Origin of the sequence: Microcoleus sp. T3_B1 (assembly GCF_036700445.1) — a bacterium.
Lineage (GTDB): Bacteria > Cyanobacteriota > Cyanobacteriia > Cyanobacteriales > Microcoleaceae > Microcoleus.
Genome location: NZ_JAUBOX010000062.1, coordinates 1 through 48,820, shown reverse-complemented (window position 1 = coordinate 48,820; position 48,820 = coordinate 1). Strand labels below are relative to the sequence as shown.

Sequence of the window (48,820 nt, the reverse complement as noted above, 5' to 3'; positions counted from 1 at the left end):
AATACTTGGGCTGATGTGATCAACCGCGCTAACTTGGGTATGGAAGTAATGCACGAGCGCAATGCTCACAACTTCCCGCTTGATTTGGCTGCTAGTGAAGTCACTCCAGTAGCTTTGGTTGCTCCTTCTATCAATGGCTAAGTTTTAGCTTTTGATTGACAAAAAGCGCTCCTAGAAATAGGGGCGCTTTTTGTTTGGGGAAAATCTAATTTAACACTACTAATGCTTTGCAAAAGTTGGCTTACAGTTTACCTAAATAAATTTTTATCTGACCCTTTATGGACAACGACAAAAATTATTGAGATAGTTATAGAGTTCGCGAAATAAGGGACATTTTTTCTGGACTTCATTTGGATCGATTTCCCTCAATAGCAAAGGAGTATGATCTCCTTTAGAAAAGCGTGCTTTATCGCGATCGAGTTCATCTTGAACACTTGACTCAATTAAATATTCTGATAGTTTTTCTCGACAGCAATCTTTTTCAGCATCGTATTCACTAAATGCTTCTGGATTCTCAAAAGAAACTTTTCTTTGTGTACTTAGCCACCAACGCATCCGTTCATGTCTTTTGCCTCGAAAATCTGAATGTTTAGCTATTGAATTATTCCAATCAGCAATAATCCAAGCTTCGATTTCCGGCGCGGCAAACCCAACAAATTTTTCGATGTCAGCACATTCGGGTATTTTTGATAACTCTGCCAATATTTTTGATTTTTGTGTCTGAGAATCGCGGCAATCCAAATCGTCAAAAACTAAAATCAAGTCGCATTTATTTGCTTCCGCTTTTAAGGCGATAGGCAATTCTTGCTTGATTTGCTCGATTAAGCTTTGACCTGTTCTTCCATAACTACCTGCTTTATTAGCTTTAGGGCCGGGTTTTTGACGAACTGGTGTTTTTCGTTCAAATCTACAGCCCGGAAAAGTTTTTTCTAAAAAAGGAAAGAATCCTCTAACCTCAGCCTCACCGCCACCAGAGAAAACCCACACTACCACGGCCATCCTCCAATAGTTGGATCGCCAACACGGTATAAGTCGCCCAATTGCCATCCCTCTTCAAGTTTTGGCTTCAGCAGTTCTTTTGAAAGAGATTTGACTGAGAAATACGTTCTGTTTTCGGGATAAAAACAAAGAACATTCTCTAAACGATCGGTAAAGTGATCTAAAAGGTCGGGACTATGCGTGGTAATAATTATCTGAGTTCTGGTGGCAGCTTTTTTAATCCACTCAGCTAAAATTGGCATCCACGAGACGTGCAATCCTAATTCAGGTTCATCAATGACTATCAAAGAAGGAAGGAGTGGAGAATGTAATATAGTTGCCCAACAAAGCATCCTGACAGTTCCATCCGACATTTCATTTAGGTAAAATGCTTCATCATCAATACCTTCAAAATACCATTCTACAGTGAGAGATAGGCGACCCGAAGGTAAAGCTCTAAGGCGACGAGTTTTTGGCAGGATGGACTTCATTGCCTCGTTAATGCTATCTTCAAAATTGATAGATTTTTGGTTTAAATTGTACAAGACTAAAGGCAGATTATCTCCCGAAGCAGATAGGTAAATATCACTTCCACCTATTTTAGGTTCTGCGGTTCTAATTAAACTCAAATTCATGTTATTGGCATTATAAAATTGCCATTTTGAAATAAATTCAATTAATTCTCTTCTAATTTTGTAAACAGGTATAATTTCTGGTGGTAAGAAAGTATATTCAAGCAGTGTCGGAATTGTCAACAAACCAAAAGAATTTGTAGGAATGTTATCTAAAGGTTCAAACTGAGCTGACTCTTGACCGGGAGACTTGTAAACAGATAAAACTCCTTGCCCTAATTCTCTGTTATGCAATTTATAGTAATAGAAAGGTGGCTGGCGGGAAGTTTCCTGCAAATCTTCTCCGCCATATAGATATTCTTCAGAGATGCTCGCCCTTACTTTTTGTCGATCGGTATAAAGTTTGAAATCAAGAATTGCGCTGTCTTTTTGAAGATTACCAGTTTGGTTAATTTGCGAAAAACAGCAAGCTATACTGACCTTCGCTGGACTTTCAACATTGACATCTAAAATTCTACCACCACCAATTTTAGAAACAGCATCCTCAAAACTACTCACGTCCCGATTTGCGTCAGGAATAGCTATTAGGCAATCTTTTAAAAATTTTAAACAACTGATGAAATTGCTTTTGCCTGAACCGTTTGAGCCTATAAATATATTAAGGTTGTTTAAATTTACAGATGGATCTAAGTGTAGATTTTTATAATTCTTGGTTGTCAAAAATCGAAGAATTGGTTGATTCATACGATCGCTCCGGTTATACTTCAGAAAGGTTAGGGCAGGCAAGATGCCTACCCTACAATAATTTAAAATTTGCACCTACAGCTAATAGCCGATCGCCAAATCTAAAATTTATCTAAAGATTAAAAGGTGAAAAATTAATTTTTCACCTTTTAACTCTCGACTTTCAAATTACCCGTTACTGAACAAACTTCTTGAATGCCAGAGTCACGTTGTGGCCGCCAAATCCAAAAGAATTCGACAGCGCCACATCAACTTTTAGATCGCGGCTTGTATGAGGAACATAGTCCAAATCGCACTCAGGATCGGGATTTTCCAGATTAATTGTCGGCGCGATTTTGTCATTGGCGATCGACATTACCGTCGCCACCGCCTCAATTCCCCCAGAACCGCCCAAAAGATGACCGGTCATTGACTTGGTAGAACTAATTGCTACTTTGTAAGCGTGGTCTCCCAAAGTCTGCTTAATCGCTTTTGTTTCAGTAGAATCGTTGGGAAGCGTGCTCGTGCCGTGAGCGTTGATATAGCTCACTTGATCCGGCGTCAAACCCCCATCCTTGAGCGCTAAAGCCATCGCGCGCGACGCACCGTTCCCCCCCGGTACCGGAGAAGTCATGTGATACGCATCGCAAGTTAAACCGTAGCCGACGATTTCTGCGTAAATCTTCGCGCCACGCGCCAGAGCGTGTTCCATTTCTTCTAGAATCAGAATGCCAGCACCTTCGCCGACGACAAAACCATCCCGATCGCGATCGAACGGACGAGAAGCATGAGTCGGGTCATCGTTGCGAGTCGAAAGCGCCCTCGCCGCAGCAAAACCTGCCACGCACAAAGGTGTCACCGCAGCTTCTGTACCGCCGCAAATCATGGCTTGGGCGTAACCCGCCTGAACTAAGCGAAACGCATCGCCCACGGCATTTGACCCGGCAGCGCAAGCCGTCACCGTGCAAGAGTTTGGCCCTTTAGCGCCCGTGTGAATCGCCGTCAGGCCCGCGGCCATATTCGCAATCATCATGGGAATCATAAACGGGCTGCATCGATCGGGGCCGCGATTCAGATAAATCTCTTGCTGGTCTTCTAAAACCTTCAGGCCGCCAATGCCAGTGCCAAGAATGACACCCACCTGTTCTGCGTTCAGGTCGTTAATCTCAAACTTCGCATCAGCAAGAGCTTGCTTGCTCGCTGACACCCCAAATTGAGCAAAGCGATCCATCCGCTTTGCTTCCTTGCGCTCTAAATAGTCGTGTGGGTCGTAACCCTTCACCTCTGCGGCAAAGCGGCAGTCGTGCCGCGACGGGTCGAATAAGGTGATCGGGCCTATACCATTCTTCCCGGCAAGCAACCCGTCCCAATATTCAGACAAGGTATTGCCGATCGGTGTAATCGCGCCGAGACCCGTGATAACAACGCGCTTACGCTCTAAATTTGTCATGATTTCTGTTTCAAAAAATTAAACACCCAGAACGCAGAACAAAAGAGGAGTTTCCAGTTTTCTAACTTCTCTCCTCTTAGGGGAAAAGACAGGTATTTTATGCTTTTGGAGCTGCAAGTTGGCTGCTGATGTAATCTACACAAGCTTGAACCGTAGTAATTCCTTCGGCTGCTTCGTCGGGAATTTCAATATCAAACTCTTCTTCCAAGGCCATTACCAGCTCTACTGTATCTAAGGAATCTGCTCCTAAATCGTTAGCAAAGTTGGCTTCGGGCTTGACTTCGCTCAGCTCGACTTCCAGTTGCTCTTTCACAATTTTCTGGACTCTAGTCAAAATATCGTCTTGGCTCATAACATCGTGTCCTCATTGGTTGCTGCGTATCTAATCTTATCCGAAAGGGGGATCGGCAGGACAAAGGCTGGCCGCTTTTCTAAGTGACACGGGCCAGGGACAATTGGGACACGGACGATCGCAGCAACCCTACGACTAAGGAAAAAACCCATAGCCCACAATCAATCATCTCGTTTAGCAACCTGATAACGTTGAGGAACCGGAATTTTGGGTCGATGGTGCGTCAATCGATTTTAGATTTTAGATTTTAGATTTTAGATTGAAGCATTGACTCCACGGATAAATTCGGAGGGCAAGTTTCTCGGATACAGGTTTTTTATTTCACCGGTCCTGAGTCTGCTTTCGGAATGAACCCGGGGGCTTGTATCCTGGATGCTTGATTGTCAGTCATCAACTCAAAATGCTTGAGAAAAGCTGACAATTGGCTCCTAGCTAGGCGGTGATACGTTAATTATAAAGAGGGAAAACTAAGCAGGAAGCCTCCAGACTTCGATCGCTCAAGTTTCTTGTCCCGAACCTTGTGTCCCCTGCAGAAACAATTATGCCATCCCCAAATCTCAAATATGCTTACTTTCCTGGTTGCGTTCCCCAAGGGGCGGCCCGTGAACTTTACCTGTCTACCCAAGCGCTGACTCAAGCCTTGGGGATTGAACTGGTGGAACTCAAAAAAGCTTCCTGCTGCGGTTCTGGCACTTTCAAGGAAGATTCGCAGTTACTCGAAGATACTGTCAACGCTCGCAATATTGCTTTGGCTGAGGAACTGAATCTGCCTTTGCTGACACATTGCAGCACTTGTCAAGGGGTAATCGGTCATGTGGACGATCGCCTCAAGGAATCTCAGAAAACCGATCCCAACTACATAGAAAAAGTCAACGGTTTACTGGAAAAACAAGGCTGTTCGCCTTACAAAGGCAGTACCGAGGTGAAACATCTGTTGTGGGCGATCGTTGCAGATTACGGGCTCGACGAGGTGCAGAAGCGAGTCACCCGCAAGCTTTCAGGTTTGAAGTGCGCGTCTTTTTACGGGTGCTATCTGCTGCGAGCTCAGGATAAGCTGCTTTACGATGACCCGCACCAACCGGAATCGATGGAAAATGTGTTTCGAGCGATCGGGGCCACTCCGGTTTACTATCGAGGCCGGACGCAGTGCTGTGGCTGGCCGTTGGCGAGTTATGCCACTAACCAATCTTTTCAGATGGCAGGCAAACATATTCAAGATGCTCTTGACAATGGCGCTGATTGTATGGTTACTCCTTGTCCGCTTTGTCATTTAAATTTGGATGCGCGGCAGCCGGAGGTGGAAAAAGTAATCGGGCGCAAGTTGGGTTTGCCCGTGTTGCATTTGTCGCAATTGGTGGCTTTGGCTTTGGGTGTGGAGCCAAAAAAACTAGGGATCGATCGACATATTGTGTCAACTAAGCCCGTGTTAGAAAAATTAGGCTTTTAGTCGATCGATTTGCGCGGGTTTGGAGTAAGAGCTTTAGTCCTTTCTCATCTTAAATCCAGGTTGGTAGTAAAGACTTTAGTCTTTTCTCAAATCAAATCCGGTTAGAGCGGAATTATAGGCGAGTGCTAGCGGGACGATAGATCGCGCTTATACACTCTTGAGTTGATAGAAGATACCGTCCACAATTTCAGTCCTGGACGCACACATACCAAAGAAACCGGGTTTTTTACCGAATCTGCGGGTCACAACCTTTGTTTTTTCGTAAAAAAACCCGGTTTCTGAGCCCCGGTGGGTAAGTCCTAAATTTGTCCTTTTGTCCCCAGAGGTGGTCTAGTCTTCTTCTTGTGGGGCAGCAATGGCGTTGCGGAGTTATCACTCGTTGTCGGTGAAGTTGCTCGACAATGCCATTTATTTCTGATCTTAGCTCGTCATCAGAGAGCCCAAATGGGTTCTTTAAGCTATTGACACCACCAAAATATGAAGCGGTCTAACGACGGGGGCTTCAGCGAACGGCGTTGCACGGTGGCTACACCACTGATAACCGATGCCTCAGTTCCGTTGCCAGCCCTTGTTAGACTGCGATTGCTAGACCGCATACCGTAGCCCGGATCTAGACTCAAAAGCAAGTGTGGGGCTGGTAGGTTAATATGCAAATCACAGAAATTGTATACAATTACACAAAATAGTTTTTTAAGACTTCCTAACTGCCTAGCTATTGACAAGGAGTAATCTCCAGGACGAGTTTTTCTTAGACATTTCCTGCCATAAGGCAGACAATTGATGTAGACTGAGATAATTCACTCAAAAAACCCAATATGTCCACATATGTACCACCAAGAATCGCTATTCAACGACTTGGAGTATGTTCAAAAACCCTTGAAAGGTGGGAAAAAGAAGGGAAAATCAAAGCATACCGAACGCCGTCAGGACAGCGACGATACGACTGCGACTCAGTTGTCAATATTCCATCTACTAAACCAACCATCCTCTACGCCAGAGTTAGCAGTCGAAGTCAAAAAGCCGACCTTATTCGACAGGCTGACTTTCTTCTGTCTCGCTACCCCGGATGTGAAATCATCCAAGACATCGGGAGTGGCCTCAACTTCAAAAGAAAAGGTCTTATCGCCCTATTGGAACACATTTACACGGGCGACATCGGAATGGTTGTCGTTGCCTCAAAAGATAGATTATGCCGGTTCGGATTCGATCTTATCTCATGGTTCGCGGAGCGGGGCGGGTGTAAGATTCTGGTTCTCAACAATAGTTCACTTAGTCCCGAAAGAGAAATGGTTGAAGATATACTCGCCATCATCCACGTCTTCAGTTGCCGATTGTACGGACTCAGAAAGTATAAAAAGCAAATCATTGAAGACTATGACGTACCGAGTTTACCCAAAGGGGGAGACGAAGAAAGTCTGGATGTTGAGAATTCACGCCAATCGCAAAGTGTATAACAATGCAATCGCTTACCTGAATCAGCATCAAGGAAAGTTCACCTACTACACTGTAGACAAAAAGACTAATCAGCCAGTCTCAAAAACTTCCGGTAAGCAAGCTTTTCGGAGTTACTGTAAAACTCGCTTGTTGCGAGATAATCCCGGAATGGTGCAAAGAATTGGGAATAGCACATAGTTTGGACAACGCCCTTTTCGAGGCTTATACAGCTTGGAAGAAAACCGACAAACAGCCAGCTCAGTTAGGTAAAGGAAAAAAGGCAAAACCCAATCCTTTAGTCGGATTGAAATTAGCTCGATTCAGGTCAATTCGAGCCCAAAAACAGACTATTCAGTTCGCTCCGGGTGACTATAAGAACGGTCATCTAATGCTCAATGCTAGCAAAGGTCTAGAAAAACCTCTCTGGACGGGGCAGGATTCCTGCTTAATCAACTATGACAAGGCAGTAGAAGTCACCTACAATAAGGGACGCTGGTTCGTAAATATGCCTATAGAGATGGACGTTCCAGAACCCAAAAATGGCGGCAATACCATCGCAGTCGACCCCGGACTGCGCTGTTTCCTGACTGGATTTGATGGCAATTCTTTTACTGAATTTGGAAAGCATGACTTTGGGAAGATTGCGCGATTGTGCCAGCATTTGGATAAGATGCAGTCAAAATTTGGATGCTCAAAGGGCGGTCAGTTTTCTCGATTGCGCTATCGGCTGAAACAAGCAATGGAGAAAGTTAGAACTAAAATCAAAAACCTGCGGTCGGAAATTCACAAGCAGGTAGCGAGCTATTTAGCACGGAATTACGATGTTATTTACCTACCTACTTTTGAAACTTCTCAAATGGTGGCAAGAGGTAGTCGCAAACTTAATTCCAAGTCGGCGAGGGCGATGATGACTTGGGCATTTTATCAGTTCTCGCAAACCTTAGAACATCTCTGTAATCGTTACGGTTCGAGATTGGTTAGAGTGACTGAGGAATATACTTCCAAAACTTGTACAAAATGCGGTCATATTCAGAGAAAGTTAGGTGGCTCTAAAACTTTTAGATGTCCCAACTGCGGTTATGAAATACCTCGCGATTTCAATGGCGCTTTAGGAATTTTTCTTAAAGCTTTGTGGGATACCACCATACTCTCAGACGTATCTGATGAGTGTGCTATATTCAGATTTTCGCCGATAGTCGGGATTGTCTGAATTAAAAGTATCAGTAAACAATGAAACGAAACCCAGTAAATCTCACACGTTCGGTATTCCTATGGGCAATGCTAGGAATCATTTGTGGTTTGTTTGGTGCAAGTTATTGGATATTTTTGTCTTACATGATGGTGGGATTTGAATATTTTAGTGGACATTCTCTACTAATCATCATGCCGCTTGCGGGTTTACTCATCGGTTTGCTCATTCATTGGCTGGGAAATCCTGGCGAAATAGGGTTGATTATTGACAATATTCATCTCAATGGTGGGCGGTTACCAATGAACGAGAATCCTTCGATGATTCTGTCGTCGCTAATCAGTATTGCAAGTGGAGGCAGTGCGGGTCCAGAAGCACCAATGGTGCAAGTCACAGGTTCAATTGGTACGTGGTTAGCCGATCGCTTTCAATTGCGCGGAGAGGCACTACGAACTTTGAGTATTGCTGGCATGGCATCTGGTTTTACAGTTTTGTTCGGTGCTCCTTTGGGTGGTACTTTTTTTGCTTTAGAAATCCTGCATCATCAGAATGTTGTGGAGTATTTTGAAGCAATCTTGCCTGCGGTAGTGGCAAGTTGTGCAAGTTACACCATTTTTGTAGCAATTACCCAGCTTGGAATAGGCCCTACCTGGCATTTTCCTCAATACAATGTGGACAGCCTTTATGACTTTGGCGCAGCGATTGCTTATGGAATCGTAGGTGCGCTCATGGGGTGGCTTTTTATCGCTATATTTCGCGGTGTAGGTCGCTTGTTTGATGCCATACCCAGTCCAATCTATGTGCGGACTACTTTAGCTGGGCTAGGACTTGGTGTTTTATCAGCTTTATTTCCGCTCACTCGTTTCTTTGGTGAACATCAAATTGAAAAAATTGTTGAGGGAAACTTTCCTGTGGAATTTCTCTTGATTTTAGTTATTGCTAAAGTGTTTGCCATTAGTACGACCGTAAATGGAGGCTGGCGGGGAGGGATTATCATCCCACTGTTTTTTATAGGAGCCTGTTTAGGAAAGGCAATCGCTATCATTAATCCCGCATCCAACGAGACTTTGGCAATGATTTGTGTAATGGCTGCTCTGAATTCAACAGTTACTCGAACTCCAATTAGTACAACTCTGCTACTGGCAAAATTGACAGGATTTAGCACTTTTACACCGATTCTCTTCGCTAGTCTCGTGGGCTTCTTCTTGGCTCCCCGATCTCCCTTCATTAGCTCACAGCGTAAAGTGGATTAACCAAACGGCTAGAATTCCTCTAATAGCTCGGTGTAGCGGTGAAAAATACGTGCAATTTGCGAGTGTCGAGTCTAAAGGCTTCTGCCATTACAAATGCACCAATGGCATCAAACAACATCTAGCCGTTGATACCAGTCAGCTTGCCGTTTTTGAGCCATTGCACAACAGCCAGTGTGTCCGATGAATGTGGCTTGATTGAAATGTTGAGTCACAACCTCGATTATTTTCACACTCTGACCCGTCAATATTCCGAAGATTACCATTCTGCAAGGGCAAGGGGTATCACCCGGATAAGATCATCAGAAAAATGGGTGAGAAACCCCGTCCTTCTAGGACGGCTTTACTTGAATTTTGCTAAGACCTTCTACTATTTCAGATGGGAGGTGCTAGACTGTGAAAGTAACGCCAAAGGTGAGCATGACACTAAAAGCCTTCAGTTACCGATTCTACCCCACGCCGGAACAAGAAAGTTTGTTGCGACGCACACTGGGTTGTACTCGTTTGGTTTACAACCGTGCATTAGCTGCAAGAACTGAAGCCTGGTACAAAGACCAGAAACGGGTAGGGTACGCTGAAACCTCTTCAATGCTAACCGAATGGAAGAAAACGGAAGAACTTGATTTTCTTAATGAAGTTAGCTGTGTACCATTGCAGCAATGCTTGCGCCACCTGCAAACTGCCCTGAGCAACTTCTTTGACGGGCGGGCAAAATACCCCAACTTCAAAAAGAAACGCAATGGTGGCAGTGCTGAGTTCACCAAATCTGCTTTTAAGTTAAAAAACGGACAGGTCTACCTAGCAAAATGCACTCAAGCGTTGCCTATTCGCTGGAGTCGGATGCTGCCTGTCGGTGCGACACCATCAACGATTACGGTGAAGCTTTCACCATCTGGTAGATGGTCAGTCTCTCTGTTGGTAGATGTTGAAATTGAAGCACTACCTGTGTCAGACAGTCAAGTCGGCATCGACTTGGGAATTGCGAGTTTACTCACTCTGGACACTGGTGAAAAGATTGCTAATCCCAAAGGATTTAAGGCAAAGTATCGAAAGCTCAGGAGAGCGCAGAAATCTTTAAGTCGAAAGCAGAAAGGGTCTAACAACCGTCACAAAGCACGGCTTAAAGTAGCGAGAGTGCATCAAGAAATTACTGATGCCAGAAAAGATAACCTTCACAAGTTAACGACTCGATTGGTGCGCGAAAACCAAAGGATTGCCATTGAGGATTTAGCTGTGAAGAACATGGTTAAAAATCGGAAACTAGCTGTTGCCATAAGTGACGCAAGTTGGGGTGAATTGGTCAGGCAACTTGAATACAAGTGCAACTGATACGGTCGCACTTTAATCAAAATTGACCGATGGTTTCCGAGTTCAAAACGGTGTGGCAATTGCGGTCACATCGTTGAAAAGATGGCGTTAAATATCCGGGAATGGGATTGTCCTAAGTGCCGGACTCACCATGACCGAGACATCAATGCGGCAAGGAATATTTTGGCGGCAGGGCTTGCCGTGTCAGTCTGTGGAGCGACCGTAAGACCCGAACAGAGTAAATCTGTTAAGGCTGGTGCGAAACCCCGTCAGGGACAGAAGCAGAAACCCAAGCAGTGATGTTTGGGAATCCCCGCCCTAAAAGTGCGGGGAGGATGTCAACAGGCTGATGCTCAAACGGTTGGCGAATGATATAGAGCCCAAATGGGTTCTATCAGAGTCCCACCGTGAATAACTGTGAAGTTTTGTCGCTTTTTCGCGAAGTGCTTCCAGGCACTGCGGTAGACTAACCTTTAATTCTCTGTGCAGGCTATAGCGGTGGCACCTCGCCGTCAAATCTGTTCACTCGCAGAGGCAGCAAATTTTTAGTGACTCGTTGGGAGCCTTTATTCAATGTCTCATTCAGTCAAAATTTACGATACTTGCATCGGCTGCACTCAATGCGTCCGCGCTTGTCCGACTGACGTTTTGGAGATGGTGCCCTGGGATGGCTGCAAAGCAGCTCAGATTGCCTCATCTCCCCGCACCGAAGACTGTGTAGGCTGCAAGCGGTGCGAAACTGCTTGTCCCACCGATTTTCTGAGCATCCGGGTTTACCTGGGAGCAGAAACCACTCGCAGTATGGGTCTAGCTTACTAAAAATCGATCGACACGCCGATCGAATTACGGGCACAAAAGAGGGGGCAATTTAATCGCCCCCTCTTTTTTTGTCGCGGAATCTGCATTCTGGGGCCGGAAGAAGGTAAAAATGATAAAACTTAAGTTTTATTGCGATCGCTAAGCAGGAGTAGTACGTTAAATGTGCGGAATCGTTGGCTATATCGGCACGCAAGCAGCAAGCGAGATTTTGCTAGCAGGATTGGAGAAACTAGAATACCGGGGCTACGATTCAGCGGGCCTCGCTACCATCTCCGAAGGAGAAATTACCTGCATCCGAGCAAAGGGCAAATTGCACAGCCTCCGGGAAAAGCTAGCAGAGATAGACTCTCTGGCTCCCATCGGCATCGGACACACCCGCTGGGCCACTCACGGCAAGCCTGAAGAATATAACGCTCACCCTCACCTAGATAATAGCGGGCGAATTGCGGTAGTTCAAAATGGAATTGTCGAAAATTATCGCGAGTTGCGGAAAGAATTGAAAGCGAAGGGACATAAATTTGTTTCGGATACCGATACAGAAGTTATCCCTCATTTAATAGCTGAATTTTTGAAAGAAGCAAGAAGGGAGAAGGAAGAAGAAAAAGATAAAAAAACAGAAAAAATTGCTGATTTATCGTTTTTGGAAACCGTTTTAAAGGCGGTAAACAAATTAGAAGGAGCTTTTGCGATCGCCGTTATCTGTGCAGATTTTCCAGAGGAAATAATTGTCGCCAGACAGCAAGCTCCTTTGGTGATTGGGTTTGGTGCTGGTGAATTTTTCTGCGCTTCCGATACGCCGGCCTTAGTATCTCACACCCGCACTGTTTTGTCCTTAGAAAATGGCGAATTGGCAAGACTGACTTCGATGGGAGTGGAAGTTTACAGCTTTGCAGGGGAAAGGCTGAAAAAAAGCCCGCGCATCCTTGGTTGGAGTCCGGTTTTAGTCGAAAAACAAGGCTTCAAACACTTCATGCACAAGGAGATTTACGAACAGCCAGCCGTAGTCCGAGCTTGTTTGGAGGCTTATTTAGACAGCGATTGGCAGCCAGGAAATCCGCGCTCTCCCATCAATCTCAATTTGCCCAAGGAACTTTGCGCTGATGTCGAACAAGTTTCCATTCTCGCCTGCGGAACGAGCTGGCACGCCTCGCTAATCGGCAAATATTTGTTGGAACAATTAGCTAATATTCCGACTGCGGTGCAGTACGCTTCTGAGTACCGCTACGCACCGGCACCGCTGACAGCAAATACTTTAACTATTGGGGTAACTCAGTCGGGAGAAACGGCGGACACGCTGGCTGCTTTGGGGATGGAACAGCAGCGCCGCGCGGGTTTTACTGATAAATTCCGGGCGAGAATGTTAGGCATTACTAACAGAACCGAAAGTTCGATCGCCCACATGATGCCGCAGGTAATCAACACCCACGCTGGTATAGAAATCGGCGTTGCTGCGACTAAAACTTTTGTCACTCAGTTGATGGCATTCTATTTCTTAGCTTTGGATTTGGCGCACCAGCGGCAAACAATCAGCACTGAGAGATTGGCAGAAATTATTACTGGTTTGCGCCAGTTGCCAGCGGAAATTGAGAAGTTTTTGGAGATTCAAGAACAGTATGTGGAGGAATTGTCTCACCAGTTTACAGACACCCAAGATTTTATCTTTTTGGGGCGGGGAATTAATTTTCCGATTGCTTTGGAAGGGGCGCTGAAACTGAAGGAAATTAGCTACATTCACGCCGAAGGATATCCGGCGGGAGAGATGAAACACGGCCCGATCGCCCTTTTGGATGCGAAAGTGCCTGTAGTGGCGATCGCCATGCCAGGAAGCGTCTACGAAAAAGTGCTTTCCAACGCTCAAGAAGCCAAGGCCCGCGACGCCCGTTTAATTGGCGTTACGCCGAAGCAAGGTGTGGCGGAAGCCGAGATTTTTGACCACGTTTTGCCCGTGCCTTTGGTGGATGAATTGTTGTCACCGATTGTGACAGTGATTCCGCTGCAATTGTTGGCTTATCACATTGCGGCGCGTCGGGGTTTGGATGTGGATCAGCCGCGCAATTTGGCGAAGTCGGTGACGGTAGAATAAAGGAAGTCATTAGTCAGTAGTCATTAGTCAGTAGTTGGTTGTTGGTTGTTGGTTGTTGGTTGTTCGTTCTAATAACCAATAACCTATGCCCGATGCGCGATACCCGATGCCCGATGCCCGATGCCCGATGCCCGATGCCCGATGCCCGATACCCGATGCCCGATGCCCGATGCCCGATGCCCGATGCCCGATGCCCGATGCCCGATGCCCGATGCCCTATTCCCTCTGGCTGACTCCGCAAATTGCGGCTAACAGCAACCAGCTTGTAGTATTGAGTCGAAAATCAAACAGCGTCACATCTACAGTGTTAAAAAGCGTACAGGCGACGAAGGCTAATAAATAACTGAAAAAAATTAGGCGATCGGCCGCTCTTACATCTTGACAAACAACCTGATTTTTGCTATTAATTATAGATTTTGGATTGAACAATAAAGCATTTTCCGCTACTTCCTGTGTTGCTATTTGCTCGTGTTTGATATCTGCAGAAAAAAGCGGCCAATTCGCCAGCAGCAAAACACCCCTAGCCAAAACCCAACCAACTAAACCCAACAACAAAAGCGTTGCGGGTATCCCCGTTTCCGCAGTCAACATCAGTATCAAACTGTGAGGATGACCAAGCCATTCTTGCATCTGAGCTTGATAGAGAGGCGTAAAATTTCGCAATCCCCAACCAGTCCAAGGACGCTGCTGAGTCATCGACCAAGCAAATTCCCACTGAGTAGTTCTCAAAGTAGCTGTCGGCCGATTTGGGAACATTTCGTCGGTGAGTCTAGCCCAGAAAAAAGCCGGAACAATTCTTCGTAAAGATTGCCGCAGTGGTTCCGGGCCAAAGGCAGACAAAAAAACTGTGCTAGCTACACTAAAAACCGCAGCTAATAATTTTTTATAACCCGCATAAAATGCAAAAGCCAAAACTGCCAAAACTGCCAGACCCCAAGCATTGCGAGAATTAGTAAAAATCAAAGCAACAGCATTTCCGATCACTGCCAAACTTAAAAATAGGAATTGGGAATTGGGAATTGGGAATTGGGAATTGGTAAGTGGTGACGACTGACAACTGCCAACTGACAACTGACAACTGCCTTCTTCCATCCACAGTCCCAGTGCTAAAGTAAAAGCAATTGTCAGATAGCAAGCTAAAATATTAGCGTACATAAATACAGAAGCCATGCGGCCGGGGGGATTGCCTTTGGGTTCGAGTACCCAGCCAAAAACAGGCTGCAATTGATCGATGCCACTCCAACCTAAAAATTGCTGTCCCAGGCCTAAAATTATCACTGGGATTGAACTAATTACAATCACCCAAGACAATTGCCGCAATTGAGGCAGAGTTTGAATTAAACTGCTAAAAGCGGCAAACAATATAAAGAACGGCAAGAAATTGTACAACCCTATAAAAGCCTCGATGCGGTTGTGGGCAAAAACCGCTGTGATGACTAGCAGCGCGCTTAGAATTGCGAATCCTCGATTCAACGGGCGGCGACTAATTTGACGGAACTTTTGCTTCCAAGTGCCGGCCAATCCCAGGAATAAACCTAAAGCTCCCAAAATGGGAATTAAGGGAAAAATTAGCATCCCCACTTGGGCGAAATTCCAAGGAATTTGCAGGCGGGGATCGGGATGTTTTTGGAGGCGAGACTTGAGATTTTCGGCTGTCTGTTTGGCAGCTAATTTCAACCGATTTTTGATATTCACCCACACTCCCAATCTCAAATCTAAAATCTACAATTTACCATCGTTAAGCTAGTTCCCAAACGCATTCCGATCGCGTCAGGCGTATTTGAGCTAGGGCAAAAATGGTCGGGATAATGCGGCCGTAGTTCGTGGAAATTGATCGCCAACCCAAATCCGCTAAAAACCAAGTCCACATCACCGGGCCGACTAACGAAAATACGCTCCGCGTTGCACCGTAACGAGCCGCACTCACCGCCATACCGCGCCGCGCCGTCTGAATGGCGACATAATTTTGAAACTGGGTTGCTGCAGTTGCAGTGCCTGCAAGCACTCCTTGTTTTGCCATTTGATAGGTGGCAAAATGCAGCGCAAATTGATTGGCCATTAGTTTAAGCAGCATTGGTTTTAAGATGGAACTAACAGCTAAAGCGCTGCCGCCTTTGAACAGTAAACCCAGCGGGTCTTTTTCAGCAGAAATTGGCAGGGGTTCTGAGAGTTTAGAATCAACGATCGCTCGCTGTACGCGCAGTGTCAGCGCTTGCTGTTCATCTGCAGGTAAACGCTTCCACGCGCGGCCCATTAAGTGCAGAAATACTTCTGCCTCTAAGTCGGTGGTTGACAACTGTCTGGGATAAGGGATTTTGAGATAGCGACAAACTTGAATTAGTGCTTGTCTGTAAGTTACTTGTTGGGTTCGCCCTCTGAGTACCGTCAACCCGTCGGCTGCAAGATAGCGAAACCGCTGTTCTACGGCGTCGAGCCATGCTTCGCGATCGCGACTTTGTACATCTATCGGTGCGGGGGTTTGCACGTAATCTAAAGGGTTAAACTTGCGGCTGAACAGAAGTTCTGTTAGTTGCTGCAATTCTTCTTCTGTTGTCAATTCGAGTGCTGCTCTGAGTTCGTCCAAAATTTTGCCCTCCCCTATGCGATTTTAGATTTTAGATTTTAGATTTTAGATGACGGCTGGTTGACAACCATTAGGATTTAGGATTTACCTACAGTGGCATTTTTTGATCTGGTCTTAATCATGGATTCGTGCTGTCCTTTATTCTACTACTTGGTGCAGGGCGATGGCGTCGGGTCATCGCCCGTGCTACGGCTCTTTTGAGTCATCGGTAAGGTACAAATTCAGCTCGCAGCCTTTAAGCTGATGTTTAGATTCACAAGGCTGACCGAAAGCATCCAGGATACAAGCCGCCGGATTCATCCGTCCAGAAATAAAAAACCTGTATCCGATGAAACTTGCCCCCCCAATTTATCCGTGGGGTCAATGCTTCAATCTAAAATCTAAAATCTAAAATCTAAAATCGATTGACTGATTGATTATGTTCGATGTTGCGGTGATTGGTGCGGGTATGGCGGGGCTGAGTTGCGCTCAACGGTTGCGTCAAGCTGGTTATTCTGTGGCTGTTGTTGAGAAATCTCGCGGCGCGGGGGGACGTGTTGCTACCCGCCGCCTACAGGGTACTAGGGCCGATCACGGGGCGCGGTATCTGGAACCGCAGGGGGATGCGGTGCAGGGGTTAATTGAGGTTTTGGTCGATCGGGATATCCTCAAACTCTGGACGGATAGTGTGGGAGAATTCCGACAAGGAGAAATGTTCTCTATTCCTAGTTCTTGCTATGTCGCACCTGCGGGTATGAATGCGATCGGTAAGTATCTGGCGGAGGGGGTAGAAATTTGGTTTGGCCGCCGCGTACAAGCTATTTCTAGTACCACAGATAACCAAATCTGGCATCTTTCCCTAGAAGTTACTGATGACAATTTACAGACGCCTCAAGAATTGATTGCTAAGGCTGTTGTAGTAGCAATTCCGGCTCCTCAAGCTTTAATGTTTTTGAATTCGGAAATCGGTTTGAAATCTGATTTTCTTGACAAATTGCGTTCTGTGGAGTACGAACCTTGCTTTACGGTTATGGCTGGCTATCCTGCGGCAAAACAGCAAGATTTGAGCAATCTAAATCCGCCGTGGAAAGCTGTTTCTTTTCCCGATAATTCTGATTTAGCTTGGGTTGGTTTGGACAGCAGCAAACGGCTCGATCCGCAGCAGCCGGTGTTTGTGGTTCACAGCAGCGCAAATTTTGCAGAACGCTATTTAGAAGCTGCTGATTTGGAAACTGTCGGTCATGAATTGCTCGATCGCACTTCTGAATATTTAATGCCTTGGCTGAAACAGCCGGAATGGTTGCAGGTTCACCGCTGGCGCTATGCTTTTTGTCGAAATCCTTTGCCTGTTTCTTGTTTGGCGGCGGAGGGGACTTTGCCGCTGGTTTGTGCGGGGGATTTGTGCGGGGAAGGTCAAATAGAGGGTGCTTTGCGCTCGGGTTTGGCGGCGGCTAATTGGGTGAATTCTCAGTTGCAGGATTTGCCGTTAGATTCAAGCCTAAATTGGTAATATGGCTACAAGTAATGTATTGATTTTACCTCTAACGCTATGATTGCCATCCCGTCTGGGTTTAGCCCCGAAGATTACCTTGCCCTCGAACGTGATAATACCGTCCGGCATGAATAACGAATGTCAGGAAGAAAGAATAAGGAAGTTCGGCAACGGATTGTGTCACGGATGTAACCGATGTCAGGAAGAAGGAAGAAGGAAAAAGGAAGAAAGAAGAGGGAAGAAGGAAGAAGGAAGAAGGGAAATGCAATTAAAGCAATGGTTTCAGTAGTTAAGAACGTCGCCTGGAATCGGGCGCGGTTGCTACTTCTTCCTTCTTTTTTCGGCTAGAGTTATGAAAAATTAATCTAACGACATACAACAAAATGGAATAATGGTGTGAACTCCCACTTTTCCCAATTGTTACTTTTGTGCTGTTTCCTGTTTTTCTAAGTCTTGTTCTTGCATCTGCAATAACTCGGGAACTGTTACGAAACTGTACCCTTCCTTTCTCAATCGAGCAATAATATCAGGTAAAGCTTTTACAGTTCTCGCTCGATTTCCGCCACCGTCGTGCATCAGCACAATGCCACCGGAATTGGCCTGCCTCATCACGTTGTCTATCAAAGATTCCGTAAGAGTGCGCCAATCAAAAGAATCAGCAGACCACATCACAACTGCATAATTTTTCTTTTGAGCGTAAGCTGCCAATCCATTGTTTAAAATGCCTCCTGGCGGGCGGAACATCGATGTTTGGATGCCGGTCAACTCCTCAATTAAGGATGAAGTGCGATCGATCTCGCGAGCGGCACCGTCTTCGTTATACTGAAGGTATTGGTGGTTCCAAGTGTGATTGCCGATCGCGTGACCGGCTGCTGCGACCTGTTTGCCAATTTCGGGAGAATTGTGCAGGTATCTTCCTACCCAGAAGAATGTAGCCTTAATATTATTTTCCTTGAGAATATCTAGGATTTGTGTAGTTGTTTTCGGCCAGGGGCCGTCGTCAAATGTCAGGGCGATCGCCTTGTGCTGGGAGTCGAGTTTCGCGTGATTAATGGTTGTACCTTGAATCTGATCCGGTACGGCTGATTGAAATCGGATTGCCTGCACTTGGGCTAGAGCATTTTGGGAAAATTCTACTCGACGGGCGATCGCCTCGGAGAACTTATTAATATTGGACATCGGCTGTTGTTCTTGCGACTGGGATACGGCCAAGACTTGCGCCTGAATCGGTTCCAAGGGCTGATTGGCCCGCAAGTTAATCGGCCATGTCACACCCAGCAAAAAACTTCCTGTTGCTGCCATAAAAGCAACTATTAAAGTTTTTCGCCGCCTCCACAGCAGTTTCAATTTTGTCACGTCATTCTCTCCTTCACACGTTATACAGTTAATTTGAGATTTTATGTTGATATCAAGTTAATCCACTTAAGAGGATAATCTTAAATTGGACTGCCCGTAAAAATGCTACTGGAAATAACCGATCGTGGGGAAGTCCGTCAGGATAAAAAAATTTAAGGTTTGTGCGCCAGAAATCCCCTAACCCATGAAAACGCGGGATGGTGGAACTTTTTCCCCAGCCAGGGGGACGGCGCTCAAATCGGATTAATGGCACGATATTCTCAGGGACTCAGCCCGCATCTGCCCGCGTCCCTACCTGACACTGCAAGTTGGTTTAACGTGAGATGTTGCACCATTGTCAATAAGCTTTTTAGGAACAGGCTTTTCGGCCTGTTCCACAAGAAAATCTACTCTTTGTGGAACAGGCCGAAAAGCCTGTTAAGCGAGAATAGTGCAAGATGTGAGTTTAACCTGAGATGTTGCACTATTGTCAATAAGCTTTTTAGGAACAGGCTCTTCGGCCTGTTCCACAAGAAAATTCACTCTTTGTGGAACAGGCCGAAAAGCCTGTTAAGCGAGAATAGTGCAAGATGTGAGGTTAACCGGATTTGAGATGAGGGCGATCGCCCGCCCGCCACTCCTAAAATTAACTTTTAGGGTCGATTCTCTCTTTGTACAAGCCGACAATCCGATCGATAACTTCAGCAACAGTCAGATTGTCTGTTTGAATTTCCACAGCATCGGCCGCTTTACGCAAAGGTGCAACCTCGCGGGTGCTGTCTTTTTCGTCTCGCAGGGCGATGTCTTGTTCCAATTGGGCCAAGCTAATATTAGCCCGATCGCTATCTTTAAGTTCTAACAGCCGCCGGCGCGATCGCTCTTGTACCGAAGCCGTCAAAAAAATCTTAAGTTCCGCATCGGGAAACACGTTAGTGCCGATATCGCGGCCTTCTGCTATAATTCCGCCTTTTGTGCCGCAGCGCCGCTGTTCCTCCACCAGAAACTGCCGCACGGCGGGAATCGCCGCCATTTCCGAGACGCGGGATGTCACTTCCAAACTGCGAATTGCCTCGGTTACGTCTTCGCCGTTAATCTTCAACATCTTTGATGCGGGATCGAGGTTGTATTCCAAATAACTGGAACTGATTAATTCGGCGATCGCGCATTCGTCGGAAATCGGCGTGTCTGTTTTCAATGCCAGCCAAGTCAGCGCCCGATACATCGCGCCGGTATCCAGATAAAACAAGTTCAAAGCTGTTGCTGCAAGGCGAGTGACGGTAGATTTGCCTGCTCCCGCCGGGCCGTCGATCGCCACAATGGGCCGGCGATTCCTGAGAATTATATTGTCAATCAAGCGAGTAGAGCCAACTCTGGCGGCCACGGCTAAAAGTCCCGCTGTTTCCACAACCTGCAAGGGCGTCAAAGTGTGGGGATCGACGATTTCGGCGTATTCGAGCTTGACTGCGGGTTCTTCTGCGACTGCTGCGTGGGCTGCTGCGAGTGCGGCTGCTGCGGTGCGATCCCCTGAAGCAAAAGTTTTCGAGGCTTGTTGCAGCGCGCGGTAGAGTACGGAGGCTTGCTGTTTTTGCTCTACTGTTAAATACTGATTGCGAGAACTCATTGCCAGTCCCGACTCTTCGCGGACGATCGGACAAGCGACAATCTCTACAGGCAAGTTAAAATCCAAGACCAGCTTCCGAATAATTGCTAGCTGCTGGGCGTCTTTTTGACCGAAATAAGCTTTTGTCGGCTGCACCAAACTCAAAAGTTTAGTAACTATTGCCGCGACGCCCTGAAAATGACCGGGCCTTGCTTTGCCGCACAAAACCGATGTCATCGCCGGTGGCGGCACTACTTGGGTTAAGGATGAAAGGTGAATCTCTATCTGTTTTTGGGCGGTTTGCTCTGTTTCTGTACGCTCGACGGCTTGGTTGCCGAACATTTCGGTTGCTGAGGGAGCAAATATGGCATCAACGCCAGCTTGTTCGCACAACAGCCGGTCTTGCTCGATATTCCGAGGATAATCTTGAAAATCTTCTGTGGGGCCAAATTGCAGCGGGTTGACAAAAATGCTGACCAGGGCGATCGCATTTTCTTGCCTTGCCCGCTGGATCAAGCTCAGATGCCCTGCGTGCAAAGCTCCCATCGTCGGCACCAAACCGACTGTCAAATGAGGTGCAGCAGACTTTTGTAAATTTAAGTAGCAGCGAAGTGCTGCAATGGTAGTAAACAGGCGCACCGGTAGAATCTCCTGAAGGCATTCGGCAGAATGCAGAGTTTATTTGTCAGAATTTGTTCGAGTTGACATCTTGCACCATCTTCAAGAACAGGCTTTCCGGCCTGTTCCACAAAGAATAGTGCAAGATGTCAGTTTTATCTCACATCTTGCACCATTCTCAATTAGTTGTTTAGGAACAGGCTTTTCGGCCTGTTCCACAAGAAAACTCATTCTTTGTGGAACGGGCCGGAGAGCCCGTTCTTGACAATGGTGCAAGATGTCAGTTTTATTCTACTTTCTGCTTTCTACACTTCGGATAACTTTTGTATTCTGCCTGAGAGTAGCCTTCAGCGTCCAACAGTTGTTTGCTGCTGCGGTTCGATCACTTCGATTTCCACTCTGGCAACGCCACTGCTGATCATTCCTAGCACGCTGGCGGCGCCGGCGGACAAGTCAATGAGCCGATCGCCCACATAGGGGCCGCGGTCATTAATGCGGACGACCACAGTGCGGCCGTTGTCGAGATTTCTCACCATGACTCTCGTTCCAAAAGGCAAATTTGGGTGGGCTGCGGTCATATCATTTTGGTTGAAACGCTCGCCGCTGGCGCTGAGGTTGCCGTTAAATCCTGGGCCGTACCAGGAAGCCCAGCCGCTGAGGCGCACTTGAACTGGGCCCATAGACAGCACGGGGGGTTCTGGTTGGGGTTTGCCTGCGACTTCTTCCAGGGGTGGGGCGTTGCCCAGAAGTCGCCGGAGGCGATTGGTTGCTTGCAGGGCGTCTCGGCTAAAGTTGCTGGTGGTGTCGGGGAGGATGGTTTCGGCGTTGATGTTTACCAACTCCTCGCCGTTTGCCTGGATAATGTAGCGATCGCCTTTTTCCCACTTAACGGTAATGCTGTTGGGATCGATGTTGTTGCGGGCTAGCTGATTGAGTCTTGCTGCTAAGCTTGATGCCCGCCAAATGGGATCGGGTTCTTGGTTGCTAGAGTTGCTGGCAAGGTTTCCGACTTTGGGATTTTCTCTTGCGCCCGCTACTTTTGACGGACTGCTAGGACGGGCTTGGCTGTTGCCCGTTTCTCCCAAAGGCGTGTTTGTTTCCGGACTGGCGTTGAGAAAGGTGATGACTGGAATGTTTCGCACGTAGACTGTCGCTGCTTGTCGCCCGCCTAAGTTGTGGGGCTGAATTTTGGCGATCGAGTCTCGGGCAATTTCAGCTCTTGCTTGATACTGATACTGTCCGACTTTTTGCGCTTCGACCCGAGTAGCGTTTAACTGCCGGGACGGTTGGGTGGCAATTACTTGCTCGGACTGAGAGTTTTGGTTGTCGGCACCTGTTGCTTGTGCGTGACAAGAGGATGCCGTTCCTACCACAGGAACTAACAGGACAGCGAGTAGACCACCAACAAATTTTTCCTTCATACGTCCATTTTTGTGAATAGCCATTGCCAACCGAGATTGGAGGATTGGCCGTTTGGCGACAGGCGTCAAGGATTTCTCTCTTGCCCTTCGCCATTCCCCCGTGAGTCAAAGCAAAGTATCCGGGTGCGTTTTTGCTTTAATGCTTCCGCCCCAAAAAAATTTGGCGGAAACTTCCCTGACACTTGACAACTCATACTCGATCCGCAATTTGTGTGTTGTTCACGAACTGCAACAGACTACCACAAACTTTTGCGGTTGGGGATCGCTGCGATCGCGCTTTTCACCAAATCTTCATCAAATTTTCTCAAAACCCTCTATCATAAAACCCTTTAGTTCCAGTGCTTACAGCCGTTTCAGTCTTTACGGAAAAATTTACAAAAATTTACAAAAATTTAGTGTATTTTGTGGGCTGCCGAATGGCTAGTCTTAAAAAAGCTGTTTGTCAACTGTTATGGGAATAAACTAAAAATTAGAAGAAATCGATTTGGCGGACTTATGGATTATCGAGAAGCAGGTGTGGATGTTGAGGCGGGCAGAGCTTTTGTCTCGCGCATCGGGAGTATGGTCAAGAGCACGCACCGATCGGGAGTTTTGGGCGGATTCGGCGGGTTTAGCGGGTTTTTCAGCGTCCCGGAGGGTTTAAAAGAGCCGGTGATGGTTTCGGGGACGGACGGCGTTGGGACTAAGTTGAAATTGGCCCACAATCTCGATCGGCACGACACCGTAGGTATCGACTTGGTGGCGATGTGCGTCAACGACGTGCTGACATCCGGGGCCGAACCCCTCTTTTTTCTCGATTATTTGGCCACGGGAAAGTTAAATCCCGAACAATTAGCTGCGGTGGTGGCCGGCATTGCTGACGGTTGCAAGCAAGCGGGCTGTGCTTTGCTCGGAGGGGAAACGGCAGAAATGCCCGGTTTTTACCAAGCGGGTGAGTACGATTTGGCGGGGTTTTGTGTGGGTATTGTGGAAAAGAGCAAATTGTTGGACGGTTCGCGGGTGCAGGTGGGAGATGTGGCTGTGGGGCTGGCAAGTTCGGGCGTGCACAGCAACGGTTTTAGTTTGGTGAGAAAAATTGCGGGCGATCTCGGTTTTGATTGGCATTCTCAACCAGAAAAATTGGGCGGCAAAAGTTTAGGCGAAGTCCTCCTAACTCCGACTAAAATTTATGTGAAACCAGTCCTCGAAGCAATTAAGAGCGGTTTAGAAATTCACGGCATGGCTCACATTACGGGCGGCGGTTTGCCGGAAAATTTGCCCCGCTGTTTGGGAGTTAATCAATCTGTGAAAATTGACAGCAATAGCTGGCAAAATTTGCCAATTTTCCAGTGGATTGCTGAAGCGGGCCAAGTTGCTACAGCAGATATGTTCAATACTTTTAATATGGGGATTGGGTTTGTGCTGTTGCTTGATTCCAGGGAAGTAGAACAGGCTGTTAAATGGTTTGAGTCTCAGGGAATTGGTGCTTGGGCGATCGGGGAAGTAATTGAGGGGAAAGGAGAATTGATAATGGGTAACGGGTAATGGGTAATTAGTAAGAAGCAATCGCCGAGGTGAAGATTGCTTAGCTTTGTTCTATGCACTAACAGACAATCTCAACCTGCCTTCATCTGTGTATATCTGCGGTTAAATTTATAATTTTGAAAGTAACCGCAGAGGACGCAGAGGAGATAGAGAAAAAGGAATTCACAACAGATGACTGGTTGCTACAATTTTTAATGAAATTGAAAAAAGCTATTGTGCTTTTAAATACGGTATAATTCAAAATTACTTCCGTGAATTAATATAAAAGCTTTCGCCAAACGTTTAAATTAATTGAAGATCTATACTATTTATTACATCGACTATGAAATGAAGGATTGTTAATTGTTGAAGGGAGAAACGATCACAAACCAAGGTAATGTTTGTATCACAGTTTAAATAAAAAATAGCTTATTAGGCTTGTACCTGACTCAAATTTTCCAAAAAGTCCTGCACAACTAGATCCGGTTGTTCGCTGCATCGGGTAGGATCGTAATGTTTGACAAGACAGATGCCCGAATCTCTCAAAAGTTGATCGCACATTTCATCTTCTGTTGCGTTTGGATGGGATGATGCACGGTCAATTTTCAGTATCCCTAGCTTGTTTTGGTGGAAGATCAGAAAGTCAGCTTGTTGGTTTTGTCTCCCTGCGGGTGTTGCGAGTCGCAGTTGGGAGTTGGGGATGAAGAGAGTGGAAGTGCGATCGAGTATTTCGGCAATTTTCACTTGTGCGTCGGAGTGAAAGCGAAAACCATTCCAGTTAATTTCGTTTTCTGAGCCAGGCTGAGTTTCCTGATTTTGTTCATCTTCAATATCTGTGAATTCTTCAGATGATGCTGTGTTGTCATCCGGTGCGATCGATCCTTTGTAGTCAGCTTGAGACAAATCTGTTTCAATGAAGTTAGCAACTACTCTAGCTCCATTTAAGTTCGCACCACTTAGATTTGCACCGCTGAGGTTAACTTCGATCGTCAAATTTCGCTGTAAATTCACTTTGTGTCGTCGCGTGTATCGCTTTAAGACTGACTGAATATTATCTTTTTTGACTTTCTCTCCAAAGGCTTCAGATAGTTGTTTCCAGAGCTTAGCACCAGCATCTTTGATATAATCTGAGTCATAGCCTGCGCTTTTAGCAATTTCTATATAAGACAGTCCATCCCAAGATTGCCGAAACACTAGCTCTTGAACTTTATTGAGACTTTCGTAGTCTAGTACACTTTCTACAAGTGTTATTGCTTCCTCAACTGTCATTTGTTAAACTCCCTAAACAATGAAACGTTCATGTTGGCGTAACAGTTAGCGACACCCCTATAGATGAAATCCATCGTCAGATATAGATTTTACTGCAATTAGTCAAGAATATTACTTTTTTATTACTTTTTTATTACTTTTTTATTACTTTTCCCACTGTTAAAGCTCATATAGATTCGTTATGGTGTTAATAATTTAAACGAGGAAAGTTCCATGATTGCTGTAGTTGACCCAATTAGTCTCATGGTTATTGGTTCTGTTGTTGGAGCTATAGCTGGTGGTGTGCGGGGTGCGGCAAAAGACACTAAAGATCCTGTTAAAGGAGCTTTGAAAGGAGCTGCAACAGGTGCTATTATTGGGGGTACTTGCGGATTAGCAGGTCAGCAGCCTCCCAAGCAGTCCTAGATATAGTCTTTGGGATTGCGTTAAATACTTGTAGCTAATCACACTATGGAGGTTTTATGATCGCGATAATTGACCCTATTACCGCTACTATAGTCCTCTCTGCCATAGCAGGAGCAGTAGTTGGACAGAAAGGCAAGAACATTATTGATGGATTAGGTGCAGCTAACACTGCTACTAATTTTGAAAAAGGGGTGGAATCTTTAGAAAGAGAAAGCACTAAAGATCGGTAAAATCATTGATTGATTATGTTAGAATTCCCAATTATTTGATTGGGGATTCTGTATTCTATATTGAAAATTTTTAACAATAAAGATAATTGCGATCGCTAGTGCGATCGCTCAACCCTTAACTACCTCCAAACCCGTATCTTTAGCTACTTGTTGGGCTACAATTTCCTCCAAAGTAGCGACTCTCTCCCACTCAGACTCTATTGGCTCAAACTGACAGTAGCAAAGGATGATTTCATCCCAATCGCAGTCTTCGCCAACAGCAGGATAGCACTGTACTTTTGCGACTAACCAGTCGCTTTGGCGGTGGTAAATTTCTCCGTCTAGGAAACGTTTAGACTCTCCCAAGCGATCGCCTATTTTGGGGATAGTTCGGTTTCTGGAATAGTCCATCTCTTCGTGCAGCAAGTAAGTACCCGAACCTATTGCGTCGAGCCTTTTTTCCCATCCAGTCTGAGCACCGTCAGTGCGGTAAATCTTCAGTGTTGGCTTGCTTTTAAGCGAGTTAATCTTGGTGGTCATACCACAACTCCTGAAAGTAAATCTCTTCTCCTACAAACTCGCAGTCTACCTTCAAAACAGGATCGTTATTAGGAATAAATCTCTGGTAATCCCAGCCGTATTTTTTAGCCATTTCCGCGCATTTATCTGGATCGGTCGCCGGTTTTGTAAATCGCTTTTTCTTGGAAGGGTCAGTTTCGGACATTTTACCACCCTGGAATTGAACGCCGCAGCTTAATTATACCGCCTTTTCTTTAGACGATCGCAACTGTCTAGTATTAAATAAAATTAAATGAGTGAAACAAAAAAGAGCGATCGCCCTGCGGCAAACACGCCAAATAGTTACGATCGCCCTTCTTTTTCTCAGTATTCTCTGACAGAGGGCGATCGAGCTTTTTGAAGTGCGATCGCTCCCACGTCATTTACCACATAAACAGTTCTTCGTCAACATAAACATATTTACCCAAAACCCTCAGCGGCATCATCTCCCCACTGCCAAGTACATCAATTGAAACCCCATCTCTAATCAATATTTTAAACAATTCCCCCTCATCTTTGATCGAACTAGCATCTAATTCAATAACTTGACCTTCCTCCCTCATTACCTCCAACAAATCAGAAGTAGATACCCGAATAATTTCTTCATTATTACACCGCGCAGTCAAGCAATTGCCGTAACTGCCCGTAGCTTCAATATCAGATATTGCCCATTGCTTTAACAGATAATTTTTGTCTAAATACTCAAGAATTTTTGCAACTCTCAATTCCAGTTTTTCTTCGGCTTCGCAGCAAAGAGTCACAGCCCATTTTTGACCGATATTAGAAGTAATAGCCAACTTTTCACATTCCATAATGCTTCCGGGATTCTACTTCTAGTAGAACTTCACTCTTCAGACTCAGACTCAAAATCCACGCGATCGTAAATATCACCTAACAAAATCTCAAACTCCACGCAACTCAATCTCAACAACGCATCAGCACCATCATACTCAGACAAAACCCACTTATTATCATCCGTCTTAACAAACTGTTCAACGTGCATCTCGTATTGATCTATCAAAACATACTCCCTCAAACTAGGAATCGTGCGAAAAAGTTTAAACTTGCCACCTCTGTCATAATCCGCCGTCGATTCCGATAAAACCTCAGCCACCATCACCGCATTAGTAATCGTATCTTTCCTACCCTCAGCAAACTCCAACTTACCCGCCACCAACATCACATCAGGATAAGTACAAACTTGCTTCTGCGGTATCCACAAGCGCAAATCGTTTATAAATACTCGGTATGGTTGTCCTTTGGTGGCAAAATTTAATGTTCCATAAAAATTGCCAGCGATTTGATTGTGATTCGGTGTTCCGCCTGTCATAGGAATTATCTTGCCATCCTGATATTCGCTTCTAAATTTTGCCCCCTCTTCCAGCATTAAATACTCTTCGGGAGAGTAATAAATCTGTACTTTTTCCTCAACTTTGTCCTCAGCTAATTCTTCGCGGATTTCTGTCAATGCCGTCATAGTAAATCCTCATTTGCTCCTACTCACAATTATAGCCGCATCATCCACAAATCGAAACTACTGCTCACAAGCCCCAATCTTTCGTCTCAATTAGATTCCCCTCAAACTCAAAACCCCGGTTCAAACCATCAAAATACTTCTCAATATTAGGCTTAATCCACAGCGCTGCTTCCCCGTGTCCCAACTCCACAGATCGATCGACTACCTCATACCAAATTGTCAAATCAACTCCCGCCGCTTGCACCGCCTTCAAACAATCCCAAACAAAATTTGGCACCGATACCGGCGACACCGCATACCTCAACAATTCCTCAGCACCTTCTGGCAAAATAATCAGATTGCTGGCAACTACGATCGTACCTATATCTTCTTCCCTTTCCCCTTGCCAATTCACTTCGCCATTTAAAACATAACCCCAAGGTTCAAGAAAATTGTCGATAAGATACTGCAACCATTCGACATAATCATAAAACTTTTCTACGCCGCTCCACTGAATCCCCCCGCCGTCAGCAGTAGGAATCCAGTTACACCACAATCCGGGCTGAGTCTTCGGCGGGCGGTTGTAATCGACAACGGAAACTTCCGAATCTTCATCCCATTTTTCATTCACAAAATAGCAGCCTTCTTCGCCCACAGGCAAACCAACTGCTTCTCTTGCCGAATCGGGAATACTTTGCAAAATAGCAGGATTTCGCTTCATCCGTCTAGTCCGAGAAAACTCCAATAAGTAAATAGCTTCGCTGTCTAATAACCGTTTGTTTAAATGAAATATTCCGTCAAATGTTGTAGTGTATCCCATGATTTCGACCTATTTATAAATGTAGGGTGTCGAAGTCCAACTCAGAAGAAAGTTTATTGTTTGTGGAACGGGCTTCTAGCCCCTTGCTGACATTGGTGCAAAATGTGATTTTCATATATTTCACTATTCTGAAGAACGGGCAAGATGCCCGTTCCACAAGAATATTGAGTCTTTGGGGAACGCCTTCCAACCCTACTTAGTCTTGTCCAAACTCCGCGACTCCAACCAAATAGGAATTGCAATCCAAGCAACTGCTAACAGCAAAGCAAATACCGCAAATTGAGCAGCCCAAGCTACCAATTTCTCTAAAGACACAACTTGTCCCAAGAAGTAGGATAAACTCACCATTACAGATGCCCAGCTTGCAGCACCCAGAACATTGAACAGCGAAAATTTCCAAAAAGGCATTTCGGCAATACCCGCTAGGGGGCTGGCAAAAATTCGCAGCAGTGCGATGAAACGACCCAAAAATACGGCTTTAGCTGCATTTTTGCTAAACTGTTCTTTTAAGTCAAACAGTTGTTCTTCTCGAAAGCGGAAAAATTGTCCCAGCTTCAGCAGGAGTGGCCAGCCGCCGTACCTGCCGATCGCATAACCCAAATTTCCCCCCACAGTCGCACCCGCGATCGCACTGCCGAGCACAAACCAGTAATTCAGTTCCCCACTGCCAGCTAAAAACCCGCCAGCAATCGTAATAGTCTCGCCTGGAAGAGGAACTCCCAGATTTTCCAGCAAAATTCCCAGAAATACTGCCCAGTAGCCGTAATCGCGCGCAAACTGCTGAATAGTCTCTAACGATAAAAACTCAAAAGACATTCGATACTGCCTTCGTAAACTTTTGCAAAGCTCAATACATTTATATATTGGCTCGATTCAGCCAATAGTGCAATCTTTCGCTGTGATGAAAAACACACTGTTGTCGCGATCGCTGGCCCAACTAAAAATTAGCCTTTCAGGCATACTAGAGGAATAGAGAATTGTTGCAGTTGCGTTCCGCGCGATCGCCAGCCAGTTTCCTACTAAATTTATCACAACGGCTCTCCCCACCGATTCCCACAAGGGCGATCGCCCATCCTAAAACATACGCGGAAATCCCCTGAGTCTCTCAAGAGAGTCAGCAACTAAACTAACTTATTCATACTTTACGATCGTAGGATAACTGCTATGGAATTTCCCAACTTCAACCAACCCATCGTCCTTCAACCTCACAACTGCCTCGACTCCCAAGCCGGCAGCCTCCTCCAGCAACAGCTAGCCGAGATTGTGCCCGATCGCCACAAACTCTGGGTAATAGACATGGCCGCCGTAGATTTCATCGACAGTTCCGGGCTGTGTGCCTTAGTCGGCGGACTCAACGCCGCCCGCCACCGGGGATGCCGCCTCGTCATCTGCAACCTCTCAGCAACAGTCAGGCTAATATTTGAAATTACTCAACTCGACCAACTCTTTGAAATCTTCGACAGTTTCGAGCAAGTTATCTCCACTGAAACTCCGGCTTTAGTGGCTTGATTAAAATTAGCTGCCCAATTCAAATCTCAAGTTTCCAAGAGACTTCCAGCAACCGCAGAGCTAATTTCAATATCATAAATAGGTTGATTTGTCAAGCAATACCAATGACAAACAAATAAATCCGGCACTTGAACGCCGACAGAAGCGATCGCAGGTGCAGCCGGAAAAGGCCAAAGTCGATCGAAACAAATCCTTTCCCCTACGAACCCGAACTGCATCAAATAAGTCGCCGGCGGCGCATTTAAAAGATTTAGCAAGCCGTAAGCCAACTCATACAACTGCTGTCGCCAAACATCCGACAAATGCACCGGTTGAGAGTAACTCAAATCGCCAGACTGCTTAGAAGGTTCCCCACCAATCACCTCAGCATACAGTGGGCCCTTTGCCGTCAACACCACAGGCAGCCAAAAATTGCCACCACCGACGGGAAAAAGCAACTCCTGGGACACTCGATCGCGCGCCGCCGAAACATTGCTACAAAATCGAAACACATCTTGAGCAGGAAAAACCAGAGTTTCGGGTACATCCAGCGTCAAAGGACAAAAGATCGCCCCACCCGGAGCGATCGCGCCAGAATGGAGTTCAGAAACCCCACAGATATTGACTTCAGTTAAAGGATCAGATTGAGCGATCGCCGCCTTGAGACTTGCGGCCGAATCTTTCTCACCACCCGCCACAATCAAAACCTTAGACATTGCCAAAGCTCGGCATTTGAATTCCCCGATCGTCCTCAGCATCGACGCTCGGCAGATCCAAGCCCTTAGCCTTGCGGCTCCGCACCGCGAGACGGTAAGTTACGCTTTGCAACTCAGTGTGCAACTGGCGGTTTTCCTTTTGCAATTGCTCCAACTTTTCCTTAATCGGATCGAGCCGCTCGGCAAACTTCTGGCGGTAAACCCCCGGCAATTCCTGAACCACCTGTTCTAGCATCCGAGAGCGATCCGTCAATTCTTGCACCGACTGTCGCAGTTGGTAAACCTCAGCATCCCGCTCTGCGATTTGTTCCTGATAAAAACTCACCTGTTCTTCAACAGCTTGGAGTTGTTCCCGCATTGCCTGCATTTGAGCTTGGTGGCGATCGGAAACTTCCGGCGCTGGCACAAAATTAGAATTGCCCTTCACCAGCCGGAAAAGTTCTTGAGACAACTGCTGCACCAATTGGTCGCGCATTTGCAGCTCTTCGGTGAGACGAGATACCTCTGATTGCAATTCTTTTGAGCTTACAAGTTTAGTTTGATTCATAAAAATGCTCCTCGGTAAGTGGGAAAATCAGAGGCTTGAGCCCTGAGAGGTAAATAACACGGGTGGTTTCAATATATTCGACGGAGTTTATCCTGAGCGAAGACGAAGGGCGAGCGTGACCACCGCCTTGAATCCGCTTTCCCCTCCGGCGAGGGGTAGAGGGGTATAATTACCCCTCTGTGGAGATATGGTTATCTCCGGCTCCCTTTCGGGGTAATGTTCGCTTCGCCAATGTTATAAGAGCTTGTTAAGCTTGCAGCACTGCCTCAGTGACCTTAAGGCTGTTTAACTACAAGCGACAGATCGGAAAACTAGCGTCGCATTCAAGGAGTGTCATGACCCAAATAACGTAGACTTCTAAAGTCTTAGGCTGGTCAGTACAGCTTGCTCAATCAGTCGGGACCAAGCTCAGTCCCTTTAGGGCTGGGTTACTGACAATGACTCTCAGCTTTTACGATTAGATCTAGTATATATCTGCTATTTAGAATATCTTTCCATTACCACAGAGGCAAGAGGCACTTGGCAATTTTTGAGCTGGTTGCGAGAGTTTGATGCTCGTTCTTTACCACAACCGAGGCGAGGGATCAACCGTTCGAGAGATCAACGCTCAACTCCAATCTCATTAATCACAGCCGAAAGCACTTTGCCAGCTTCGTCCACGGTGCTGCCAAAACAGATAATGCCGTCCTCGTGACCGGCCATGGCCAGAATTTTGCGATCGGCCAAATTCTCCTCCTCAAAAAGTCTAAACATTTCTAAGGCCATCTGGGGAGTGCCGTAAGGTATTTCTTTTCTAGTAGTAGGAATCTTAAACAGCAGTTGCTGCCATAGCTTAGGATTGTGGACGTGAATAATCCCGCCCACCTCCTCTGTCTGAAGGTACAGGGCCCCGTGAGTCAGGGACTCCGACGAAGCTTGTACGGGGCCCCGGCAGCCGAGGAAATTTTGTTCTAAGTTAAATTCGGTAACAGTACAGTAAAATTCTGGTCCCAGAGTTTTCAAGTGTGCAGTCTGGGTTCCCGAAATCACGAATTGGCCTGAATTGCCGAGTCTGACGCTGACGTTGCCAAACCCTATGCCATTTTCGTAGACGCCAATTAATCCCCAAGCGTGGAGCCGATCGCGCCAGTCCATCAAATCTGCTATGTTCCGGGCAGCTACAGGGTCTGCTTCTTCCCAGTCACAGCGGTACTTAACGACTCCTTCATCCATTTTTTTGTTTGATCAGACACGACTCTGACACGACAGACATGGCCCAAGCTGAGACTTAATCGAAGTTATCAAGAAGTTGTCAAACAGCTTTTTTTGCCTGCTGCCTTATGTCTCGGTGCATAAGTGCCTTAACTAATCTACATTCCAGTGTCGCCGTAATTAGCGACCGACATTAGCAAAAAGTAAGCTAGGAAAGAAGAACCAATTATTTCCAAAATCATGATTTAGCCTCTCGGTTATTACAAAAGTTCAATGTGAAAATGTACCCTTTCAGTCGGGGAGTTTGATTCTAGGCTTTTGCCCGATCGAGTTTCTGATGTGAAACTACATAACATCCCTGAATCGCTTATTGTTCTATACTACAGCATTTCTACTGAGTTTACTTCTAACTTAAGAAATATTTAAGGATAAAGTACCCTTAATCCGGTAAGTCCGGTAAAAAGCAACCGTAGATTTACTTATTTTTTATAATTGTACATATATTTAAGCAAAAAGCAAGCGGAACACAAAAATTTTTTTTTTAGCCAGTCTGGGACGAACTGGCACAATCTTCGGCTGCTCTACGTTAGTCAACACCTATGTCGATCGAGCAATTTTTAGCTCCGGGGCATCCTACAACCTTAGAAACCGGGTTGAGCGTAATATCATGTCGGGTAAAATCACCGCAACGCCAGCTCGCGTCGGCGGGTTCACCAAAATCTGTAGTATTAGTATAAGTTATAGATCCCCTAAACCCGCGCCTACCTAGAGGGGGATAGTCGATCGACCGAACCTGATATAATCCTATTAACTGAGAGGTTGCACCATTCTCAATTAGTCTTTTATGAACAGGCAAGATGCCTGTTCCACAAGAAAATTTATATTTTGTGGAACAGGCATCTTGCCTGTTGCTGACAATGGTGCAAGATATCAGATTAAGAAAAAAACAAGCCGATCGAGCAGTGAGGGCCCGATCGGCTAAATTTTTCTGTGAAGCGCGATCGCCCCAGCCCTTTAAATGTGGAAGTGATACAAGATGCTGCCGTCGTCTTTAATTTCGCAATTGGCATTAAAGACTTCAGCTTGTTGGTTCAAAAAACGCTGAGCCACATCCGGCGACAGCCGCGTCTCCATCGCAAACCGCACCAGAGTGATTTCGCCCCGGCCTTCTTTGATCAGTCGGTACAAAGCACTTTGGAGCCTTTCGCTCTCTTCTCGTTGAAAAGCTGCTTTGTACCTCCAATCCGCCACCGAAGGAATCAAACCGCGGCTGACCAAAATCGCCAACAGCAAGCCAATTCCCAAAATCAGAGGCACTGTCGGATCGCTCGTGGGCGTCGCCACAATTTGTGGCACTGTAGCAGCGGCCAAACTGCTAACCATTTCTTTTTCCGACGCTTGCGTATCCGCCATTGCAAGCTGAGTTTTGTTGTAAAAGTCTTGCTGAAGCTTCATTTGCTGCAACAGGCGAGCGCGCTCTCTTTCGTATTGGTCGAGTTTTTGCTGAGCTTGTTTCAGGTCTTGAGTGACTTGTGCCAAGCGTTGGTTGAGCGACTGATTGACTGATTGCCACCGATATCTGTTAATCAGGCGGCTTTTTTCAACCATGCCCTTCATCAACATATCCGCCGTTTGGATTGCTTGCTGCTGATCGAGCGAGCGATACCCAACCACAATTTCTAGGGGTTGTTCCGCCTTAGAAATCTTGACACTAGCATTTTGTCGAACTTGCTGGGGCGAGAGCTTAACTGCATCTGCCACTGCTTTGACAACATTATCTGCTAGGAGAACCTCCGGGGTGAGTTGCTCTCCCTGCTTGAGAATTGTCGTGCCCGTGGTCGAAAATTTGACTGGCGGATTATTAGAAGTGAGAGTGCCTTGAGCCATGAATCCGGGGGGCGGGGCGAGGCGGTAGGCCAGGGCGCCTGAAATACCCATAATTACAGCAAAACTGCCTAGGGCAATCCATCTGTATTGATTTGCTGAAGATCTAAAACGTAAATTTCCCATTTTGATAGTCAAGTCATAACATTCGCTTGCCGCAGCTACTGCCAAACGCCAGAGCGATCGTTTCTTTCTGGTTAGTCCAATTGACTGCTGAAAATTTTCTCAGTTTGTACCTAAAAGCTATTAGCTTTTGAGAGTTGTCAATATTCATGAGTCCAAAAAACCGATCGCGCTTTTATTTGATCCGAGCTATAACTTCAGTTTTTGTCCTTAATAATTAATCTGTAACAAGGCTTCTGGAAGTCTACTGGCCTCAGACTAGCACTCAGGCGTGCGAGAGCCTCGCCTCCCCGTGTTTGTTGACATTCAAAACTGTCTCCTTTTCACCCTTGGCAATCCTCCAATTATCTTACGTCTTGGCGTCTTGCGGACGCGGTTGAAGAATAAAAAAAACCTTAAATACTGTGCCTAAAAACTTAACAAGCAAGAATTATACCATGCAGTTAAGAGTTTGCTGCATATTAAAAAAAATTGTGGATCGGGGCGGGAGACCCGATCCACATATTCACATAACAATTATGGTTCGATCGGTTGATGGTTCGATCGAGCTCACAAGGGCAAATGTTCAGAAGCCGATCGGCAAAATAAGACCCTCGCGGGCCATGACAGCCTTCGGAAAAGCGATTTGCACATCTTCGGCGATGCGATCGAGAAAATCGTCAGTATGAGCCGGATCATGGTGAAAAATCACCACTCGTTTCACCCGCGCCTCCTTAGCCATTCTCACCGCTTCCTGCCAAGTCGAGTGTCCCCAACCCACCTTCGGAGACTTGGGGTTGTGATATTCCTCGTCTGTGTACATCGCATCGTAAATCAGCACATCAGCGTCGAGGGCTAAATTGTAGACATTCTCATCTAGCCGATCGGGAAAATGTTCGGTATCCGAACAATAAACCACAGATCGTCCCTGCCAAGTCACCCGATATCCCATAGCAGTATTGGGGTGATTCAGAGAACCCGTCCTAATCTCAATATCGTCCAGCATCATCGTCTGGTTGTGATTGAGTTCGTAGAAATTCAAATCTGCCTGCAAACCCATCAGCGGTATCGGCGAATTCGAGTGGAGCACCCGTTCGACGAAGTGCCTTTTCATGCAATCTCCATCCGGCGGAGTTGCCCCGTAAATATCAAAGCTATTGCCGCGGATGAAAGCTGGGGCGAACAGCGGGAACCCTTGAATGTGATCCCAGTGATAGTGAGTAAAAAACATATAAGCTTGCACGGGCATTTCTTGCACCAACTGGTCTCCCAGCATCCGCAAGCCTGTTCCGCCGTCAAAAATCAAGCGTTTGCCAGCGACTCGCATTTCCAAGCAAGAAGTATTGCCGCCGTAGCGAACAGTTTCCTGTCCGGGTGTCGGAACACTGCCCCGCACGCCCCAGAACTGTACTACAAAATCATCTATACCTTTTATTGATTCGGAGGGTTGAGGGCAATCAACGGGAGTTGCCGCTACTGAGGACAAGCTGATTTCCATTTTAAAATTCAGGCTTTAAGGTTCCACATTGTCCGTGATGGCGCAGCAGATGATCGCACAACACTAAAGCTACCATCGCTTCCACCATTGGCACAGCTCTTGGCAAAACACAAGGGTCATGCCGTCCCTTGGCAGCCAGCAGCGTTTCTTCGCCTTCTCGGGTAACTGTGCGCTGCTGCTGGCGAATTGTCGCAGTCGGCTTGAATGCCGCCCGCAAAATGATATTTTCGCCGTTAGCAATGCCACCCTGAATTCCGCCAGAGCGATTCGTTACTGTACGAATTACACCCTTATCATCAGTATAGTATTCATCATTATGTTCGCTGCCCTTGAGCAGAGTCCCGGCAAACCCGGAACCAATTTCAAAGCCTTTGCTGGCGGGCAAGGACATGATGGCTTTGGCCAAGTCGGCTTCGAGTTTGTCGAATACGGGCATTCCCAGCCCTTTGGGTACGTTGCGGGCGACGCATTCGACTACACCGCCGATCGAATCTCCACTGTCGCGAACTTTTTCGATCAGTTCAATCATCCTTTCGGCACATTCGGCATCTGGACAGCGGACGATATTGCTTTCTACTTGTTCTAAGGTAACAGTGTCCGGGTCGGCTACACATTCTAAGTCAAAAATGCGTTTGACGTAGCCGACTATTTCGACTCCTGCTGCTTGTTTGAGAATTTTTTTAGCGATCGCCCCTGCTGCTACTCTACCTATAGTTTCCCTCGCCGAACTTCTGCCTCCGCCTTCCCAGTTACGAATTCCGTATTTTGCGTCGTAGGTAGCATCAGCGTGAGAAGGGCGGTAGGTTGTCGCCATTTCTGCGTAGTCTTGGGGGCGAGTATTTTGATTGCGGACTAAAATTGCGATCGGCGTTCCCAGAGTTTTGCCTTCAAACACCCCCGACAGAATTTCGCAGGTATCTGCTTCTTTGCGGGGCGTAGTAATTTTGCTTTGGCCAGGGCGGCGGCGATCGAGTTCGGCTTGAATTTCCGATGCGTCGATCGACACCAGGGGCGGGCAACCGTCAATTACTACTCCGACACCGCCGCCGTGAGATTCCCCAAATGTCGAGATCCGAAATAAATGCCCAAAGGTATTGCCCATTATGCTTTGCCCTGAAACTTGATAATTTTTAGCTTAAGTGGAATAGAGATTTACTGTATTTATGAAAAATATACCATTGACCAGTAGGCGACAGGCGATCGCCCCACAGCATCACTCCCTTCCCACCCCTAGAAGAATATCTACCAGGGAGAGAGGGAGAGACAGAGAATAGGAGATCTCTGGAAACACACTTAAATTCATCCGTGTATCCGTGTCCGAATCCGTGTTGTGCCTTCCTTCTTCTTTAGTCTTCGTGTTCTTCAAAAGGATCTCTCAATTCCTTAGCGGGAGGGCCGAAAGCCGTGTAGATTGAGAAACCGGTGATAGCCACCAGACACACGCCCAGTGAAATGCCAAGAACTGCTGCAGGTTCCATATTTTTGATCGATTATGAGTGCTCCACTCTATAATATTACAAAAAATAACAATCCGTCTGAAAGTCTCGTGATTTTAGGCGCTGTACGCTATGGCAGCCAACCCCCACTCCCCGTTTTGCGAGTCCCCCGGCAGCATTTCTGAGAAATTGCGATCGCAATTAGCGGTAGAAATATGTCAAACTTTTCTGTAGAGATTCATTGCAGGTGACTTATGGCACAACGGACTTGGTTAGGAGATATACTCAAACCCCTTAACTCGGAATACGGCAAGGTAGCCCCCGGCTGGGGAACCACGCTATTGATGAGCGTTTTCATTGGACTGTTTTTCGTGTTCTTGTTGATTATTTTGCAAATCTACAACTCTTCTCTGATTCTGGAGAGTGTGGATATGGATTGGTCGAGTCTCGGCCGCTAAAAATTGATCGCAAAACAGTAAGGCTAAAAGTAAAAGCTGAGGGTTGAGGAGAAAGGGTAAAAGCTAAGTTTTCCCGTTTTTCCTTACCCTTTCCGATTACTTTTGCCATAAATAAACAAGAAGTAACTAAACAAATTGCAGGAGAAAAACCATGAATATTTTTGGCATTGGTTTGCCGGAAATGGCCGTTATTTTTACGATCGCCCTATTGGTGTTTGGTCCGAAAAAATTACCTGAAATCGGCCGGAGTATGGGGAAGGCAATTCGGGGCTTTCAAGACGCTTCGCGGGATTTTGAGTCGGAATTCACGCGGGAAGCTAAGCAGTTAGAAGAAGCAGTAGCAACTAGCCGCAAACCGGAAACTGAAAAACTCACGGCGGCTACTCCCAAGGAAGATAGCACAGACATTTAAATGAACAACACTCAGAAGTCGGAAACACCAGCGGAGTTAGTGATTCCCCAGCTAATAGTTGGCTTGGGAAATCCCGAACCTAAATACGATCGCACCCGACACAACATAGGCTTTAATGCTGTCGATGCCTTGGCTAAATCTTGGCAGATTTCGCTGTCGGAAAATCGCAAATTTCAAGGCATATTTGGCGAGGGAAACCGGCCGCGGGGACAGAAAATCCGTTTGCTGAAACCGCTTACTTACATGAATCTGTCGGGTCAAGCGATTCGGGCGGCGACGGATTGGTACAAAATACCTGCGGAGTCGGTATTAATAGTATACGATGATATGGATTTGCCGATCGGGAAATTGAGAATGCGTCTTGCCGGTTCGGCCGGCGGACACAACGGCATGAAATCGACAATTTCTCATTTGGGTACAGACAAATTTCCCCGCTTGCGGATTGGCATCGGCAAACCTCAAAACGATGCTGCTAAAAATGAGAAAGATACGATTTCCTTCGTTTTAGGAAAATTTTCCTCAGAGGAAAGTCAGTTAGTAGAGAAAGTGCTTAAACTGGTTGTAGAAGCTGTGGAACTAAGCCTGCACCAAGGAGTAGAAAAAGCCATGAGCCTTTACAATAGTCGCACAATTGCAGAAACAAACGCGGAAACAAAAAGGTGAGTTCGAGACGTTTGCCTGAAACAACTGCATATGTCCGGGTTACTGGCCAATCTTGGCAAAAAGGCACGATTGAGGGTGAAGTGACTGCCGGCAATTTTGAGTGGCAGTTTCAGTGGCGTTTCACGTCAGAAAAAACACTGATACTTGAGCCTTCTCAGGGTAGGGCATTGATTCAGGAACCGCTGCACCGTTTTCTGGAAAAATGGGATTATCAATTAGAACCAGGTGGCGATTATTCGTTTACGGTTCGGGCTGAGTTTTAAAATCTTGGTAATGGGAAATGGGGAAAAGGCAATGGGGAATAAAAACTTCCTCTAGTAAAATATCCCGATGCCAGTCATTCTTTAATTAATTATGGGGAATTGCTGTAATGGGAAATTGCGAAACGGTAATCGGGAAGGCAAACTTTCTCTAGTAGTATCTCCCGATTCCAGTAATTCTTTAATTAAAGCAGGTGGCGTCCCTTCTCGGTAAGGCCCGCAATAATACATTGTCAAAACAGCTTTGTAAGCCCAGTGATTGGAAGGTACATCGGTAAAAGGATTTGGCAGGGTTTCAGCCCGATTCTGCACGCAAGCATTGAGAATTTGTTCTCGCATTGACTGCACTTGACCTAAAGAATTATTGGGCTTTATTGGTGCAGGATTTTGCGCCTGTGCGGGAGATGAACAACAGGCACTAACTAGCAGTATAATTGTGGAAACGATTCTGAGTTTAAGCATCTAATTTCCTCTTGTGCGACAATATATCCTAACTTCCACTGCATTCCCTGAAAACTATGCTGGGTCGTACCCTCCGCAATCATTATCAAATTATCAAATTCTTGGGGAAAGGCGGTTTTGGGCACACGTACCTAGCCAAAGATTTAGACTTACCCGGACATCCCCAGTGCGTTGTCAAACATCTTAAACCGCAAAACGCTGACCCTGACCTTTTGCTGATTGCCAGACGCTTATTCGACGCAGAAGCACAAACTCTGTATAAATTGGGTAAGCTACACGACCAAATCCCCAAGCTTTCCGCCCACTTCGAGGAAAATGGGGAATTTTATTTGGTGCAAGATTTTATCGCCGGACACGACCTTACGAAAGAACTGATTCCAGGTAAAAAATTAAGCGAATCATATACTATTAAATTATTGCACGATATCTTAGAAGTTTTAGCAATTGTTCATCAGCAAAAGGTGATTCATCGCGATCTTAAACCTGATAATTTAATGCGTCGCCAAGATGGTAAAATTATCTTGATTGATTTCGGGGCTGTCAAGGAAATTAGCGCAATGGTTGTTAATGCTCAAGGGCAAACTAGCTTAACTATTGCAATTGGTACTGCTGGTTATATGCCGAGCGAACAAGCGAAGGGCAAACCTAAACTGTGTAGCGATATTTATGCAGTGGGGATGATTGGGATTCAAGCATTGACTGGTCAACATCCTCATACCTTAGCAGAAGATCCGCAGACGGGAGAAGTTATTTGGCGAAATCGGGCGCAAGTTAGTAATAATTTAGCAAATGTGTTAGATAAAATGGTGCGCGACAATTTCAGTCAGCGTTATCAAAATGCAGAGGAAGCATTGCAAGCAATTTTATCTTTGTCGCGGTCTTTCCCGCCACCACCGCCACCACCACCGCCACCGACACGAACGGTGTATCAAAGTTTGGGGAACAAATCGCCTCAACCTGTAAAAGTATTGTCAAATTCCCTAAAAACAGTTCAATTTGAAACGGTGACAGTGAATTCAAAGGGGCAAATCATCAAGCGCAGCCAAAGTCAAGCACAGGTTTTTACAGAAACTATCGCCAATGGCGTTACTTTAGAAATGGTTTCTATCCCCAAAGGCAAATTCAAAATGGGTGCACCTGCAAGTGAAGCAGAAAGCGATGACTATGAAAGACCTCAACATCAGGTGACAATCAAACCGTTTCTGATGGGGAAATACCCGATTAATCAAGCACAGTGGGCAGCAGTAGCTAAATTGCCCAAAATTCAGTATTACCTTAAACCCGACCCTTCTCACTTCAAGGGTAAAAACCTGCCTGTAGAAAACGTTTCTTGGAATGATGCTGTTGAATTTTGTGTGAGATTGTCTCAGAAGACGGGTAGAAGCTATCGCCTTCCTAGTGAGGCGGAATGGGAATATGCTTGTCGGGCTGGGACAACTACTCCATTTCATTTTGGGGACACAGTTACCCCGGATTTAGTTAATTATCGTGGCAATAATTCCTACGGTTCTGCACCGAAGGGAATCTATCGTGAAACAACAACTGCTGTGGGTAGTTTTCCACCCAATAGCTTTGGACTTTATGATATGCACGGGAATGTCTGGGAATGGTGTCAAGATATTTACCACGATAATTATAACGGTGCGCCGAATGATGGAAGTGCCTGGGAAAGTGGTGGAGATAGTAATTACCCGGTGCTGCGTGGTGGCTCCTGGCTCAACTATGCGGTCAATTGCCGTAGTGCCAATCGTGGCTACAACTCGTCGGATCTCAGGTGGAGGAGCTGGGGTTTTCGCGTAGCGGTTGCTTCGGTTTCTTCGTCGTCCTAGTTTTCCCCGCGAGGACTCTTCTTTGCTATTTTGCCCTTTTGCTCTTTACTCTTTTTTCTTTTTCACTTTTTTGGTGACCTCTGGTGACTCGATTTTTTTTTGCACTCGTGGATGCACTCCCGACAAAGAAACCGGGTTTTTTACTTAATCTGTGGAGTACAGCGAAGGATATCCTCAAAAAACCCGGTTTCTGGGCACCTGTGCGTAAGTTCTGTTTGGGAAAATCACTGTCATTGTGTCAATGCTTTCTGTATAGACAAGTCTGCTGAAATAGTCTGGTTTATTTACGGAGGAGTTGGTGCTGATTTAGGATGGGTTCCAGCGTAGTAAACTATTTTTTTTTCAGATTCACCGCCGAACAGATTATAATTAGAAATATTGATTTTTCTCACGAATAGTCGCATAGGAGATTTACAAAATGAATAACCTATTAGCAGAAACTTTTGCCACCGTCTCTCAACTACCCGAAGCAGAACAAAATGCCATAGCATCCTTAATCTTACAAAAGATATCAGCACCCAGAGTCGCGCCTTTCCTCATTTCCCAATCAGACATTGAAACCCTAGAAAAATTATACATTTTCCGAGACAAAACAGAAGTTATTGAATTTATTAACAAATATCCGTTTTTACTTCCCGTTGTGCTAGAAGCACCCGTTCAGATTAGCAATTATTTTCCCGAACAAAAACTATTACTTCAAGTCATCAATGACCCCGAAATCCCTAACTATGTTCATCTGGTTCTCTCAATCATCTTGACAGACCTCGATCCCGATGAAGCAATGGATAGAGAAGACGAATTGCGTAAAAATTGGTCTAGGGAATTATCCCATGAAATTCGGGAGCATTTTTATACGATTTTGGAATATACTGATGAGTTTTGATTGGTCGCAATACCTAAATTTAGCAAAAGAACTTGCTGGTCAAGCAACTATTCCTGCTGAACAGGAGGCGCGATTGAGGGATGCTATCAGTCGTTCCTATTATGCTGCTTTTATCTTAGCGCGGAACTATTTGCGAGATAAACAAGGTCATTCCCTGCCAAAAACTAGCGATATTCACCGCTATGTTTGGCAAGAATTTGATATTAATCCTGACTCAAGATATCAATTAATCGCCGATAATTTAGCAGTGTTGCGCCGATATCGAAATCAAGCAGACTATGACGATAATTTTCCCTTATTATCTGCGATTGCTACTATTGCGCTCAAGCGTTCTCAAGAAATAATTTATAACCTAAATAATCTCTAAATATCAATTTAATCTGATAATGCTTTTTTGCTGGAGTCGGGTTTGTTGCTGGATAAGCCGGTGGAGTCATGGATCAAAATTTGGTGGATAAATCGGCTCAAACTCCAACGCTAAAAGTTGAAATAGCCTGGTTTATTTACGGAGGAGTTGGTGCTGATTTAGGATGGGTTCCCGCGTAATAAACAAGCACCTTGCGTTTGTGTTCATCCGGTACATAAAATACTCTGTCTGAACTTGTTACTTCATATTCCCACGCACCTTGATAAAGTTTGCCTTTTAACGGAAAAACTCTCCTCGGTTTTCTCACCATCGGGCTAGTACATAAATCTTGATAGCAGCGACGAGCATTTTCAGGGACACGTAACAATAAAGCTTCCCAATCCCGGTTAACCCGTCGGTTTTTTGCTACTACTAACCAGGGCGATTCAGGCAATTGCGCGATAATTTCGGCTGCATTTTCTTGAGTAGATAGGGATGTTCGGGGTGCTGTAAGTGCTTCTTCAGGCGGGATTACCAACTCGGAAAGCACGGGTACAGGTGCGGAAAGTTCTTCAGAGGAAACCCCGCTTTCTGAATCGTCTGGAGTGGGTGGAGTGTGCGTCATACCTGAGTCGATTCAGTAGTGCTTTCTATTTGAGGTGGTGTCAGCAAAACTTCGTCAATTTCATCGCTGAAAGCTGCTGCGAGTTCCGGGCTAGAAATTGCTTTAGCGCTTTCATGCCATTCATGAATTACAATCTCAATCTGATTCCACGCGCCCGATTCCGACTCAGCAAGTCGGTAAGCTTTTTCTAATTCAGCAATCAATTCGCTGAGTTCATCTGAGTCAAATGCTGTCAGCCAGTGATAGGGATTTTCTGAACTAATCGCTTCTCCCAATCGCAGCCGGTAAGCAGCGGCAGTCACTTCAAATACAGTCAAAGAAAGCGTCGCAGCTTTGACCCACAACGTCATCTCTTCCCGGCGCAGTAAAGCAAAATGCTGGTCGTTGCGAGTGATAGTGACAGGGTGCTCCATCGCCAAATCTAGAACTCGATTCGGTTGCTGGTTCAATTCTGTTGCGGTAATTAATTCATCGCCGTAAACAAAGCGCGAAGATTCACTTAGCATGGTTTTTGCGTCTGTATGAGTTCAGTATAACACAATTAACATCAATAATAAATGATTTGGGTTAGCGATAGCAAGGCTGATGCACTTAAAGAGCTATTCTGATAAGTTAAGGTTAGTGGCAAGTAAGGCAATGTACTTAATGCACCCAGTTGCGGAGCGATTTCAGTAAACGTAAATCTGACTTTATCAACCATAATTTACTGCTTTTTAATCTGATCAAGCCTTTGCTAAAACAGCAGCAGATTCAAAATAGTTGTAGGAGTTTGTGCTAGATAGTTTGCTTTAATTTTCTAGGAAAATTATGTGTGATTATTGGAGTAATTTCGATTGGATAAAATGCAGTAGTAAAAGTTTGTCAGCGTGAGGCAAATGCTTCAGGTGTGGTAGAAGTTCAGCAAGCTGCATAAAAATTTCCCAAGGTTGGTTGTAGAGTAGAGGAATCGGCGGTTGAAACCGCGTCTAGACAAACGATGTCCCTCTCTAAGAGACTAAAGAATAAAGGCTAAAAATTTGGGAAGAAGGACTAAAGTCCTGACTGCGAACCTTTTGAACGTTCGGACATCTGCCGCATTCCCACAGCCAATACGCTCAAAAACAACAGCCCGATCGCCCCAGCTAGCGGATTGCCGTTAACTCCTGTCACCCAGTCGGGAACAGATGCCGAATATCGCACTAACTGCCCGATGTTAATCATGTAATATCCCCAGACTAAACCTGCATGAAGCCCGATCGACAAACCGAGGCGATTTTGGCGCGATCGTTTTCCCCAAACCAGAATCAAACCCAGCAACAACAACCCCGGAAACTGCGGCCAACTCTCCAGCATTGCCGCGACAGGTTTGATAAAATGAGATAGGGCAAACACCAGGCTATTCACCCACAGAGATATTTTATAATTGTAATCCCGCTGCAACTCGTCCAGCAACCAACCACGGAATACCAACTCCTCCGCAAAACCGACTCCAAGGGCGCTTAACAGCCCTTCTGCGATGATTCTCGGCAAATTATCAGAATTTTGCCACGCGACTAAGCCGAACAGCCCTTGCACCGCAAATAAGCTGAAAGTGAGCAAAAGTCCGATCGCCAATCCGATTAAAAGCTCAAAACCGTTTTTTCGCGTATTGATTAAACCGTAACTTTTGAGTAATTGGGTTTGTCCGTAAACCTTTTTTCCCCAGATCCGCACCAAAAAGAGAAACTCTGTAAACAACAGCGCCATAGTGAGAATAGTTGCAAGGTTGCTATCTTTAACTAACAAGTAAATTGGTGCTGCTAGGGGCAACCAGATTGCTAGCAAAATTAATATAAAAATTATCACACGTAAAAGAAATGGATAACTGGCTATTATTTGGAGGCGGTTAATCATTGTTGTAAATGAGTTGAAATTGGGTAAATCGGCTTATTGGTCTGTCGGACTGTCCGACAGGGGTTAAAAACCCCTGTCTCATAGCGAAAGTCCTCTCAAAGAGGACTGAAATTTATCACAATCTAATTTAGGTTGGCAGTCGGTTTTAACTCACATCTTGCACCATTCTCAATTACTTGTTTAGGAACAGGCAAGATGCCTGTTCCACAAGAAGACTCATTCTTTGTGGAACGGGCATCTTGCCAGTTCTTGACAAGGGTGCAAGATATCAGTTTTAACCGACTTTTGCTATAAGACGGGGATTTAAATCCCCGGCGGGCTTGCGGGTGAATGCGAGAACTTTTGGCTGAGTCAGGCTTGAGTAAATCCGAGAGTTAGAATTTGGTAAATCCGAGAGTCAGGCTTGAGTAAATCCGAGAGTTAGAGTTGGATAAATCCGAGAGAATGTACAAAGCAGACGGAAAAAGCTAGAATGGCATCGTATCGGTTGAAACTTTAAATGAAGCAAAGCTATAACATAAGGTAACAATGACTGAAGCCTCGGATTTTTCAAATGTCGATCGCGAATTAGATGACACAATTTTAAGCTTCGCAGACATTCAGGCAGAACTCAACCTGCGCCACGCTAAAGATGCTCTGCGAGATATAGTAGAAAATCTCGACTTGACAGTTCAAGAGCGAACTGGACTGGAACCGGAAATTGGCGGGTTGGAGAAAATGCTCGACAAGCTAGAGCGCGCTTGCGTGCAAATAGCTGTGTTTGGGATGGTGGGAAGGGGAAAATCTTCGGTTTTGAACGCGCTGCTAGGTCAAAATGTGTTTGAAACTGGCCCGACTCACGGGGTGACTCGCACGACGACTATCGGGCAGTGGGATGTCGGAGAGGGAATTGATGAGAATTTGCCCGATGGCTTACGCCCCGCTACGCTACGACTTTCGCCAGTTATTTACCGTTTGTCGCAAGTAGAATTAATCGATACTCCGGGAATAGATGAAGTTGACGGCGAAACTCGCGAAATGTTGGCGCGTCGCGTTGCTCAACAAGCAGATTTGATTTTGTTTGTAGTTGCTGGCGACATTACAAAGGTGGAATACGCAGCACTTTCGCAGTTGCGGGAAGCCGGAAAACCGATGTTATTAGTGTTTAATAAAATTGACCAGTATCCTGATGCAGACAGGCTGGCAATTTATCATAAAATTCGAGACGATCGCGTGAGAGAATTGTTGTCTCCCGATGAAATTGTGATGGCGGCGGCTTCGCCTTTGACGGCGAGGGCGGTGCGCCGGCCCGACGGCAGTATGGGCGTGCAAATGACTCGCAGTTTGCCACAAGTGCAAGATTTAAAATTAAAGATTTTGGAGATTTTAGACCGAGAAGGCAAATCTTTGGTCGCGCTGAATACGATGCTCTGTGCGGGGGATATTAACGAGCATTTGGTGCAGCGAAAAATGGAAATTCGCGATGAGGCGGCTAATCGAATTATCTGGAACGCGGTAATGACTAAAGCTGTGGCGATCGCACTTAATCCAATTACTGTAGTTGATATTCTTAGCGGTGCGGTAATTGATGTGGTGATGATATTAACTTTATCTAAAGTTTACGGCATTGCGATGACGGAAGCGGGCGCGGTGGAATTGCTGCAAAAGATTGCGATTAGTATGGGGGGAATTACTGCGGGCGAATTGCTGGCTAATTTTGGTTTGAGCTCGTTGAAAGGATTGTTGGGTTTGGCGACGCCGGCGACGGGGGGTTTGGCTTTAGGGCCTTATTTGTCTGTGGCGGTGACGCAAGCTGCGATCGCGGGGGTTTCTTCCTATGGTATCGGTCAAGTTACTAAGGCTTATTTGGCTAATGGTGCTTCTTGGGGAGATGATGGGCCAAAGGCTGTTGTGAGCAAGATTTTGTCTTCTTTGGATGAGGATTCTATTTTAAATCGGATTAAGGAAGAGTTGCGGGCTAAGTTGGATTTGGGAAGTGTGGAAAAACAGAAATTGCAGTGAGAAGAAGGAAGGCACGACACTGATTTTGACACGGATACACAGATTAATTATCGACAGTGAGTAGTTATTTGTTATTTGTGAGGAACTACCAATAACCAATGCCCAATGCCCAATGCCCAATGCCCGATGCCCAATGCCCGATGCCCGATGCCCGATGCCCGATGCCCAATTCCTAATATTATGTTACTAACCATCTCTACAACTCGCGTACCTGCTACAGATTTGGGTTATTTGCTGCACAAACATCCCGATCGCCATCAATCCTTTCCGATGACTTTCGGGCAAGCCAGCGTGTTTTATCCAGAGGCAAATGCAGAAAGGTGCACGGCGGCTTTACTCTTAGATGTCGATCCGGTTGCTTTGGTGCGGGGCAAGTCGAAATCCGGCGATCGCCCTCTCGAACAATACGTGAACGATCGCCCCTACGTTGCCTCTTCTTTTCTGTCTGTCGCCCTCGCCAAAGTCTTTAGTACAGCTCTATCCGGTCGCTGCAAAGACCGCCCAGAACTCGCAGAAACAGCTATTCCTTTGACAGTTAATCTGTCGGTTTTGCCCTGTCGCGGTGGCGAGAAGTTCCTGCGGCAAATGTTTGAGCCGCTGGGCTATCAAGTCGCAGCAAAACCGCTGATTCTTGACGAGCAATTTCCCGATTGGGGTGCGAGTCCTTACTTTTCTGTGGAACTGCAAAATACAGTTCCTTTGGCGGATTTGTTAAGCCATCTTTACGTGCTAATTCCCGTGTTGGATGACGACAAACATTATTGGGTGGGCGATGATGAAATCGAGAAGTTATTGCATCACGGCGAAGGTTGGTTGAACGCGCATCCCGCCCGCGAACAAATTGCCAACCGCTATCTGAAACGCCAGCGCCGTCTGACGCGAATTGCTGTGGCACAGTTAGCAGAAGAAGATAATATTGACCCTGAGTATCTCGAAGTTTCTCATCAGCAAGAAGAGGAAGTTTTAGAACAGCGAATTAGCTTGAATCAAGAGCGTTTGGAAGCTGTGACGGAGGTTTTAAGGCAAAGTGGTGCTAAGCGAGTGGTAGATTTGGGCTGCGGTGAGGGAAAACTGCTGAAATTGCTTTTGAAAGAAAGCTCGATCGAACAAATTACAGGCGTCGATGTGTCCTTTCGGGCATTGGAAATTGCCAGGGAACGTTTGCAAATCGATCGATTGTCTCCCGCACAGCAATCTCGCATTCAACTAATTCAAAGGTAAGGATTCAGGTCTGAAATTCGGGAATGAGGTCAGGCATAGGAAAGTAGTCACAAGAATGGGCAGAAAGAGCCT

General features: G+C 45.9%; 50 protein-coding genes and 2 pseudogenes. 23 read left to right on the top strand and 29 right to left on the bottom strand.

Annotated features, from left to right (window positions below; translation table 11 throughout):
• Positions 1–141 (top strand): annotated as a pseudogene (locus QT990_RS25835) (photosystem II q(b) protein); the annotation flags it as partial.
• A 135-nt stretch (positions 142–276) separates the two neighbouring features.
• On the opposite strand, the gene QT990_RS25830 reads toward QT990_RS25835, so the two are convergent.
• The 4 genes from QT990_RS25830 to acpP all read right to left on the bottom strand — a co-directional run bounded on the left by QT990_RS25830 (position 277) and on the right by acpP (position 4,075).
• On the bottom strand, positions 277–999 hold the full coding sequence (locus QT990_RS25830; RefSeq protein WP_333141875.1) for a DUF4276 family protein: 723 nt from the start codon (positions 997–999) through the stop codon (positions 277–279).
• Positions 987–2,294 carry an AAA family ATPase gene (locus tag QT990_RS25825; RefSeq protein WP_333141877.1) on the bottom strand — a complete coding sequence of 436 codons (1,308 nt, stop codon included), beginning with the start codon at positions 2,292–2,294 and terminating at the stop codon, positions 987–989. Before QT990_RS25825 ends, QT990_RS25830 begins: the two co-directional genes overlap by 13 nt.
• A 175-nt stretch (positions 2,295–2,469) precedes the next feature.
• Positions 2,470–3,723, bottom strand: coding sequence for a beta-ketoacyl-ACP synthase II (gene fabF / locus QT990_RS25820; protein ID WP_333141879.1), 1,254 nt, complete (start codon positions 3,721–3,723; stop codon positions 2,470–2,472).
• Between the two features lie 97 nt (positions 3,724–3,820).
• Positions 3,821–4,075: an acyl carrier protein gene (acpP, locus tag QT990_RS25815; protein WP_333141880.1), complete on the bottom strand. Its 255-nt coding sequence runs from the start codon at positions 4,073–4,075 to the stop codon at positions 3,821–3,823.
• 541 nt (positions 4,076–4,616) lie between these two features.
• On the opposite strand from acpP, the gene QT990_RS25810 reads away from it, so the two are divergent.
• The 4 genes from QT990_RS25810 to QT990_RS25795 all read left to right on the top strand — a co-directional run bounded on the left by QT990_RS25810 (position 4,617) and on the right by QT990_RS25795 (position 9,398).
• Positions 4,617–5,522 (top strand): CoB--CoM heterodisulfide reductase iron-sulfur subunit B family protein, encoded by a 906-nt coding sequence (locus QT990_RS25810; protein WP_333141881.1) that lies wholly within the window; start codon positions 4,617–4,619, stop codon positions 5,520–5,522.
• Between the two features lie 815 nt (positions 5,523–6,337).
• Positions 6,338–6,976, top strand: a complete 639-nt coding sequence (locus QT990_RS25805) for an IS607 family transposase (protein ID WP_333465917.1) — start codon at positions 6,338–6,340, stop codon at positions 6,974–6,976.
• A gap of 179 nt (positions 6,977–7,155) precedes the next feature.
• Positions 7,156–8,166, top strand: a complete 1,011-nt coding sequence (locus tag QT990_RS25800) for a transposase (RefSeq protein WP_333465916.1) — start codon at positions 7,156–7,158, stop codon at positions 8,164–8,166.
• A 20-nt stretch (positions 8,167–8,186) separates the two neighbouring features.
• Positions 8,187–9,398 carry a chloride channel protein gene (locus QT990_RS25795; RefSeq protein ID WP_333141885.1) on the top strand — a complete coding sequence of 404 codons (1,212 nt, stop codon included), beginning with the start codon at positions 8,187–8,189 and terminating at the stop codon, positions 9,396–9,398.
• Between the two features lie 107 nt (positions 9,399–9,505).
• Here the strand turns inward: QT990_RS25795 and QT990_RS25790 are convergent, their stop codons facing one another.
• Entirely contained in the window at positions 9,506–9,628 is a 123-nt protein-coding gene (locus tag QT990_RS25790; RefSeq protein WP_333141886.1) for a hypothetical protein, read from the bottom strand.
• 187 nt (positions 9,629–9,815) lie between these two features.
• On the opposite strand from QT990_RS25790, the pseudogene QT990_RS25785 reads away from it, so the two are divergent.
• The 3 genes and pseudogenes from QT990_RS25785 (at position 9,816) to glmS (ending at position 13,605) form a co-directional block, all read left to right on the top strand.
• A pseudogene (locus QT990_RS25785) lies at positions 9,816–11,003 on the top strand (RNA-guided endonuclease InsQ/TnpB family protein).
• A 273-nt stretch (positions 11,004–11,276) separates the two neighbouring features.
• A complete protein-coding gene (psaC, locus tag QT990_RS25780) occupies positions 11,277–11,522 on the top strand; it encodes a photosystem I iron-sulfur center protein PsaC (protein ID WP_015175986.1) in 246 nt (81 codons plus the stop codon).
• Positions 11,523–11,682: 160 nt separating this feature from the next.
• On the top strand, positions 11,683–13,605 hold the full coding sequence (gene glmS, locus QT990_RS25775) for a glutamine--fructose-6-phosphate transaminase (isomerizing) (RefSeq protein WP_333310952.1): 1,923 nt from the start codon (positions 11,683–11,685) through the stop codon (positions 13,603–13,605).
• A gap of 216 nt (positions 13,606–13,821) precedes the next feature.
• On the opposite strand, the gene QT990_RS25770 is transcribed toward glmS, so the two are convergent.
• Positions 13,822–15,300, bottom strand: coding sequence for an O-antigen ligase family protein (locus QT990_RS25770; RefSeq protein ID WP_333311069.1), 1,479 nt, complete (start codon positions 15,298–15,300; stop codon positions 13,822–13,824).
• Between the two features lie 43 nt (positions 15,301–15,343).
• Complete coding sequence (locus QT990_RS25765) at positions 15,344–16,189, bottom strand: YaaW family protein (protein WP_333311067.1); 846 nt, start codon at positions 16,187–16,189, stop codon at positions 15,344–15,346.
• A 418-nt stretch (positions 16,190–16,607) separates the two neighbouring features.
• On the opposite strand from QT990_RS25765, the gene QT990_RS25760 reads away from it, so the two are divergent.
• Positions 16,608–17,678, top strand: coding sequence for an FAD-dependent oxidoreductase (locus QT990_RS25760; protein ID WP_333311053.1), 1,071 nt, complete (start codon positions 16,608–16,610; stop codon positions 17,676–17,678).
• A 109-nt stretch (positions 17,679–17,787) separates the two neighbouring features.
• The gene (locus tag QT990_RS25755; RefSeq protein WP_333300558.1) at positions 17,788–17,949 is read left to right on the top strand and encodes a hypothetical protein; all 162 of its coding nucleotides are present in this window, start codon (positions 17,788–17,790) and stop codon (positions 17,947–17,949) included.
• A 131-nt stretch (positions 17,950–18,080) separates the two neighbouring features.
• Here the strand turns inward: QT990_RS25755 and QT990_RS25750 are convergent, their stop codons facing one another.
• From QT990_RS25750 to QT990_RS25740, 3 genes are all read right to left on the bottom strand, one after another.
• Positions 18,081–19,016 carry a polysaccharide deacetylase family protein gene (locus QT990_RS25750; protein WP_333311055.1) on the bottom strand — a complete coding sequence of 312 codons (936 nt, stop codon included), beginning with the start codon at positions 19,014–19,016 and terminating at the stop codon, positions 18,081–18,083.
• Positions 19,017–19,641: 625 nt separating this feature from the next.
• Positions 19,642–21,234: a bifunctional pantoate--beta-alanine ligase/(d)CMP kinase gene (locus QT990_RS25745; protein ID WP_333141893.1), complete on the bottom strand. Its 1,593-nt coding sequence runs from the start codon at positions 21,232–21,234 to the stop codon at positions 19,642–19,644.
• Between the two features lie 326 nt (positions 21,235–21,560).
• Positions 21,561–22,634 carry a septal ring lytic transglycosylase RlpA family protein gene (locus tag QT990_RS25740; RefSeq protein WP_333465915.1) on the bottom strand — a complete coding sequence of 358 codons (1,074 nt, stop codon included), beginning with the start codon at positions 22,632–22,634 and terminating at the stop codon, positions 21,561–21,563.
• A 495-nt stretch (positions 22,635–23,129) separates the two neighbouring features.
• Here QT990_RS25740 and purM point away from each other — a divergent pair, with 495 nt between their 5' ends.
• Positions 23,130–24,158, top strand: coding sequence for a phosphoribosylformylglycinamidine cyclo-ligase (gene purM / locus QT990_RS25735; RefSeq protein WP_333410001.1), 1,029 nt, complete (start codon positions 23,130–23,132; stop codon positions 24,156–24,158).
• Positions 24,159–24,569: 411 nt separating this feature from the next.
• Here the strand turns inward: purM and QT990_RS25730 are convergent, their stop codons facing one another.
• Entirely contained in the window at positions 24,570–25,406 is an 837-nt protein-coding gene (locus QT990_RS25730) for a pentapeptide repeat-containing protein (protein ID WP_333465914.1), read from the bottom strand.
• Positions 25,407–25,619: 213 nt separating this feature from the next.
• Here QT990_RS25730 and QT990_RS25725 point away from each other — a divergent pair, with 213 nt between their 5' ends.
• Complete coding sequence (locus QT990_RS25725; protein WP_333322203.1) at positions 25,620–25,811, top strand: hypothetical protein; 192 nt, start codon at positions 25,620–25,622, stop codon at positions 25,809–25,811.
• A gap of 56 nt (positions 25,812–25,867) precedes the next feature.
• Positions 25,868–26,041, top strand: coding sequence for a hypothetical protein (locus tag QT990_RS25720; RefSeq protein ID WP_333322205.1), 174 nt, complete (start codon positions 25,868–25,870; stop codon positions 26,039–26,041).
• 108 nt (positions 26,042–26,149) lie between these two features.
• On the opposite strand, the gene QT990_RS25715 is transcribed toward QT990_RS25720, so the two are convergent.
• The 7 genes from QT990_RS25715 to QT990_RS25685 all read right to left on the bottom strand — a co-directional run bounded on the left by QT990_RS25715 (position 26,150) and on the right by QT990_RS25685 (position 29,886).
• Positions 26,150–26,560 carry a hypothetical protein gene (locus tag QT990_RS25715; protein ID WP_333465913.1) on the bottom strand — a complete coding sequence of 137 codons (411 nt, stop codon included), beginning with the start codon at positions 26,558–26,560 and terminating at the stop codon, positions 26,150–26,152.
• Entirely contained in the window at positions 26,544–26,744 is a 201-nt protein-coding gene (locus QT990_RS25710; RefSeq protein ID WP_333465912.1) for a hypothetical protein, read from the bottom strand. The genes QT990_RS25715 and QT990_RS25710 overlap by 17 nt, the downstream gene beginning before the upstream one ends.
• Before the next feature lie 217 nt (positions 26,745–26,961).
• Complete coding sequence (locus QT990_RS25705) at positions 26,962–27,390, bottom strand: hypothetical protein (protein ID WP_333465911.1); 429 nt, start codon at positions 27,388–27,390, stop codon at positions 26,962–26,964.
• 32 nt (positions 27,391–27,422) lie between these two features.
• Positions 27,423–28,055, bottom strand: coding sequence for a Uma2 family endonuclease (locus QT990_RS25700; RefSeq protein ID WP_333465910.1), 633 nt, complete (start codon positions 28,053–28,055; stop codon positions 27,423–27,425).
• Between the two features lie 64 nt (positions 28,056–28,119).
• Complete coding sequence (locus QT990_RS25695; RefSeq protein ID WP_333465909.1) at positions 28,120–28,854, bottom strand: hypothetical protein; 735 nt, start codon at positions 28,852–28,854, stop codon at positions 28,120–28,122.
• A 192-nt stretch (positions 28,855–29,046) separates the two neighbouring features.
• Positions 29,047–29,670 (bottom strand): DedA family protein, encoded by a 624-nt coding sequence (locus QT990_RS25690; protein ID WP_333104443.1) that lies wholly within the window; start codon positions 29,668–29,670, stop codon positions 29,047–29,049.
• Between the two features lie 57 nt (positions 29,671–29,727).
• Complete coding sequence (locus QT990_RS25685) at positions 29,728–29,886, bottom strand: hypothetical protein (protein ID WP_333198814.1); 159 nt, start codon at positions 29,884–29,886, stop codon at positions 29,728–29,730.
• A gap of 132 nt (positions 29,887–30,018) precedes the next feature.
• Between QT990_RS25685 and QT990_RS25680 the strand changes: the two genes are divergently transcribed.
• Positions 30,019–30,363, top strand: a complete 345-nt coding sequence (locus QT990_RS25680) for an STAS domain-containing protein (protein ID WP_333141903.1) — start codon at positions 30,019–30,021, stop codon at positions 30,361–30,363.
• A 26-nt stretch (positions 30,364–30,389) separates the two neighbouring features.
• On the opposite strand, the gene QT990_RS25675 is transcribed toward QT990_RS25680, so the two are convergent.
• The 7 genes from QT990_RS25675 to psbN all read right to left on the bottom strand — a co-directional run bounded on the left by QT990_RS25675 (position 30,390) and on the right by psbN (position 37,758).
• Entirely contained in the window at positions 30,390–31,058 is a 669-nt protein-coding gene (locus tag QT990_RS25675) for a hypothetical protein (RefSeq protein ID WP_333465908.1), read from the bottom strand.
• Positions 31,051–31,605 (bottom strand): Npun_F5560 family protein, encoded by a 555-nt coding sequence (locus QT990_RS25670; protein WP_333141905.1) that lies wholly within the window; start codon positions 31,603–31,605, stop codon positions 31,051–31,053. The genes QT990_RS25675 and QT990_RS25670 overlap by 8 nt, the downstream gene beginning before the upstream one ends.
• A 600-nt stretch (positions 31,606–32,205) precedes the next feature.
• Positions 32,206–32,817 (bottom strand): class II aldolase/adducin family protein, encoded by a 612-nt coding sequence (locus QT990_RS25665; protein WP_333465907.1) that lies wholly within the window; start codon positions 32,815–32,817, stop codon positions 32,206–32,208.
• Positions 32,818–33,810: 993 nt separating this feature from the next.
• Positions 33,811–34,734 carry a hypothetical protein gene (locus QT990_RS25660; protein WP_333141907.1) on the bottom strand — a complete coding sequence of 308 codons (924 nt, stop codon included), beginning with the start codon at positions 34,732–34,734 and terminating at the stop codon, positions 33,811–33,813.
• A gap of 634 nt (positions 34,735–35,368) precedes the next feature.
• Positions 35,369–36,280: an MBL fold metallo-hydrolase gene (locus tag QT990_RS25655; RefSeq protein WP_333141908.1), complete on the bottom strand. Its 912-nt coding sequence runs from the start codon at positions 36,278–36,280 to the stop codon at positions 35,369–35,371.
• A 1-nt stretch (position 36,281) separates the two neighbouring features.
• The gene (gene aroC, locus QT990_RS25650) at positions 36,282–37,382 is read right to left on the bottom strand and encodes a chorismate synthase (RefSeq protein ID WP_333141909.1); all 1,101 of its coding nucleotides are present in this window, start codon (positions 37,380–37,382) and stop codon (positions 36,282–36,284) included.
• A gap of 244 nt (positions 37,383–37,626) precedes the next feature.
• Positions 37,627–37,758 carry a photosystem II reaction center protein PsbN gene (psbN, locus tag QT990_RS25645; protein WP_190742515.1) on the bottom strand — a complete coding sequence of 44 codons (132 nt, stop codon included), beginning with the start codon at positions 37,756–37,758 and terminating at the stop codon, positions 37,627–37,629.
• A gap of 212 nt (positions 37,759–37,970) precedes the next feature.
• Here psbN and psbH point away from each other — a divergent pair, with 212 nt between their 5' ends.
• From psbH to QT990_RS25625, 4 genes are all read left to right on the top strand, one after another.
• Positions 37,971–38,174: a photosystem II reaction center phosphoprotein PsbH gene (psbH, locus tag QT990_RS25640; RefSeq protein ID WP_015176007.1), complete on the top strand. Its 204-nt coding sequence runs from the start codon at positions 37,971–37,973 to the stop codon at positions 38,172–38,174.
• Positions 38,175–38,325: 151 nt separating this feature from the next.
• Positions 38,326–38,586: a TatA/E family twin arginine-targeting protein translocase gene (locus tag QT990_RS25635; RefSeq protein ID WP_333141910.1), complete on the top strand. Its 261-nt coding sequence runs from the start codon at positions 38,326–38,328 to the stop codon at positions 38,584–38,586.
• Positions 38,587–39,249 (top strand): aminoacyl-tRNA hydrolase, encoded by a 663-nt coding sequence (pth, locus tag QT990_RS25630; RefSeq protein WP_015176009.1) that lies wholly within the window; start codon positions 38,587–38,589, stop codon positions 39,247–39,249.
• Positions 39,246–39,512 carry a DUF3146 family protein gene (locus QT990_RS25625; protein WP_332958583.1) on the top strand — a complete coding sequence of 89 codons (267 nt, stop codon included), beginning with the start codon at positions 39,246–39,248 and terminating at the stop codon, positions 39,510–39,512. Before pth ends, QT990_RS25625 begins: the two co-directional genes overlap by 4 nt.
• 81 nt (positions 39,513–39,593) lie before the next feature.
• On the opposite strand, the gene QT990_RS25620 is transcribed toward QT990_RS25625, so the two are convergent.
• Complete coding sequence (locus tag QT990_RS25620) at positions 39,594–39,971, bottom strand: S-layer protein (RefSeq protein ID WP_333141911.1); 378 nt, start codon at positions 39,969–39,971, stop codon at positions 39,594–39,596.
• 56 nt (positions 39,972–40,027) lie between these two features.
• On the opposite strand from QT990_RS25620, the gene QT990_RS25615 reads away from it, so the two are divergent.
• The 3 genes from QT990_RS25615 (at position 40,028) to QT990_RS25605 (ending at position 43,050) form a co-directional block, all read left to right on the top strand.
• Positions 40,028–41,800 (top strand): bifunctional serine/threonine-protein kinase/formylglycine-generating enzyme family protein, encoded by a 1,773-nt coding sequence (locus tag QT990_RS25615; RefSeq protein ID WP_333141912.1) that lies wholly within the window; start codon positions 40,028–40,030, stop codon positions 41,798–41,800.
• A 418-nt stretch (positions 41,801–42,218) separates the two neighbouring features.
• Complete coding sequence (locus QT990_RS25610) at positions 42,219–42,683, top strand: hypothetical protein (protein ID WP_333141913.1); 465 nt, start codon at positions 42,219–42,221, stop codon at positions 42,681–42,683.
• On the top strand, positions 42,673–43,050 hold the full coding sequence (locus tag QT990_RS25605) for a HEPN domain-containing protein (protein ID WP_333141914.1): 378 nt from the start codon (positions 42,673–42,675) through the stop codon (positions 43,048–43,050). Before QT990_RS25610 ends, QT990_RS25605 begins: the two co-directional genes overlap by 11 nt.
• A gap of 136 nt (positions 43,051–43,186) precedes the next feature.
• Here the strand turns inward: QT990_RS25605 and QT990_RS25600 are convergent, their stop codons facing one another.
• The 3 genes from QT990_RS25600 to QT990_RS25590 all read right to left on the bottom strand — a co-directional run bounded on the left by QT990_RS25600 (position 43,187) and on the right by QT990_RS25590 (position 45,526).
• Positions 43,187–43,654, bottom strand: coding sequence for a hypothetical protein (locus tag QT990_RS25600; RefSeq protein ID WP_333141915.1), 468 nt, complete (start codon positions 43,652–43,654; stop codon positions 43,187–43,189).
• On the bottom strand, positions 43,651–44,160 hold the full coding sequence (locus QT990_RS25595; RefSeq protein WP_333141916.1) for a hypothetical protein: 510 nt from the start codon (positions 44,158–44,160) through the stop codon (positions 43,651–43,653). Before QT990_RS25595 ends, QT990_RS25600 begins: the two co-directional genes overlap by 4 nt.
• Positions 44,161–44,683: 523 nt before the next feature.
• A complete protein-coding gene (locus tag QT990_RS25590; protein WP_333141917.1) occupies positions 44,684–45,526 on the bottom strand; it encodes a type II CAAX endopeptidase family protein in 843 nt (280 codons plus the stop codon).
• 528 nt (positions 45,527–46,054) lie between these two features.
• On the opposite strand from QT990_RS25590, the gene QT990_RS25585 reads away from it, so the two are divergent.
• Together QT990_RS25585 and QT990_RS25580 are read left to right on the top strand one after the other, a co-directional pair.
• Positions 46,055–47,527: a GTP-binding protein gene (locus QT990_RS25585; protein ID WP_333141918.1), complete on the top strand. Its 1,473-nt coding sequence runs from the start codon at positions 46,055–46,057 to the stop codon at positions 47,525–47,527.
• 105 nt (positions 47,528–47,632) lie between these two features.
• Positions 47,633–48,748, top strand: coding sequence for a 3' terminal RNA ribose 2'-O-methyltransferase Hen1 (locus QT990_RS25580; protein WP_333465906.1), 1,116 nt, complete (start codon positions 47,633–47,635; stop codon positions 48,746–48,748).
• The last annotated feature ends 72 nt before the right edge of the window (positions 48,749–48,820 follow it).

Coding starts and splice junctions, on each gene's coding strand:
- QT990_RS25830 (WP_333141875.1), bottom strand. CDS start 999: ATGGCCGTGGTAGTGTGGGTTTTCTCTGGTGGCGGTGAGGCTGAGGTT.
- QT990_RS25825 (WP_333141877.1), bottom strand. CDS start 2,294: ATGAATCAACCAATTCTTCGATTTTTGACAACCAAGAATTATAAAAAT.
- fabF (WP_333141879.1), bottom strand. CDS start 3,723: ATGACAAATTTAGAGCGTAAGCGCGTTGTTATCACGGGTCTCGGCGCG.
- acpP (WP_333141880.1), bottom strand. CDS start 4,075: ATGAGCCAAGACGATATTTTGACTAGAGTCCAGAAAATTGTGAAAGAG.
- QT990_RS25810 (WP_333141881.1), top strand. CDS start 4,617: ATGCCATCCCCAAATCTCAAATATGCTTACTTTCCTGGTTGCGTTCCC.
- QT990_RS25805 (WP_333465917.1), top strand. CDS start 6,338: ATGTCCACATATGTACCACCAAGAATCGCTATTCAACGACTTGGAGTA.
- QT990_RS25795 (WP_333141885.1), top strand. CDS start 8,187: ATGAAACGAAACCCAGTAAATCTCACACGTTCGGTATTCCTATGGGCA.
- psaC (WP_015175986.1), top strand. CDS start 11,277: ATGTCTCATTCAGTCAAAATTTACGATACTTGCATCGGCTGCACTCAA.
- glmS (WP_333310952.1), top strand. CDS start 11,683: ATGTGCGGAATCGTTGGCTATATCGGCACGCAAGCAGCAAGCGAGATT.
- QT990_RS25760 (WP_333311053.1), top strand. CDS start 16,608: ATGTTCGATGTTGCGGTGATTGGTGCGGGTATGGCGGGGCTGAGTTGC.
- QT990_RS25755 (WP_333300558.1), top strand. CDS start 17,788: ATGAATAACGAATGTCAGGAAGAAAGAATAAGGAAGTTCGGCAACGGA.
- QT990_RS25740 (WP_333465915.1), bottom strand. CDS start 22,634: ATGAAGGAAAAATTTGTTGGTGGTCTACTCGCTGTCCTGTTAGTTCCT.
- purM (WP_333410001.1), top strand. CDS start 23,130: ATGGATTATCGAGAAGCAGGTGTGGATGTTGAGGCGGGCAGAGCTTTT.
- QT990_RS25730 (WP_333465914.1), bottom strand. CDS start 25,406: ATGACAGTTGAGGAAGCAATAACACTTGTAGAAAGTGTACTAGACTAC.
- QT990_RS25725 (WP_333322203.1), top strand. CDS start 25,620: ATGATTGCTGTAGTTGACCCAATTAGTCTCATGGTTATTGGTTCTGTT.
- QT990_RS25720 (WP_333322205.1), top strand. CDS start 25,868: ATGATCGCGATAATTGACCCTATTACCGCTACTATAGTCCTCTCTGCC.
- QT990_RS25715 (WP_333465913.1), bottom strand. CDS start 26,560: ATGACCACCAAGATTAACTCGCTTAAAAGCAAGCCAACACTGAAGATT.
- QT990_RS25710 (WP_333465912.1), bottom strand. CDS start 26,744: ATGTCCGAAACTGACCCTTCCAAGAAAAAGCGATTTACAAAACCGGCG.
- QT990_RS25705 (WP_333465911.1), bottom strand. CDS start 27,390: ATGGAATGTGAAAAGTTGGCTATTACTTCTAATATCGGTCAAAAATGG.
- QT990_RS25700 (WP_333465910.1), bottom strand. CDS start 28,055: ATGACGGCATTGACAGAAATCCGCGAAGAATTAGCTGAGGACAAAGTT.
- QT990_RS25695 (WP_333465909.1), bottom strand. CDS start 28,854: ATGGGATACACTACAACATTTGACGGAATATTTCATTTAAACAAACGG.
- QT990_RS25690 (WP_333104443.1), bottom strand. CDS start 29,670: ATGTCTTTTGAGTTTTTATCGTTAGAGACTATTCAGCAGTTTGCGCGC.
- QT990_RS25680 (WP_333141903.1), top strand. CDS start 30,019: ATGGAATTTCCCAACTTCAACCAACCCATCGTCCTTCAACCTCACAAC.
- QT990_RS25675 (WP_333465908.1), bottom strand. CDS start 31,058: ATGTCTAAGGTTTTGATTGTGGCGGGTGGTGAGAAAGATTCGGCCGCA.
- QT990_RS25670 (WP_333141905.1), bottom strand. CDS start 31,605: ATGAATCAAACTAAACTTGTAAGCTCAAAAGAATTGCAATCAGAGGTA.
- QT990_RS25665 (WP_333465907.1), bottom strand. CDS start 32,817: ATGGATGAAGGAGTCGTTAAGTACCGCTGTGACTGGGAAGAAGCAGAC.
- QT990_RS25660 (WP_333141907.1), bottom strand. CDS start 34,734: ATGGGTATTTCAGGCGCCCTGGCCTACCGCCTCGCCCCGCCCCCCGGA.
- QT990_RS25655 (WP_333141908.1), bottom strand. CDS start 36,280: ATGGAAATCAGCTTGTCCTCAGTAGCGGCAACTCCCGTTGATTGCCCT.
- aroC (WP_333141909.1), bottom strand. CDS start 37,382: ATGGGCAATACCTTTGGGCATTTATTTCGGATCTCGACATTTGGGGAA.
- psbN (WP_190742515.1), bottom strand. CDS start 37,758: ATGGAACCTGCAGCAGTTCTTGGCATTTCACTGGGCGTGTGTCTGGTG.
- psbH (WP_015176007.1), top strand. CDS start 37,971: ATGGCACAACGGACTTGGTTAGGAGATATACTCAAACCCCTTAACTCG.
- QT990_RS25635 (WP_333141910.1), top strand. CDS start 38,326: ATGAATATTTTTGGCATTGGTTTGCCGGAAATGGCCGTTATTTTTACG.
- pth (WP_015176009.1), top strand. CDS start 38,587: ATGAACAACACTCAGAAGTCGGAAACACCAGCGGAGTTAGTGATTCCC.
- QT990_RS25620 (WP_333141911.1), bottom strand. CDS start 39,971: ATGCTTAAACTCAGAATCGTTTCCACAATTATACTGCTAGTTAGTGCC.
- QT990_RS25615 (WP_333141912.1), top strand. CDS start 40,028: ATGCTGGGTCGTACCCTCCGCAATCATTATCAAATTATCAAATTCTTG.
- QT990_RS25610 (WP_333141913.1), top strand. CDS start 42,219: ATGAATAACCTATTAGCAGAAACTTTTGCCACCGTCTCTCAACTACCC.
- QT990_RS25605 (WP_333141914.1), top strand. CDS start 42,673: ATGAGTTTTGATTGGTCGCAATACCTAAATTTAGCAAAAGAACTTGCT.
- QT990_RS25600 (WP_333141915.1), bottom strand. CDS start 43,654: ATGACGCACACTCCACCCACTCCAGACGATTCAGAAAGCGGGGTTTCC.
- QT990_RS25595 (WP_333141916.1), bottom strand. CDS start 44,160: ATGCTAAGTGAATCTTCGCGCTTTGTTTACGGCGATGAATTAATTACC.
- QT990_RS25590 (WP_333141917.1), bottom strand. CDS start 45,526: ATGATTAACCGCCTCCAAATAATAGCCAGTTATCCATTTCTTTTACGT.
- QT990_RS25585 (WP_333141918.1), top strand. CDS start 46,055: ATGACTGAAGCCTCGGATTTTTCAAATGTCGATCGCGAATTAGATGAC.
- QT990_RS25580 (WP_333465906.1), top strand. CDS start 47,633: ATGCCCAATGCCCAATGCCCGATGCCCAATGCCCGATGCCCGATGCCC.